We start from the raw sequence: 56894 nt of genomic DNA, 5'->3' as shown, positions 1-56894 counted from the left end.
TTGCTGGGCGACTCGCTGCCCATGCGCAGCCTGCGCAAACAAATCGACAAACTGGCGCGCAGTCAGGCGCCGGTCTACATCAGCGGCGAGTCCGGCAGCGGCAAGGAACTGGTCGCTCGACTGATCCACGAACAAGGACCGCGCGCCAACCAGCCGTTTGTCCCGGTCAATTGCGGGGCGATACCGTCGGAACTGATGGAAAGCGAGTTTTTCGGCCATCGCAAAGGCAGTTTCAGCGGCGCCATCGAAGACAAGCCCGGGCTGTTCCAGGCCGCTCAGGGTGGCACGCTGTTCCTCGACGAAGTGGCCGACTTGCCGCTGTCGATGCAGGTCAAGCTGCTGCGGGCGATTCAGGAAAAAGCCGTTCGCAGCGTTGGCGGCCAGCAGGAAACCGTGGTCGACGTGCGGATCCTCTGCGCCACCCACAAAGACCTCGACGCCGAAGTCGCCGCTGAACGCTTTCGCCAGGATTTGTATTACCGGCTGAATGTGATCGAACTGCGGGTTCCGCCTTTGCGCGAGCGCCGCGACGACATCGAGTCATTGGCCGGTCATGTACTCAAGCGTCTGGCGGCAGCCAGCGGCCAACCCGCCCCGAAGCTCCACCCACAAGCGCTTGAGGCGCTGAAAAGCTATCGCTTTCCGGGCAATGTGCGGGAACTGGAGAATATGCTCGAACGCGCCCACACCCTGTGCGACAACAAGCAGATCGAAGCCAGCGACCTGCGACTGGCCGAAGGCAATTGCAGCGCCGACAGCGGTGTGCCGGACCTGACGCAGATCGACAATCTGGAAGACTATCTGGAAAACGTCGAACGCAAACTCATCCTCCAGGCCCTGGAGGAAACCCGCTGGAACCGCACGGCAGCGGCTCAGCGATTGAATTTGTCGTTTCGGTCGATGCGTTACAGGTTGAAGAAATTCGGGCTGGATTGAGGGCCCCTTCGCGGGCAAGCCTCGCTCCTACAGATGTCAATCGTCGTTGATCTTGTAGGAGCGAGGCTTGCCCGCGAAAGCGTTCTGGAAGGCGACGAATGTTTCGCGTCTAGATCCGCCCGGCCGGCGCATACGGCGCCGGATCAATGATCGGCGTCCTGCCCAGCATCACATCCGCAAACAACTGGCACGACGCCGGCGCCAGCACCAACCCGTTACGGTAATGCCCGCAGTTGAGCCACAACCCCTCGAAGCCCGGCACTCGGCCAATGTAAGGAATGCCCTCCGGCGAACCCGGTCGCAACCCCGCCCAATGCCCGACCACCTCGGCATCCGCCAGCGCTGGAATCAATTCCACTGCAGACGCTTTCAGGCTCTCAAGCGCAGAGCCGGTCGGTGTCTTGTCGAAGCCTTCATGTTCCAGCGTGCTGCCAATCAGAATGTGTCCATCCCGGCGAGGAATCGCATAACGCCCCTTGGCCAGCACCATGCTCGGCAGGAAGTCCGCCGCGCACTTGTAAAGAATCATCTGCCCTTTCACGGGTTCAACCGGCAACGCAAGGCCCAGGCTTTTGAGCAAATCACCGCTCCAGGCACCCGCCGTCAACACCACCTGATCACCGTGGATCGCGCCCGCCGAAGTCTGCACGCCGACGACTTTTTCGCCTTCGCGAACGAACCCGCTGACTTCGCACTGCTCATGAATCGTCACGTTCGGCATCGCCATCAAGGCAGCCTTGAGGGATTTCACCAGCCGCGGATTGCGCACATTGGCCACGTCGGCCATGTAGATCGCGCGGGTGAAACCGCCACCCAGGACCGGCACCGCGTCGTGCGCCGCCGAGATATCCACAGCCCGCAATGGACGGTTTTCCCGCTCGGCCCAGGCCAGCGCCTCGGCTTCATCGTCCAGGTCCAGCCAGTACAGGCCGGTGGTGTGCACTTCGGGATCAACCCCGGTCGCGGCAAACAGACGCTCGCCCAGCTGTGGATAAAAGTCCTGAGACCAATGGGCCAGCGCGGTAACTGCCGGGCTGTAGCGCCACGGGTAGAGTGGCGAAACGATGCCGCCACCGGCCCAGGACGATTCCTGACCGACATTCGAACGGTCCAGCAGCACAACGCTCTGTACTTGCGACGCGAGATTGAACGCTGTCAGCAGGCCAATCACACCGCCGCCGACTATCACCACTTGCTGTTGCATGGTCATGTTCCGATCCAACCGTTAAAGAGACAGGAGGCGCAAAAGGCGCCCGAAAAAAAAACTCAGCGACCCCAGCAATCTTTGGTGGTCAGTCCGGCCGTCGCATTGACCATGCTTCTGACACCGGTGTTGGTGATGGTGAAATCGCCACACTTGTCAGTCGCCATGCTGCCGGCCTTGCGTGTAGCGGTCAGCAGGAAGGTCTGGTCGGTCAGGGTCGGGGTGATGGTGTAATAGTCATTGCCGGCGCTCAGGCCGGTGGCACCGGTGTAGACATTACCCTTCGAGTAAAACCGTTCAAGAACCTGCGCCTGCTCGGAGAGCAGCCCGGCCACTTCAGCCCGGCGGCCCTTTTTCACGTATTCGGTGAGGCTCGGGTAGCCAATGGTGATGACGATCCCGATGATCGCAATCACGATCATGATTTCGATCAGGGTAAAACCTCGGTTGGATCTGCGCATGCATCAACTCTCACTTACTGTATTTGTCGCCACATGATGCGACGGCTGCCACCGCCGCCCTTTTCGGTCAGCTTGGTCACCGTTGAACCTGTATCGGTTACGATCTTGCCGGTGCCGCCGTTGGTAACGGCGCTCAAGAATGGCATCCCGCTAGTGAAAATCACCCCGCTGGATATCGCATCGTTGCTGTCGACTAGCCCATCGCCAGTGGTGTCGAGCACCGCGTAGTTGAGCATCTTACCGCTGAACGCATCCAGTTCGACCAGTTTGCCGGTGCCAAAACTGGCACAAGGGTCCGTGGTGTCCACAATGGCCGTGGTAAATACGATTCGCCCCAACACCAGCGCCGCTTGGCTGATCACCCGCTCACCGGTCAATACGCTGTTGTAGACCAGCGGCAAATACCAGCCTTTCTCTGCCGGATAGGTCACTTCGTTCTGGCTGGTGGTGATGAACTGCCCCGTACTTCCCGAGAACACACCGGTCACCGATTGGGCCTGCAAACTGGACGTGGTGATCTGTCCAGAGCCGCCATCAGCATCCCATACCGCATAAAACGCCTGAAGGTCCTTGTTGGTCTTGTCGACCGTTTCATTGAATTTGCCGGTACCGAAAAACACCACTTTGCCGCCCAGTGAATTGTCCGCCAACAGCGGCTGCGCGGTGATTGGCTGGGTGGCGCCGCCCGCCGTCGTGAACAACGGTTTGCCGGAAAACGCCACGCCCCAGGTGTCCGTGGTGGCGCCGCTCAAATCAAACTTCCATAAACGCCCTTTCAGATCCCCGCCATAGGCGGCCTGCACCACATTCTGCGAGTTGACCTTGAGTTTCACCGACGACAAACCGTTGGTGGTTTCCGTACTGTCGATGACGATTTTCTTGATCAGCGACCCATCGCGGATATCCACCACGTACAACGCCGCCACACCCGAATTGCTGCCGTAGCCGTTGGAGATGAATGCCGCCCATCGACCATCCGCCAAGCGTGCCACTTCCGGACGGGCGTAGGCATAACCCAGATCATTGAAAACGTTCGCCGTGTTTGCTGTGGCAGGTGCACTGATTTCCCACAACGCCTTGGTCACGTTACCGGCCGAGGCGTCAAACAGCTGCAAGGCGTAGAACGTCTTGCCGCCCGCGCCTGTTCCCCCGAGCGCCAGGGTTTTCCAGGCACTGTTGAGTTGTGCATCAAAAACGCCGACCTGACCGTCGACCAGAAACTTGTGGCTGATGCCATTGATGTAGGCGGTATCGGCGATATAGCGCAACGATGGCAAAACACTGGAGGGCATGTAGGCATAACGTCTGGCGCCGTTACCCGAGTTGATGACGCTGACAAAACCATCGTTGGCATTGACCACAAGGCTGGTGTTCATGTTGCTGGATTTGGTGGCCAGATAGGTGCTGTAGCTGGTGTCACTGACCAGATCGGATGCGGTTTTTTCCGTTGGCGAGGCCAGCACCAAAGGCGAGTTGATGATGTCGCCGAGCAACACGCTGCGAACTTTCAACCCGGTCTTGTTGGTGCCCTTGCTCCACTCCACAAGGTCGCTGCCGGTGATGCCGGTGGGCAGGCCCTGATTCAGCGCCGTCTGCTGTGCCGGGGCGAAATTGGCGAAAGCCAGCGTGACGGGAGCGTTGCTCACGTTGTTCCACGACTGGTAAGTCGGCGCTGTGGCGCCGGGCACAATGGCCGTGTCAGTCGTCCAGAGCACCGTGGAGGTATTGACCGAGCCGGTGGCGGTGAACCCGTAAGACTTGATGGTGCCGCGCCAATCCTTGGGGTCGTAGCTGGTCTGGTAGTAAGCGGAACCGACCCCGACGATTGCACTGCTGGTGGTGCCGCTCCCGCCGGAACCGGCTTTCGACGTGATGTCGCCCAGCGCTGATGACAACGCGGTATTGAGGCCGGCACTGTCCGTCGCCTGGTAGTACTTGCCCTGCCCGTAACCGGCAGCGTCCGACAACATCTGGTTCGCGGCGGTGAAACCCACGGTGTAGGTGTTCATGTTCTGTTTGGGGAAATCTGCGGCGTTCCAGTTTTTGCCACCGGCGTCGGTACCGGTGGTGCGCATATCGATGTCAAAGGCGAACTTGGCGATGTCGTCCAGGTACAACGTGTCCCCCTCGCCATCACCGGAGAGGTTGTCGCCATCGTTCGCGCTGTTGCCGTCCCAGTTCGGCAAGCGGGTGCCACCGAGCGGATCGTTGGTCGGGAAGGTCCTGTCGAACGTAGGCAGTCCATCGGTGATCACCACGCCATAGTTTTTCTGGCAACGATACTGGATCGGGCTGGTGTAAGTGGTTGGCGCCGAGTTGTAGTACGGCGCCATGCCGCGCATGTACCGCGTAATCTCGTAATAGGTTTCCGCCAACGGGGTACTGGCGATTGCACTCAAACCATTGATCGAAGAGATCAAGGCGTTGTAGTTGGTGTCCGCCTGGGCCTGGGTAACGCTACCACTGACGGGAGACAGGTCACTGACCGCGCGGGCGATAAAACCGCCGGGGCCGGAGTTGCCACTGACAGAAGGGTTGAATGTCGCCAGGCCTATTCTCAATGAACGGTTGCTGGTGACCAGATTGGTGGACACATCCTGCGCAACGCTGATGCGGTAATCATTGGGGATCGCACCGGTACCGGTGGTGAAATCCCTGTTCGAACCGTTGGCCAGTGTGACCAGATAAGACAGATAGTTAGCCGTATAACGCGTGTTTTCGTTGCCCACCGGGTCGGGCAGCTTCAGGCATATCGATGACAGTCCCAGGAAGCCCCGATAAAAACCGTACCAGTTGCCATTGTTGGAGCAACCGCCGCGATTGAGGCTCGACAAGGCGATGTTGGTATCGTCCATGTCCAGATTCTGACCAGTCAGACACGAGCTGTTCGAACTGCAATTGGCAATTTGCGGGCGACTGACCGTCGGATCGAAACCCGGCGCCCAGATGATGTTGTTCATGCTCCCCGAATCATCGATCAGCAGCATCACGTTTGGCGCAACCGCCGCAGCGCTCAACAGGGGCGAGTCCGAAGGCGTGAACGCGTACGCAGGCGCTGACAGGTACAGCCCCAATGCAATACCACTCAGTAACCGCCAGATCCCTGAGCACCTATTAGTATTTGGCATAGATGCTCTCCACCACACTGCGCACGTTGTTGCCCACAATGGCCACTGCCGTGACCCGATAAAGCGTCGCAGAGGTGTTGCTCGGCACATTCACGGCATTCAACGTGGTGCCGATGTTCTGTACCCCATAGAAACCGTTCGCGGCCGCGATCCAGGTGACCCCCGAGGAGGAATTGAGACCGGCAGCCGTGAGGGTCGATGACTCGGCGGGCGGCAAACATTGATTGCCGCTGCAAACCGGCAATGTATAGGTATCGAGCTGAACCGCACTTTCGCCGATGCGCAACGCGGCTTCGGCGATCTGGAACGACTGATTGCGCAGGGTGACGCTGCTGGCCATCTTTTCCTGCAGGGTTGCGTTCTGCATCGATGAAATGCCAATCAGCGTCAGCAACAGAAGGAACACCAGGCTGACCAGCAGCGCCATGCCGCGCTGGGTGTGAGGGGTAGCGGGAGAAAAACTCATCTGCCCTCCCCTCATGGCAAGCGGTTGCGCAAAGCGGCAACCACGTTGAAGGTTTGATCGCGGACCCGGCTGTTCGGATCTTTCAGTATCAGCGTCAGGCGCACACTACGGATTCGCGCAGGGTCGGACGGGTTGGTGCTGTAACTGGAAGCGGCCGTATCTGTGGCTGACGCTGCGAGACCGAAGCTCACGTCAAAGGCTTTGACGTTGTCGACAAGCACCGCCTGAGCCGGCGTGCCGATGCCACTGCCCATCGTCAGTTGGCCGTTCTTGAGGCTGTAGATCAGTCGTCGAATCGGAAACGCCAATTGTCCTGTGGCGGGAGCCTGCACGTTGGAGTAAGCCGTCGCGGTGTTTCGGCAATCCGAAACCACCGTCCAGGTCGGCGTACCGCCACCCGCGCCGACATCGGCGGTCACCAGGGTCAGCTTGAGGTTGGCATTGTCCCAGCTGATCGGCGCTATCTGGCTGGCAGTAAAACTCGCCCCGGCGCTTGCATCAGTAATCGCCCCCAGACAACCAAACATCCCCACCATGCGGATTTCCTGAATCATTTTGCTCAGCACGAAACGCGCGTCTTCCTGCATGTTCGCCGCGGCGTTCTGGCTGACATAAGTGTTCTTGGCCGCTATGAAAATCTGCGCCACACCGAGCACCACGACCAGGCTCAACGCCAACGCGATCAACATTTCGATCAGGCCGAAACCTCTGTTGAGCCGGTTCATGGTGTCGCCACCGGATCGACGGCGGCGCGACTGGTCAGCACAAAGCTGCGACGGGAATTGGCGGCATTGGCAGCCCGCGAGTCGTCCCAGGTAATGGTGATGGTGTACACCCGCTGATTGAGGGTGACGCTGCCCGTAGCGGTGGCGCCGAGCATACTGACGATATTGGTGGTGAAGTCGTAGAGGTCCTGATCCCGGGCAACGTTGAGGTTGCCCGACGTCGGCGGCGTGACGGTGTAATCGGCACCGGCGTTTGCGCGGATGCGGTCCATCATGTCGTAGGCGATAAAACTCGCCTGGCTGGTCATCCGCGAACTGTCGGTGTACTTCAGCGCATTGAGCTGGAACGCCGCCGCCCCCAACAGCCCCACGCTCAAAATCAACAACGCCACGAGAACCTCGATCAGCGTCATGCCCTCCTGTGCACGCTTGCTCCATCCCCTCATCCGCAACTTCCACCCAATAGAATTCGTCCGTTCAAACACACATTCAGCGTCCTGCTTTGCGCCCCCAGTACATAGCTGATCACCACCGCCGTGGACGGTGCCGACAGACCGCCCAGATTGTTGAAATCGATGGCGGTCACGCCTGAGGTTAGCGTCAGAGTCGCGCCGCTGCTCATCGCGGGAACAACCCGCAATACATTGGCCACAGTGCCAGTACTGTCATACACCGCCAATTCCCCCGTCCAGACGCTGCCACCCGCCGTCGGCCGCACCCGGGTGGTGATGCCGCGGTCGATGGCTTCAAGCCGGGCGAAATTCAAGGCGCGCTGCAGGTCGCCGATCTCGGTGTCGGCCCTGGTGCCTTGCACCGAACGGGTAAACGCCGGCACTGCCAGGGTGATCAGAATCAAAAAGACCGCAAGCGCGACCAGCAACTCGATCAGCGTGAAACCTTTTGTACGATGATCCATCAATGCCCTCCGTTGCCGTCGGCTATACCTGCTGTTACACGCTAGAACAATCGACCCACAGGTGTCGGTTGTTTTGCCATTACTGCGCAAGGATTGCGCGGGCCACCGCACTCCAGGGAGGGAGATGTCATGCATCAGCAGGGTTTCAGTCTGATTGAACTGCTCATGGGACTGACGATTGTCGGGATTGTTCTGCATCTGGTCAGTCCGGCGTTTGCAGCGCTCACGGAATCGAACCATCAGGAGGAGGCAGCGAAGTCGCTTGTCAGTGGCATGCGCAGTGCCAGAAGCGAGGCGATCACGCGAAACCAGGCTGTCGTCATACACGGGATAAACGACGATTGGGGCCAAGGCTGGCGGATGATTCTGGATTTAAATGGCAAGGGACATGAGGACAGCAACAATCCGCTGCTGGTTGAGCGCCGAAGCGACACTCGGGTGCCGATTGTCGGCAATCACTATGTCAGGACTTCAGTACGATTCAGCCATCTCGGCGAACCGCAGCACGGAGGCTTTCAAGCGGGGACATTGCATGTTTGCGCAAAACACGAGCCAGTGAGTCAGCACCAAGTGGTGCTGGCCCCGAGCGGTCGCGTCAGCCTGCGCAGCATCAAGGCTGAGCAGACGTTGTGCGAGAAAGGAAAAAAATCAAAGCAGCGAACGAACGCGTAACTCTTTCGGCATGGAGAACGTGATGTTCTCCTCGCGACCCGCCAGTTCATCGGCACCGGTAGCGCCCCAGGCCTGCAACTGCTGGATCACACCACGCACCAGTACTTCCGGTGCAGAGGCCCCTGCGGTAATGCCGATGCGCTCGACACCGTCGAACCAGCTCTTTTGCAGGTCTTCAGCGCCGTCGATCAGGTAGGCCGGAGTGGCCATGCGTTCGGCCAGCTCACGCAGGCGATTGGAGTTGGAGCTGTTCGGGCTGCCGACAACCAGCACCACGTCGCATTCGTCGGCCAGCGTCTTGACGGCGTCCTGACGGTTTTGCGTGGCGTAGCAGATGTCGTCCTTGCGCGGGCCACCAATCGCCGGGAAGCGTGTACGCAGTGCGTCGATGACGCGGCTGGTATCGTCCATGGACAGGGTCGTCTGGGTCACGAACGCCAGTTTTTCGGGGTTGTTCACCTGCAACGCGGCGACGTCTTTCTCGTCCTCGACCAGGTAAATCGCGCCGCCATTGCTGCCATCGTACTGGCCCATGGTGCCTTCGACTTCCGGGTGACCGGCGTGGCCGATGAGGATGCATTCACGGCCATCACGGCTGTAGCGCGCGACCTCGATGTGCACTTTGGTCACCAGCGGGCAGGTGGCGTCGAACACCTTCAGGCCACGGCCGGCGGCTTCGGTACGCACCGCCTGGGAAACGCCGTGTGCACTGAAGATCACGATGACGTCGTCCGGTACCTGATCCAGCTCTTCAACGAAGATCGCGCCGCGAGCGCGCAAGTCTTCGACGACGAATTTGTTGTGGACCACTTCGTGGCGCACATAGATCGGCGGCCCGAAGACTTCCAGGGCGCGGTTGACGATTTCGATCGCCCGGTCCACACCGGCGCAGAAGCCACGGGGGTTGGCGAGTTTGATTTGCATGCTGTGCCTCGTGTCTTGCGCGCAGGAAATTAGAACATTGTAGGAGCCGGCTTGCCGGCGATGAGGCCCTTGGCGTTGCAGCGAGCCTGATGGCCCCATCGCTGGCAAGCCAGCTCCTACAGAACAGCGTTTACAGCGATTTGACGTTGATGATTTCCACGTCAAAGGTCAATGTCTTGCCGGCCAACGGATGGTTGAAGTCGATGGTCACTTGCTCGTCATCGAACTCTTTCACCACGCCAGGCAGCTCAGTATTCGCCGCATCGTTGAAAATCACCAGCAAACCCGGTGACAGGTCCATGTCCTTGAACTGCGAACGCGGGATGATCTGCACGTTTTGCGGGTTCGGCTGACCGAAAGCGTTTTCCGGCTGAATCGTCAGCGTACGCTTGTCACCGGCCTTGAAGCCGAACAGGGCCGCTTCGAAACCTGGCAACAGGTTACCGTCGCCGACCTGGAAGGTCGCCGGGGCTTTGTCGAAGGTGCTGTCGACGGTGTCGCCGTTCTCCAGGCGCAGTGCAAAATGCAAGGTGACTTCCGTGTTCTGGCGGATGCGTTGCTCAGCCAATACCTGTTCAGTCATGAACTGCTTCTCCCGTCTTCTTTGATTTGAACATGTCCAGCGCCAGCATCACCGCACCCACAGTAATTGCACTGTCGGCGAAGTTGAACGCCGGGAAGTACCAGCGGTTCTGCCAATGCACCAGGATGAAATCGATCACATGGCCTAGGGCTATGCGGTCGTACAGATTGCCCAGCGCACCACCCAGGACCAGCGCCAACGCGATGGCCAGCCAGGTTTCGTTGCGCCCCAGACGCTTGAGCCACACCACCAGCACCGCACTGACCACGACCGCGATCAGGGCGAACAACCAGCGCTGCCAGCCCGAGCTGTCGGCCAGGAAGCTGAACGCCGCGCCCGTGTTGTAGGCCAGGGTCCAGCTGAAGTAATCAGGGATCACCACGATCTGCTGGTACATCTCAAGCTTGCCTTCGAAGTAGAACTTGCTGGCCTGGTCGATGACCAGGACCAGCAAACTCAACCAGAGCCAGCCCAGCCGTCCGAAACGGCCAATGGCATTAGGCATAGTGACGAACCTCGCCAGTGCCGCTGATGTTATCGACGCAACGACCGCAGATTTCCGGATGTTCCGGGTTCACGCCGACGTCTTCACGGCAGTGCCAGCAACGGGCGCACTTGGCGAAGGCCGACTTGACGATTTTCAGCTTCAGGCCGCTGACTTCGGTGACCACTGCATCGGCCGGAGCCTGTACGAACGGCGCAACGCTGGCGGTCGAGGTGATCAGTACGAAGCGCAATTCGTTGCTCAGCTTGGCCAGGTCGTCGCTCAGGGCGTCTTCGGCGAACAGCGTCACTTCGGCTTGCAGGTTGCCACCGACGGCTTTGGCCGCGCGCTGGATTTCCATTTCTTTGTTCACAGCGACCTTCACCGCCATGATCCGCTCCCAGTAGGCGCGGCCCAGTTCGACGTTTTCCGGCAGCTCGGTCAGGCCTTCGTACCAAGTGTTGAGCATCACCGACTCGTTACGCTCGCCCGGCAGGTATTCCCACAGTTCGTCGGCGGTGAACGCGAGGATCGGCGCGATCCAGCGCACCAGCGCTTCAGAGATGTGGTACAGCGCGGTTTGCGCCGAACGGCGGGCCTTGCTGTTGGCGCCAGTGGTGTACTGACGGTCCTTGATGATGTCGAGGTAGAAACCGCCCAGCTCCTGCACGCAGAAGTTGTGGATCTTGGAGTAGACGTTCCAGAAGCGGTATTCGCCGTAGTGCTCTTGCAGTTCGCGTTGCAGCAGCAAGGTGCGATCCACGGCCCAACGGTCCAGCGCGAGCATTTCTTCGGCCGGCAGGATGTCGGTGGCCGGGTTGAAACCGGTCAGGTTGGAGAGCAGGAAGCGCGCGGTGTTACGGATCCGCCGGTAGGCGTCCGCACTGCGTTGCAGGATCTGCTCGGAAACCGCCATTTCACCCGAGTAGTCGGTGGAAGCTACCCACAGACGCATGATGTCGGCACCCAGGGTGTCGTTGACCTTTTGCGGCGCGATCACGTTGCCCAGCGACTTGGACATCTTGCGGCCGGACTCGTCGACGGTGAAGCCGTGGGTCAGCAGCTCGCGGTATGGCGCGTGGTCGTCGATGGCGCAACCGGTCAGCAGCGACGAGTGGAACCAGCCACGGTGTTGGTCCGAGCCTTCCAGGTACAGGTCGGCGCGTGGACCGGTTTCGTGGCCCATCGGGTGCGAACCGCGCAGGACGTGCCAGTGTGTGGTGCCCGAATCGAACCAGACGTCCAGGGTGTCGCTGATCTTGTCGTACTGCGGCGCTTCGTCACCGAGCAGCTCGGCAGCGTCCATCTTGAACCAGGCTTCGATGCCTTCGACTTCAACGCGCTTGGCGACTTCTTCCATCAGCTCGGCGGTACGTGGGTGCAGCTCGCCGCTTTCCTTGTTCAGGAAGAACGGGATCGGCACGCCCCAGTTGCGCTGACGGGAGATGCACCAGTCCGGACGGTTGGCGATCATCGAGTGCAGGCGCGCCTGGCCCCAGGCCGGAACGAACTGAGTCTCTTCGATGGCTTTAAGAGCGCGCTTGCGCAGGGTGTCGCCGCTGACAGGCTCTTTGTCCATGCCGATGAACCACTGCGCGGTGGCGCGGTAGATCAGCGGGGTCTTGTGACGCCAGCAGTGCATGTAGCTGTGTTCGATGATGGTGGTGTGCAGCAGCGCACCGACTTCGGTCAGCTTGTCGACAATGGCCGGGTTGGCTTTCCAGATGAACTGGCCGCCAAAGAACTCCAGCGAAGTCGCGTATACGCCGTTGCTTTGTACCGGGTTGAGGATGTCGTCGTTGACCATGCCGTATTTCTTGCAGGTCACGAAGTCGTCCACGCCGTAGGCCGGAGCGGAGTGAACCACACCAGTGCCAGCGCCCAGTTCAACGTAGTCGGCCAGGTAAACCGGCGACAGACGGTCGTAGAACGGGTGACGGAAGTTGATCAGTTCCAGTTCTTTACCGGTGGTGGTCGCGATGACCGAGCCTTCCAGGCTGTAACGGACCAGGCAGGATTCAACCAGCTCTTCAGCCAACACCAGCAACTTGTCGCCGACATCGACCAGGGCGTAGTTGAATTCCGGGTGAACGTTCAGCGCCTGGTTGGCCGGGATGGTCCACGGGGTGGTGGTCCAGATCACGATCGAAGCAGGCTTGCCCAGCGACGGCAGACCGAAAGCGGCAGCCAGCTTGGCTTCATCGGCAATCGGGAACGCTACGTCGATGGTCGAGGACTTTTTGTTCTCGTACTCGACTTCCGCTTCAGCCAGGGCCGAACCGCAGTCGAAGCACCAGTTCACAGGCTTCAGGCCCTTGAACACGAAACCGCCCTTGACGATTTCGGCGAGTGCGCGGATTTCACCGGCCTCGTTTTTGAAGTCCATGGTCTTGTACGGGTTGGCGAAGTCGCCCAACACGCCCAGACGGATGAATTCGGATTTTTGGCCTTCGATCTGCTCGGTGGCGTAGGCACGGCACAGTTCGCGGGTCTTGTCCGCGCCCAGGTTCTTGCCGTGGGTCACTTCGACTTTGTGCTCGATCGGCAGACCGTGGCAGTCCCAGCCCGGAACATAAGGCGCGTCGAAACCCGACAGGGTTTTCGAGCGGATGATCATGTCCTTGAGGATCTTGTTCAGCGCATGACCGATGTGAATCGTGCCGTTGGCGTACGGAGGACCGTCGTGCAGAACGAACTTCGGACGATCCTTGCCAATCTCGCGCAACTTACCGTACAGGCCAATACTGTCCCAGCGCTGCAGAATCTGCGGTTCGCGCTGTGGCAGGCCGGCCTTCATTGGGAAGGCGGTGTCCGGAAGGTTTAGCGTGGCTTTATAGTCGGTCATTTATGGCTCTTCATTAGCGATTGGCGCTAGGTGCGACAGGGCACGGGCGGCGGCGACATCCGCATTGATCGCCGTCTTAAGCGCCTCCAGAGAGGCGAAACGCTGCTCTTCACGCAGCTTGTGGTGGAAAACCACCGTCAAACGCCGGTCATACAGATCGCCGGCAAAATCTAAAAGATGTACTTCGAGGTGGGCTTTGCCATCCCCTTGGACCGTAGGACGCACGCCAATATTGGCGACGCCTGGACAGGTCTTGCCGTCGATGTCGACGTTGACCAGGTAAACCCCGGTGAGCGGCACGCGACGGCGCTTGAGTTGAATGTTGGCGGTTGGCGTACCCAACTGGCGCGCCAGTTTCTGGCCATGCAGGACTCGCCCGGTAATCTGGAACGGCCGACCGAGCAGGCGCTCTGCCAAGGCAAAATCGGCAGCGGCCAGGGCATTTCGCACCTGGGTGCTGCTGACGCGAATGCCGTCCAGCTCAACGGTTTGCGCCGCTTCGACGGTGAAGCCCTGCATGACGCCGGCCTGTTGCAGGAAATCGAAATCCCCTACCCGGTCACAACCGAAGCGGAAGTCGTCACCGACCTCAAGATGCTGCACGCCGAGACCGTCCACCAGAATGGTATCAACGAATTCGCTGGCGCTGAGCTTGCTCAGGCGCTGGTTGAAGGCCAGGCACAGGACCCGGTCGACGCCTTCGTCAGCCAGCAGCTGCAGTTTGTCGCGCAGACGCGCCAAGCGGGCCGGCGCAGTCTCCGGGGCGAAAAACTCCCGTGGCTGCGGCTCGAAAATCACCACGCAGCTGGGCACGCCCAACTCGAGCGCTCGCTCACGCAGCCTCGCCAGGATAGCCTGGTGGCCACGGTGAACACCGTCAAAGTTGCCAATAGTGGCGACACAGCCCCGATGCTGGGGGCGCAGGTTGTGGAGGCCTCGAACCAGCTGCATAACGCGCTTCTTGCTCATAAAGTGGTCGATTATAACCACACCCGGCGGCCGACGACAGGCAACACCGTAACCCAAAGTGATCGAACCGACAAAACCGCCGGCCCGCCCGTGTTTATCGAGGCAAAAGCCTCAGTTCAGCGCCTTGCGATTGAAGTCGCGCAAACGGAAGCCCATCAACAGCAACATGCCGAAATACGAGACCACGCCAGCCCCTACCAGAGCGCCCAGACGCAGGAATCGCTCAAGCATGTGGCCCTGATCCCAGGCCGGCATGAAATGCATCCCGGCCAGCAACACCGCGGACATCACCGTGACCGCTACCACCAGTTTGGCACCGAACTTCGCCCAGCCCGGCTGCGGCTGATACATCTGCTGTTTGCGCAGCTGATAGAACAGCAGCCCGGCGTTAAGGCAGGCACCGGCGCTGATCGCCAGAGCCAGACCGGCATGGGCCAGCGGCCCGATCAGCACCAGGTTGAACAACTGGGTAACCACCAGGGTGAAAATTGCGATTTTCACCGGCGTGCGAATGTTTTGTTGCGCATAAAAGCCCGGCGCCAGCACTTTGATCACGATAATCCCAAGCAACCCGACCGAATACGCAATGAGCGCGCGCTGAGTCATGGACGCATCGAAGGCGTTGAACTGGCCGTATTGAAACAGTGAGACCGTCAGCGGCTCAGCCAGAATCCCCAAGGCCAGCGAGCACGGCAGCACCAGCACAAAGCACAGGCGCAGCCCCCAATCGAGAATCCGCGAATACTCTGCGCGATCCTTGCTGGCGTAGGTCTTGGCCAGGGTCGGCAACAGGATCGTGCCCAGCGCCACACCCAGCACGCCGGACGGCAATTCCATCAGTCGGTCGGCGTAATACATCCACGACACCGAACCGGCGACCAGGAACGAGGCAAAAATGGTGTTGATGATCAGCGAAATCTGGCTCACCGAAACGCCGAGAATCGCCGGCAGCATCTGTTTCATGACCCGCCACACGCCACTATCACGCAGGTTCAGGCGTGGCAGCACCAGCATGCCGATCTTTTTCAGGTGCGGCAGTTGATAGAGCAACTGCGCCAGACCACCCGCCAGCACCGCCCAACCCAGCGCCATGACCGGCGGATCGAAATACGGTGTCAGGAACACCGCAAAGATGATCATGCTGACGTTGAGCAAGGTCGGCACGAAGGCCGGCACCGAGAAGCGGTTATAGGTGTTGAGGATCGCCCCGGCCAATGAAGACAGGGAGATCAGCAATATATAAGGGAATGTCACCCGCAACAGGCTGGAGGTCAGCTCGAATTTTTCCGGGGTATCGGTGAAACCGGGCGCGGTCACCCAGATGACCCACGGCGCAGCGAGCATGCCCAACGCAGTGACCACTGCCAGCGCCAGGGTCAGCAGTCCGGAGACGTAGGCAATAAAGGTTCGCGTCGCCTCTTCGCCTTGCTGACTTTTATATTCAGCGAGAATCGGCACAAACGCCTGGGAAAACGCCCCCTCGGCGAAGATCCGGCGCAGCAGATTGGGCAGTTTGAAGGCGATAAAGAAGGCGTCGGTGGCCATTCCCGCACCAAAAATACGCGCAATGAGGGTGTCACGGACGAACCCCAGAATCCGGGAAAGCATCGTGATAGAGCTGACGGCGGCCAACGATTTGAGCAGATTCATTGAAAGAGTTTGTGCCTGTCGATAAACAGCAGGCGAACAAAGCGCCCACTTATGCGATACTCCGCGCCGCAGCAGCACAGAGCCAAAGCTCGCGAGTTTACAGGTCAAGCGCCGGAAATAAATATCCCGCCTCTTTATACCTACCACTTAGCGGAACGTCTCAACCGCCCTTGACAAGACATCAACTCATCGGCATGATTCGCGGCCTATTTTGTTTGCTATTTCCTAAAAAGTCTTTCGAGGAGCTCGACGGTGGCCAACACACCTTCCGCCAAAAAACGTGCAAAACAGGCTGAGAAGCGTCGCAGCCACAACGCCAGCCTGCGTTCCATGGTTCGTACCTACATCAAGAATGTAGTTAAAGCCATCGACGCAAAAGACGCTGAAAAAGCTCAAGCTGCTTACGTTCTGGCCGTGCCAGTTATCGACCGTATGGCCGATAAAGGCATCATCCACAAGAACAAGGCTGCTCGCCATAAGAGCCGCCTGAATGGCCACGTCAAGGCTCTGAACCTTGCTGCTGCCTAAGTAACACGCTTGTTAAAAAACCGACCTCAGGGTCGGTTTTTTATTGCCTGCGAATTGTGTTGCACGCCTGAGATCCCATTGAAACTGATCGCCAGCAAGCCAGCTCCTACAGGTATTGCGCAATCCTTGTAGGAGCCAGCTTGCTGGCGATAGCGGTCTTCAGATCACTGATGAGCCCAAGGCAGGATAGGAATCGCCGTCACCGCATTCTGCGGACTACCCTCAATCAAGCGATCGCTGTACACCAGATACACCAGCGTATTGCGCTTCTTGTCGAGGAAACGCACCACCTGCATGGTCTTGAAGACTAGCGACGTACGCTCCTTGAACACTTCTTCGCCATCCTTCAACTCACCCTTGAAGTTGATCGGACCAACCTGACGGCACGCAATGGACGCTTCCGCTCGATCTTCAGCCAGACCCAAGCCACCCTTCACACCGCCCGTCTTGGCTCGGGACAGGTAGCACGTCACCCCTTCGACCTTCGGATCATCAAATGCCTCAACGACGATGCGGTCGTTCGGGCCGACGAACTTGAACACCGTCGACACCTGACCAATCTCCTCGGCCGAAGCCAGCAGCGGCATTGCCAACAGCAGGCCCAACAATCCTTTTGCCACGCGCATTCAAATATTCCTTCAGACCAGGATCAGGTTATCGCGGTGAACCAGTTCCGGCTCCGCCATGTAACCCAACAGACCGACAATCGCCTCAGACGACTGACCGATGATTTTTTGTGCTTCCAGCGCGCTGTAGTTGGCCAGGCCACGGGCGATTTCACGACCGTCCGGCGCGACGCACACCACCATTTCACCGCGACGGAAACTGCCCTGAACCAGCTTGACACCCACCGGCAGCAGACTTTTATTGCCTTGAGACAAGGCCGTCACCGCACCGGCATCCAGCACCAGCGTGCCGCGAGTTTGCAGATGCCCGGCCAGCCATTGCTTGCGCGCCGCCAGCATGCCGCGCTCCGGCGACAGCAAGGTGCCGATGCGCTCGCCCGCCTTCAGGCGATCCAACACACGCTCAAGGCGCCCACCGACGATGATGGTGTGCGCACCGGAACGGGCCGCCAGGCGCGCCGCACGCAACTTGGTCTGCATGCCGCCACGACCCAACGCACCACCGGTACCGCCCGCCACTGCATCCAGCGCCGGATCATCAGCGCGCGCTTCGTAAATCAGCTTGGCATCGGGATTGTTGCGCGGATCGGCGTCGAACATGCCGTCGCGATCCGTCAGGATCACCAGCAAATCAGCCTCGACCAGGTTGGCCACCAGCGCCGCGAGCGTATCGTTGTCGCCGAAACGGATTTCGTCGGTGACCACGGTGTCGTTTTCATTGATCACCGGGATCACTTTCAACTCGACCAAGGCACGCAAGGTGCTGCGAGCATTCAGGTAGCGCTTGCGGTCGGACAGATCGTCATGAGTCAGAAGAATCTGCGCAGTGTGCCGGCCATGCTCGGCAAAGCTCGACTCCCACGCCTGAACCAGACCCATCTGACCGATGGCGGCAGCTGCCTGCAATTCGTGCATTGCACTGGGTCGCACGGTCCAGCCCAGACGGCTCATGCCCGCCGCTACCGCCCCGGAGGACACCAGCACCAGCTCGACGCCCGCCTCATGCAAGGCCACCATCTGTTCGACCCAGACACCCATTGCCGCGCGATCCAGGCCCTTGCCGTCCGCCGTCAGCAACGCGCTGCCGATTTTCACGACCCAACGCTGCGCACCTGTCACCTTGCTCCGCATCATCTTCAACCTTAGCTTGAGGGCAGCGCGACCCAGCGCTGCCCGTGACGTTAATCGTGGCTATTTGTTACCAACAATCGATTTCCAGATACTAAAACGCCGCTCCAGGGAGCGGCGTTCAAGTTTATCGCAACAGATCAGTCACGCACGTAAATGATTTCCGGACCGTCTTCGTCATCCACATCTTCTTCGTCCCAATCATCGTCACCGATGTCATGGACCGACTTCACGCCGCTGCGACGCAGGGCACGCTGGTCATCCAGGGCCTGCAACTGAGCGCGCGCTTCGTCTTCGATGCGCTGATCGAGCTCGGCCAGCTCTTCCTTGTAGGCCGGGTCGTTCACCAGGCGGTCAGCACGATCTTCCATGTAACGCATGATGTCGTGGCACAGACGCTCGGTACCGAGCTTGGAGATGGCGGAGATCACGTAAACCGGACCGGTCCACTCCAGGCGATCAACGATTTCCTTGACGCGAGCATCGTGCTCTTCTTCAAGGATCTGGTCGCACTTGTTCAGTACCAGCCAGCGATCACGCTCAGCCAGGGACGGGCTGAACTTGGTCAGCTCACTGACGATCACTTCGGCCGCATCCGGGGCACTGGTGTCATCCAGTGGCGCCATGTCCACGAGGTGCAGCAGCAAACGGGTACGCGACAAGTGCTTGAGGAAGCGAATCCCCAGGCCAGCACCGTCGGAAGCGCCTTCGATCAGGCCCGGAATGTCCGCAACCACGAAGCTTTTCCAGCGATCAACACTGACCACACCCAGGTTCGGCACCAGCGTGGTGAACGGGTAGTCGGCGACTTTCGGCTTGGCGGCCGATACCGAACGGATAAAGGTACTTTTGCCAGCATTTGGCAAACCCAGCAGACCAACGTCCGCCAACACCTTCATTTCCAGCTTCAGGTCACGTGCCTCACCCGGCTTACCCGGAGTGGTCTGACGCGGAGCACGGTTGGTACTGGATTTGAAACGGGTGTTACCCAGACCGTGCCAGCCGCCATGGGCCACCAGCAGCTTTTGACCGGCTTTGGTCAGGTCGCCGATCACTTCCTGAGTGGCAGCGTCGATGACCGTGGTGCCGACCGGCACACGCAGCACCAGCTCTTCACCCTTCTTACCGGTGCAGTCGGTGCTGCCGCCGTTGGAACCGCGCTCGGCATCGAAGTGCCGGGTGTAACGGTAGTCCACCAGGGTGTTGAGGTTTTCGTCGGCGACCATGTAGACCGAGCCGCCATCACCACCGTCGCCGCCGTTCGGGCCGCCGTTTTCGATGAATTTCTCGCGACGGAAGCTCATGCAACCGTTGCCGCCGTCACCGGCCTTTACTCGAATCGATACTTCATCAACAAACTTCATAACAAAACGCCTCTCGCCATACGGACGAGCCGAAAAAATCCAGACATAAGACTCTTGCAAAAATGAGCGCAGCGACCTCAATCAACGACCGCAAATCCAGCGCTGGAGCTCATTACAAACAGCTTTGCAAGAGACTCACCCCACAAACGAAAAAGCCCCGTCGCGAGACAGGGCTTTTCCAGCATCTACGTAATTATGCCGCGACGACTTCAGTCTTCGGGACAATGCTCACGTAACGGCGGTTGAAAGCGCCTTTTACTTCAAACTTGATCACGCCGTCGATTTTAGCGAACAGAGTGTGATCTTTACCCATGCCAACACCGTAACCGGCGTGGAATTGGGTGCCGCGCTGACGCACGATGATGTTGCCCGGAATGATAACCTGGCCGCCATACATCTTCACGCCAAGGCGTTTGGCTTCTGAGTCGCGACCGTTACGGGTACTACCACCAGCTTTTTTGTGTGCCATGAGTCAATTCTCCTAGTGAGGAATTAGGCTGAAATTAAGCCTGAATACCGGTGATTTTGATCTCGGTGTACCACTGGCGGTGGCCCATACGCTTCATGTGGTGCTTACGACGACGGAACTTGATGATGCGGACTTTATCGTGACGACCTTGGGAGATCACTTCAGCCACAACGGTAGCGCCAGCAACAACTGGAGCGCCGATGTTCACGTCATCGCCATTGGCGACCAACAGAACGCGATCAAAAGTAACGGATTCGCCGGTAGCGATTTCCAGTTTTTCGATCTTCAGGTATTCACCTGGGGCGACCTTGTATTGCTTGCCACCAGTAACAATTACTGCGTACGACATGGTATTTCTCCGATAATCCTGCTCACCCAGCTCTTTATAAGAAGAGGTATTGGCTGGCATGGCTGCATATGGCTGGAAGGCCAGTTTGCAATTGCGTAAGGCAGGTGCTGCCCAGGAAGTTCAGGGTGCGCGATTGTACGCAAGCTGCCGTGGCGTTGCAAGAGGCCGTCCATCGCGCCTTGACACCCGCCGACGTGGGTCCTAGCATGCCGCGCAACCCTTCTGGAGCGACTGTCGCTGATGCAACCCCAAGCTTTCTACCGCGCGGTGGCGGACGATTTTAGCGCCGTCGACGGCATCATCAAGAAGCAGCTGACTTCCCGAGTGCCGCTGGTATCGAAAATCGGCGATTACATTACCTCGGCTGGCGGTAAACGCCTGCGTCCTTTATTAGTGCTGCTGTGTGGCAAGGCCCTTGGCCGCGAAGGCGACGACCTGCGCCTGCTGGCCGCGACCATCGAGTTCCTGCACACCGCCACCCTGCTGCACGATGACGTGGTCGACATGTCCGGCATGCGCCGCGGCCGCTCGACTGCCAATGCCATGTGGGGCAACGCACCAAGCGTGCTGGTGGGCGACTTCCTGTACTCGCGCTCCTTCGAAATGATGGTCGAACTGGGCTCCATGCCGGTGATGAAGATCCTTTCGCAAGCCACGCGCATCATCGCCGAAGGCGAAGTATTGCAGCTGTCGAAGGTTCGTGACGCGAGCACCACCGAAGAAACCTACATGGAAGTCATCCGCGGCAAGACCGCGATGCTTTTCGAGGCTTCGACCCACAGCGCCGCCGCCCTCTGCGAAGCCACGCCGGAACAGGCTGAAGCCCTGCGCACGTTTGGCGATCACCTGGGCGTAGCCTTCCAGCTGGTCGACGACCTGCTGGACTACAAAGGTGACGCAGAGACCCTGGGCAAGAACGTCGGTGACGATCTGGCCGAAGGCAAGCCGACCCTGCCGCTGATCTACACCATGCGCGAAGGCACGCCGGAGCAGGCTGCCCTGGTGCGCAAGGCGATCCAGAAAGGTGGCATCGAGGACCTGGAAAGCATTCGCGAAGCCGTTGATGCTTCCGGTTCGCTTGAGTACACCGCGCAACTGGCCCGCGACTACGTGGCCCGTGCGATCAAATGCCTCGACGCGCTGCCCGCCAGCGAATACCGCGATGCATTGGTCGAGCTGAGTGAATTCGCGGTCGCCCGCACGCACTGATCCGCTAATTTGTAGGAGCCAGCTTGCTGGCGATCCAGTCGCTGCGGTGTTCCAGAAACACCGCGGTGATGCCATCGCCGGCAAGCCGGCTCCTACAGGTCACCTCCCGCCGGCTAAAACCCTATATAATGTGCGCTTTTTAGCGATCCTGAATCCAAGGAGCTTTAGTGAGCACGTTGCCACCCTGCCCGAAATGCAATTCCGAATACACCTATGAAGACGGCGCGCAGCTGATCTGCCCGGAGTGCGCCCACGAATGGTCCGCCAGCGGCGAAGCTGAAGCGGCATCCGATGACGCCGTGAAAAAGGATTCGGTGGGCAATGTCCTGCAAGACGGCGACACCATCACCGTGATCAAGGACCTCAAGGTCAAAGGCACATCGCTGGTGGTCAAGGTCGGCACCAAGGTCAAGAACATCCGCTTGTGCGATGGCGATCACGACATCGACTGCAAGATCGACGGCATCGGCCCGATGAAGCTCAAATCCGAGTTCGTCAGAAAAGTCTGAACCTGCTGTATTCCATCCCGCGCCCGGCGTGGGATGGTGCTTCGTCCTCCCCCGCTTCGCCCCGTATTTCCTCGCAATAGCCAAACGCCAGCCGCTTTGACCTTACGCAATCTTTACCCGGAAAAAATCACAAACCGCCAATAGGCCCTTGCTATTTGATGAATAAGAATTATTCTCATTGAAACCAATCAATGGAGATGAGACCCATGACTTATTTGATCGATGCCTGGCTGGACCGCCCACACCCCTACCTCAGGATCCTGCATCGGGAAACCGGGGAAGTCTGTGCGGTGCTTGAAGAAGAAGCCTTGAACGAGCTGCAGGATCAGGGTGACCTGGACGTCAACGGCTTGAGTTCCAGCGAGCCGGTGGTGCTCAAGGAACTGGTGCGCAATCTGTTTCTGTTCTGCTATGCCCGGGCGTTGCGCCCGTCGCATGAACTGCATCACAAGCTGGAAATATGAGAAACCCCAAACCGTGTAGGAGCCGGCTTGCTGGCGATTGCATCACCGCGGTGCAACTGAAACACCGAGGCGCATGGATCGCCAGCAAGCCGGCTCCTACAAGGTAGTCAGGCTTACAGAACGTCGAGCAGCTCGACGTCGAAGACCAGTACGCTGTGCGGCGGAATGCTGCCAACGCCTTGAGCGCCGTAAGCCAGTTCGCTCGGCACGTACAGACGCCATTTGCTGCCAGCGTTCATCAGTTGCAGGGCTTCGGTCCAGCCAGCGATCACGCCGCCTACCGGGAATTCTGCAGGCTGACCGCGCTCGTAGGAGCTGTCGAACACAGTGCCGTCGATCAGGGTGCCGTGGTAGTGAGTACGCACTTGGTCTTCACGGGTCGGCTTGGCGCCTTCACCGGCGGTCAGCACTTCGAATTGCAGACCGGAAGCCAGGGTGGTGATGCCATCGCGCTTGGCGTTTTCAGCCAGGAATGCCAGGCCTTCGCCAGCAGCCGCTTCAGCTTTGGCAGCTGCTTCGGCTTGCATGATTTCGCGGATAACCTTGAAGCTGGCGGACATTTCTTCCTGACCTACACGGCTTTCCTTACCGGCGAAAGCGTCAGTCAGACCTGCCAGGATTGCGTCCAGGCTAACGCCCGGCGGCGGGTTGTCGCGCAGTTGGTCGCCCAACTGACGGCCAATGCCGTAGCTGACGCGGGTTTCGTCGGTGGACAGATTTACTTCGGACATGACACTGCTCCGCTGTGCGGACGGCCCTGGAACTTGCCGTGCGTGCACAGCGCGTCCCGGAACGCCCGGAACCAAAAGGGCCAGCAGACTAGCACAGATGTCGTTGCGCTGATGAGGGGGTGTCAGTGCTGCCAGGCAGAACCGAAGGCAATCGGCACCTTCAGGCTTTCCCCCGCACTCGCACCCAACCCGCACATTTCATCGTGAACCGATGTATGCACAAGGTTGAATGGCAAGGTGGGAAAGTTATGCAGCACTTCACGCGCATGCTCGACCGAGCGCAGGTGAACCATCTCGCCGTGAGCATCACTCAACGGGTAGGCGGCCCCGTGCATGCGCGCCTCCAACAGGTAGATCCCGCCTTCCATGGAGATCAGGTTCAGCTCATCGACTTTCCCTGCGATGGCATAAGCACGTAACTCTACGAAGTTCATGAACGCACCTCACGCAGTGGCGAGCCAGCATTCATACAGGCATAGGCCTCACAGCATCAAAGTACAAGCCATAAACGCCACCGCCCGTCTGTTTCACACTGCCCATGTAGGAGCGTGCGGTGCGGCGATCCGACTTGCCCGCGAAGGCGGCGTGACAGACAACACCTATGTCGACTGACCCGGCCTATTCGCGGGCAAGCCTCGCTCCTACAGTGGCCGCGTGGATCAGTGCTTGGTGAGTTTATCCAGATACCCCATGGCAAACGCCGATACCACGAAGGTCATGTGGATGATCACGTACCACTTCAAATGCTCGGGATCGACGTTTTTGGCGTCCATGAAGATCCGCAGCAGGTGAATCGACGAAATCGCCACGATGGACGCCGCGACCTTCATCTTCAATGAAGACGAATCCATGGTGCCCAGCCAGTTGAGCTTTTCCTTGTTGTCATCGATATCCAGCTCGGAAACGAAGTTCTCGTAGCCGGAAATCATCACCATCACCAGCAAACCGCCCACCAGCGCCATGTCGATCAACGACAGCAGCACCAGAATCAGGTCCGATTCGGCCATCGAGAACACGTTAGGGATGACGTGGAAGACTTCCTGGAAGAATTTCAGCGCCAGGGCCAGCAGCCCGAGGGACAGACCGAAGTAGATCGGCGCCAGCAGCCAGCGGGAGGCATACATTGCATTTTCGACAAAGCGTTCCATTGAATCTCACACGTGGGCTGGAAATGGCCGCGAGTATACCAGCCCCCCGTTACAGCCAGAAACACTCGGAAAATCCGCCACCTGCGCGTGTGTGACAAGGTTTTTCTGCTAGTGTCCAAAGCATTGACACCTCTGCGACATCGGACAGGACGACGGGAAATGGATGTGCGATTGCCTTTAATGAGCGCCGGGATTTGTCTGGCCCTGCTGGTGAGCGGCTGTTCACCGGACGATGACAAACGCCAGGTCAGCCTTGAGGAAAAGACCGCGCAATTCGAAACCTCCCTCGACGCAATCCAGGACCCGAAACTCAAGGATGCCGTGGCCGAACTCGGTGGCTCCCTGCTGCTGCTCGAACGTGCGCAACTCAAACTCGACAGCAAACCGGTGGAAACCGAGTACGGCGCAGACGTCCTCGCCGTGCTCAAGCACTACCCCACGCCACAGGCGCTGGTCGACACGTACATTAACGGCCTGTTCGTGCTGCACAAGGATTCCAGCTCCGACTACCTGACCGATCTGCAACCGGTGTTCCCGTTCAACTTCAACATTCCGGCCGAGTTTCTCTTTCCCCACGGCCTGGAATGGCAGTCGGTGACCTTGAGCAACAAACGCGTGATTCCGTTCCAGCCGGAGTGGTCGGAAACCGATCCGGGCATTCAACTGAGCCCGTCGAGCTCCAACCTGACCAGCCCCGACGATCTCACGGTGACTTATCCCTTCATCGACGGCCTGGGCATGGAAATCAAGAACCAGCCGCAGCCCGTCAGCCTGCAAGGCAAGGTCGAAGTCATCGCCCCGCGCAGGCTCTATAGCTTCGACCTGACCAAAAAAGACGTCGGCCAGACTCGCAGCAATGACAACCTGAGCGTCACGCTGCTGAAGCTCACAAACAACTACGCCGAAATCGAGTTCAGCAACAGCGCGCCGCTGGCCCCGGAAGTCAGCGAGATACCCTTCAACCCGTCGGTCGTCCAGGCCAGGGACGCCACCGGGCAATTTCTCTCACGCTCGGGTTCGATCAACCAAACCGCCGCGCAAATTGCCTTCTACCAGAAACAACTGGCGAAAATGCAACAGCAGAAGAGCTGGAGCGAAGCCTTCGAAAGGCAGCTCGATGAAGAACAACGCGCGTTTGAGAAGCAACAAACCAGGCACTACTCCAAGGTGTATTTCAACGGCCCGATCGAGACCCTTGAAGTCAGCCTGCTGGACTTTTCGGCGGCCACAGTCACGCGCAAGGACCTGGACCTGCCGATCCGTCGCTTCGATCAACACACCACGGCAAAGACCATCCAGCCACTGACTTTACCCGTGGTCGTGTACGACGATCAGGCACCGACCTGGCTAAAAGGCGCAACGCTCAGCGAGGAGCAACTGAAGAAGAGCGTCAGCATCCGGCAATCGGTGGACGACCCGAGCGCGGCGCGCATCGAGTTCGATCACACCCGAAGCTTCAACGATGAACTGCTCGGCACGTCCTTCAGCCCTGGCGATAGCCCGGTCAGTTTCTTTACCGAGGACAGCAGCGGTCAACGCGATGAGCCGATCGAACTGCCGCCCGAGGCTTATCAGGTCGATCCCCTGCGCGGCATCATCACTTATGACCTGAACCTGTTCGCGCAAACGCCGGCGTTTGCGGTGGGTTCCATGCCGCTGTTCCTGGCCACCGTCGACAAGCAGACACTTGAAACAGACCGGCTGCCCAAAGGCCTGGAACTGAAAGGCAATGCACTGGTGGTTGATCTGAAGCTGTTCCCCGCCCAGGACTGGCGCTTTTTCGCCAGGGACGACAGCGGCCACTATCTCAAGGAGATTCTTTCGGTCATTCACGATGCAAGTGCGCAGGGCCCGGCGTTATTCAGCGTGCATTACTTCTACGGCCAGCCAGCGCAGCTGGAAACCTACCAGCGAACCGATCTCACCACGGTGCAATATGGATTCGAGGTCAAACTCGACAAGGCTGATACGTCCAGCCTCGCCCAATAGTCGTCTCAGTGATCGGGGCGGAACTCGAAGCCGCCCATGTTGCGGCAGCGCCCACCATTGATTTCCCGTAGCTGGGCTTGCAGGTGCAGGCACCAGATTTGCGGGTCATCGGCCAGTTCATAGCCATGCAACGTCAGGCTTTCAACGATGGTGTCGAGGATCGATTCAGCCGCGAAGGGCCCAGGAAACGGACCTTGGGCTTTGATGGCTGAGGGTTGTTCGCCAGCCATTCCGGCGGCGAAAAGCAAAGTCCACATGCCCGTATCACCAGCCAATGGCTTGATGGCACATTCGATACGGGTCACAAGGCCCAGGCATTGACGGGTGAGGCAGAGGTTGCGCGACATGGCGGCGACCCTCGGTAGATCCGGTATTCAGCTCCCACGGGAGAACTGTCTCGATCCAGTGATTACTGTCGATGTCCTTGAGCTGAGAATAGAAGAAAAGTCAGACCCGCACGCCAACTGAGACCAGAAGGCGCCGAATGGTCATTGTGTGAATATTGACGTCAGAGTGATGGCACTTGTAGGAGCGAGCGGTGCGGCGATCCGACTTGCCCGCGAAAGCCATGACGCGGTTTACCGGAATAACCGCGTTATCGTTCTTCGCGGGCAAGCCTCGCTCCTACAGGGACTCCTCTGTATCAGGCTGGCTTGGCTTCGACCAACGCTTCCTGTGCCGCTTCTTTCTCGGCTTCTTTCAGATCTTCTTCGCTGATCATTTCCGCGATCACCCGCAAGCGCTCCACCACCCGCGCATTCACGCTGCCTTCTGGGAATTCGCCATTTTCATCCGGCGCACCGGCAGGCTCGCCGACCAACAGGCTCAGCGCTTCGTCAGCCTGGCGTACTGCGTAAACGTGGAATTGCCCTGCGCGCACCGCCGCCAGCACCTTCTCGTCCAGCATCAGCGTCGCCACGTTGGCGTGAGGAATGATCGCCCCCTGCTCACCGGTCAGCCCTCGGGCTTCGCAGAGACGGAAGAAGCCTTCGATCTTCTCGTTGACCCCGCCCACCGCCTGCACTTCGCCGAACTGGTTGATCGAGCCGGTGATTGCAAAGCATTGCTTGAGCGGCGTTTTCGACAACGCCGAAATCAACGTGCACGCCTCGCCCAACGACGCACTGTCGCCATCGACATAACCGTAGGACTGCTCCAGGGCGATACTCGCGGAAATTGCCAACGGGAATTCCTGAGCGTAACGACTGCCCAGATACCCGGTGAGGATCATCACGCCTTTGGAGTGAATCGGCTGGCCGAGGTTGACCTCACGCTCGATGTCGACAATGCCGCTGCCACCCGGATACACCGTGGCGGAAATCCGCGCCGGGACACCAAACGCCGAATCCCCGACTTCCAGTACCGTCAGCCCGTTGCACTTGCCCACGGCCGCGCCATCGGTGTCGATCAGGATGATCCCCGCCAGCATGTCATCGAGAATCCGCGCCGAAACGCGCCCGGTGCGGGTGGCCTTGGCCTTGAGCGCACGCTCGATGTGCCCGGCGTCGGTCATTTCATCGCTGGCCAGGTGACGAATGAAATCCGCCTCGCTGACCAGTTGGAACAAGTCACCGATCCGCGCCGACAAACGCCCCTGGTGCTCGGCCAGACGCGCGCTGTAGGTCGCCAGACGCGCCACCGCATCGGCGGTCAGCGGTGCCATGCCTTCTTCGGAGGTACGGGTTTTGAGCAACTGGGCGAACTGCTCCAGGCTTTCGTCGACCATCGGGATGTCTTCGTCGAAGTCCACCAGAACGCGGAACATCTCCTGGAAGTCCGGATCGAGGTCTTGCAGCGTGTAATACAACTGCCGGGCACCAATGATGACGACTTTGACCTGCAACGGAATGTGTTGCGGTGTCAGGGTCACGGTGGCCAGACGCCCCAGCTCACCCAGCGGTGATTCCATTTTCAGTTTGCGCGATTGCAGGGCGCGCTTGAGCGCATCCCATACGAACGGCTCGCTGAGCATCTTATCGGCTTCAAGGATCAGGAAACCGCCGTTCGCGCGGTGCAGCGCGCCCGGTCGCAACTGGCGATACGTGGTGTAGAGCGCGCCCTGATCGGTGCTGTATTCGATGCGGCCAAACAGGTTTTCGTAGGTCGGGTGCGGCTCGAACACCACCGGCGCACCGCCGCTGGCCGAATGACCGACCACCAGGCTCGGCGCGTATTGCTCTTCCAGCATCTTGCGCGCCACCGCATCGACCTTGCTGTCGTCGACCAATTGCTCGACCACGGTTTTCAGCAAGTAAACCTGCATGGCTTGCAGGTAACCGCACACCGCCGCGTTCTCGGCGTATTTTTCCGACAACGGCGACAGCAACGGCTGCAAGGCCAGGGTGATGGTTTCTTCGTTGAGGTGGCGCAGTTGATTGCTCGACTCGCGCTTCCACTGCGGCAGGCTGGCGAGTTCTTCGTTCAGACGCTCTTCCAGACCGGAGATGTCTTCGTGGAAACGTTCGCGATCGGCTTCCGGCAACTGGGCGAATTCCGCTTCATCCAGCGCCTTGCCTTCGCTCATCGGGGTAAACGCGATGTTGCTCGCGTCACGGTACAGCGCGACTTCTTTTTCCAGCGCCAGGCGCTCGATGATGTCCAGCGCCTTGTCGTAGCGCTGGTTGAAGGCGCGGTCGATGGCGCTTTTTTTCTGCTGATAAGACGGATGTTCGAATACCGCCGGGAAGGTCGCCAGCAGGTTGTCGATCAAAGCGTTGATATCACCGATGAACGCGCCGGCCGTGCCCGATGGCAATTCCAGGGCGCGCGGCTCGCGGGGTTCATCGAAATTGTTGACGTAGACCCAGTCGGCCGGGGTCTGCAGGCGCTTGCCTTCGGCCTTCAGGTAGCGTTTGACGAACGAAAACCGGCCAGTGCCAGGCTCGCCCATGACGAATACGTTGTAACCGGGGCGTGGCATGGCCACACCAAACTGCAAGGCTTCGACCGCACGTTCCTGGCCAAGCACACCGCGGAAGGGCTCCAGATCATTGGTGGTAGAGAAGCTGAACTGTTCAGCGGAAAACGGACGGGTCAGCGCTTCGGGCGCTAGACGCAAGCTGGCAGCAACAGGATCAGGCATCGGGCTTCCTTACATCAGGCGGGGCAGATAGCGGCATTCTGGCGCTGCCCATACCCCACTTGCAAGGCGCGCCTTTCGCCAAAGCATAGCCAAACGGGCATCCCCAGGCGGGCCGGGTCTAAATCAATGTTTTCAACGAATGTTTCGTAAAAAGTAACGGAACCCTTGGAACGTGCCTAAACTCCAAGCTGCGCGGCTGGAACAATAACCGGCCCACTGGCGCCAGATCGGGCCAGAACCCTTGTCCATTGGTACGCACATAAAGAGAACAAAGCTATGAAACGGATTCTTCTCGGTACTCTCTTCACCGCTGTATCCATCAACGCTATGGCACAGGCGCCAGGCGGCCCGGATTGCGGGTGGGGCAACATGCTGTTCGAAGGTCAGCGTGGCACCCCGGCTCACTTCCTGGCATCCACCACCAACGGCACTTCCGGCAACGCAACGTTCGGTATGACCTCTGGTACCAACGGTTGCGCGACTAATGCGTCGCTGACTTATGGCGGCAAATCCTGGTTTGCCATGAATGGCATGATGAACGAGCTGTCCGAAGACATGGCTAAAGGTAACGGCGAAGCGCTGACGACCTACGCCGTGGTACTGGGCGTGGCGCCGGAAGACCGTGCGCATTTCGCGGCTGTGACTCACGAGCACTTCCAGCAGATCTTCAGCAAGGCTGACGTGACTGCAGAAGATGTGCATACCAACACCCTGGCCGTTTTGAAGGCCGATCCTCGTCTGGCCAAGTACGCAACTCAAGCTTAAGCTCGACCCGCCCGCTCCTTTCGGGGAGCGGGTTTTATTTTTTTGGACCTGCCCTCTTTCGGCCATATCGTTCAATTGTAGGAGCCGGCTTGCTGGCGATCGCATCAACGCGGTTGTCCAGATACAACGCGGCGCTGCCATCGCCAGCAAGCCGGCTCCTACAAGGACGGATCTTCCGTACCGGGTCTTTATTTTTTTCGACTTAAGTTGCCCACTATGCTCAAACGCCTTGCCTGGCTGGCGCTCTGTGTCTGCGCCCCGCTGTCCGCCGCGCCTCACATCGACAATCAACGTTTGCAGCAACTGGCCAACGACCCCTTCTGGATTTCCCTGGGGCATTACGAAACCGCCAAGCTCGGTGGCTGGCGCAGCTATGTCAGCGACAGGAAGTTCTTTCTGGCGCCCGATGGCAACGAACACCCCGACCGCGAACTGGCGGCCACCGTGCAGGCGCTGTACGCCCCGGCCAGTGCCGGCGAAAAACATGCGCAATGCGTCTACCCGGCGCGTACCCGCTGGCTCAAGGCGCAACTCAACCTGACTGACTTGCCGGCCTTGGACTGTGCCGAATTCAAGCAATGGTTCAAGGATGTCTCGCCCCACAGCGCGGTGATGATTTTCCCGGCAGCCTACTTAAACAGTCCGTCATCGATGTTCGGCCACACGCTGCTGCGCATCGATCAGGCGGATGTGCAGAGCGACAAGACGTCATTGCTCAGCTATGCCATCAACTTCGGCGCCTACATCGAAGGTTCCGACAACAGCATTCTCTACGCCTGGAAAGGTTTGATGGGCGGCTACCCGGGCCTGTTTGCGCTGGTGCCGTATCAGGAAAAACTCTCGGAATACCGCAGCCTCGAAAACCGTGACCTGTGGGAATACCGGCTGAACCTGACGCAGCAAGAAACCGAGCGCATGGTCGAGCACGTCTGGGAACTCAAGCAGATCCAGTTCGACTATTTCTTCTTCGACGAAAACTGCTCCTATCGCCTGCTGGAACTGCTACAAGTGGCGCGTCCAAGCCTGCGCCTGACCGAACAATTCCCGCTGACCGCCATTCCCACCGACACGGTCAAAGCGGTGAAAGAAGCCGGCCTGGTGGAATCCATCCAGTATCGGCCGTCCCGCGAACGCGAACTGCTGAGCCGCGCCGAACCGTTGAATCCTGAAGAGCAGCAGTGGGTACTGAAAGTCAGCGCCGACCAGAAACAGTTGCAGGAGCCGGCGTTCAAGGCGCAATCGCGCGAGCGTCAGGCACTGATCATCGACGCGGCTTACCGGCTCGAACGCTACCGCGCCAACGGCCAGGAACGCGACCCGCAGCGGGCTCAGCGCAGTTTTGAATTGCTGCGGGCGATCAACCAGAACCCGGCGCCGGAGCTGGACATCCCGCAACCGGGCTTGCCCGAAGATGGCCATGAATCGCGCACATGGCAGGCCGGCCTCGGCACCCGGGGCGACAAGGCCTTTGGCGAATATGGCCTGCGCATGGCGTATCACGATCTCAACGACAACTCGGAAAGCTTTCCCCTCGGCGCGCAGATCGAAATCCTGCAAATGAAACTGCGCCAGTACGAAGGCAATCAGTGGCAGTTGCAGCAACTGGATCTGGCGACCATTCGCTCCCTGACCCCGCGCAACGAGTTGCTGCAACCGCTGTCGTGGCAGGTCACCGGCGGCCTGGAGCGGGTGCCGGGCAAACATGACGATGAAACCCTCGTCAGTCATGTCAATGGCGGTGGTGGCGGCACGTGGCAACTGGGCGACGACATGCTCGGTTTTGCCTTGGGCACCGTGCGCGTCGAACACAATAACGACTTCGCCGGTTTCATCGCCCCGGCGGCGGGTTTCAACAGCGGTGTGCTATGGAAGAATCCGCTGGGCAATTTCAGCCTGGAGGCCAAGGGGGATTTCTTCACCAATGGCGAAGTGCGCCGTAGTTTGAGTCTGAACCAGCAGTGGGAATTGTCGCGCAACCTGGGTCTGCGTCTGAGCGCCCAGCGCGAATTCAGCCATCTGGCCACACCTGAGAATGAAGTGATGCTTGAGCTGAAGTGGTATCACTACTGACCTGTAGGAGCCGGCTTGCTGCGGGCGGCGTTCCGACGATGGCATCACCGCGGCGTAACTGAACGACCGTGTTGATGCGATCGTCGGAACGCCGCCCGCAGCAAGCCGGCTCCTACAGGTGATGGCGTCATTGCGGTGTAACTGAACGACCGTGTTGATGCCATCGCCGGCAAGCCGGCTCCTACAAGGGATCTGTGTTGTTCAACGGATTCATCACAGGTCTTTCACGAAGGTCTCACGAATGCACTTCTAGACTTGAACCATAGGCCGTTGAACGGCCGGGAGTCCGAGATGTGGCGTTGTGTGGGTGTGATGGGTGTGTTGCTGTTGTGCGCGGGTTGCCAGACGACTCACGAAGACCTGATTGCCAAGGGTTATCCTCCGGCCTTCGCCGATGGTTTCGATGACGGCTGCAGCAGTGGTCGACAGGCTGCCGGGGCGATCACCGGTGAATTTCGCAAGAACGTGCCGCGGTATCTCAAGGACAAGCCATACGCCGAAGGCTGGAGCGATGGCTTCCGCCAATGCCAGGCCATGCGCGAAAGCGAAGACCGCGAGGACTATCGTAGCCACCATTGGGACGAACGTGAAAAAGCCTGGCAACAGCAGAAAGATCAGGACGCCGCCCGTGCGTTTCGCTCGCAATGAGTCGCTGACAGACATCCGCCGAAACTAAAAGCCTGTGACCATGGCCTAAACCCTATAACGGGAGGAAACCATGAGTCGCGCCTTCGTCAATGAAGATAACGCCGCCGCGCAAGTTGATCAGCCCGTCGAACGGCAGGTCAGCACGCAGCCCAATTACGTCACGCCCGCAGGCCTTGCCCAGTTGCAGGCAAAAGTTGCCGGGTTGCAACAATTGCACAATGAACAATCGGCCAAAGGCGAGCAGGCCGACAAGCAACGCCTGGTGGACCTTGAGCGGGATTTGCGCTACTTCAATCAGCGCCTGCAAAGCGCTCAGGTCGTGACCGCCGCCAGTTCAACGCAAAAGGTGCAGATCGGCAGCCGCGTGACCTTCGCCGATGAGCACAGCACCGAGCAAACCGTGCAATTGGTCGGGGAAGACCAGGCCGACGCGTCTGCGGGCCTGATCAACTGGGGTTCACCGCTGGGCCGGGCATTGCTTGGGGCGCAACTCGGCGACGAGGTGCTGTGGCAACGCCCGGCCGGCGATCAGACGATCGAAATCATCCGCATCGAACCGGCTTAAACCACGCCCTGGGCGAGCATGGCGTCGGCGACCTTGACGAAACCGGCAATGTTCGCGCCTTTGACGTAGTTGATGCGGCCGTTCTCTTCGCCGTAATGCACGCACGCATGGTGGATCGACTGCATGATCCCGTGGAGCTTGCTGTCCACTTCCCCGCCGGTCCACAGCAGACGCATGGCGTTCTGCGACATCTCCAGCCCGCTCACTGCGACACCGCCGGCGTTGGACGCCTTGCCCGGCGCGAACAGAATCCCAGCCTCGATAAACAGGTCCACGGCTTCCAGGGTGGTCGGCATGTTCGCGCCTTCCGCCACGCAGATGCAGCCGTTGCGCAGCAACGTGCGCGCGGCCTCGGCATCCAGTTCGTTTTGAGTGGCGCAGGGCAGCGCGATGTCGCACGCCAAGTCCCACGGGCACTGACCCGCACGGAACTCCAGACCGAAACGCGTGGCCAGCTCGCTGATCCGTCCACGCTTGACGTTTTTCAGCTCCAACAGCGCCAGCCACTGTTCTTCGGTCAAACCCGCCTCGCAGTACAGCGTGCCTTCGGAGTCCGAGAGCGAAATCACCTTGCCGCCCAGATCCATGACCTTGCGCGCCGCGTACTGCGCAACGTTACCGGAACCCGAGATCGCTACGCGCTTGCCTTCGACGGCTTCACCGCTGCGCTTGAGCATTTCCTCGGCGAAGTACACGCAGCCGAAACCGGTGGCTTCCGGACGAATCAGGCTGCCGCCATAGCTCGGGCCCTTGCCGGTCAGCACGCTGGTGAACTGGTTGCTCAGGCGCTTGTACTGGCCGAACAGGAAACCGATCTCGCGGGCACCGACGCCGATGTCGCCAGCCGGCACGTCAACGTCTGCACCGATGTGGCGGTACAACTCGCTCATGAAGGCCTGGCAGAAGCGCATGACTTCCGCGTCGCTTTTGCCTTTCGGGTCGAAGTCCGAGCCACCCTTGCCACCGCCCATGGGCAACGAGGTCAGGGAGTTTTTGAAGGTTTGTTCGAAGGCGAGGAATTTCAGTACGCCGAGGTTCACCGATGGATGGAAACGCAAGCCGCCCTTGTACGGACCGATCGCGCTGTTCATCTGGATGCGGAACCCGCGATTGACCTGCACCTTGCCGTGATCGTCGACCCAGGAAACACGGAACACAATCGCCCGCTCCGGCTCGCAGATCCGCTCCAGAATGCCGGAGGTCAGGTAATGCGGATTGGCTTCGAGAAATGGCCACAGACTGCGCAGGACCTCTTCGACGGCCTGGTGGAATTCAGGTTGGTCCGGGTCGCGTTTTTTCAGTCGGGCAAGGAAGGTTTCGACGGATTCGATCATGGAAAAGTCTCGGCAAATTTATTGTCGTTGGAAGAGATTGGGCCGGACTTTAGCAAACGGAGTGCGCACAGTAATAGAGCAAAATGTCGCGTTTATGAAATTAAATGGTGCGCAGGATATAAATAACTTCCATTTTCAGGCTGATTTCGCACCTAAAAAGGGATTCACAAATTGGATCATGCACCAGTAGTGATTCCGCTTTCGCGAGCAAGCTTTGCTCCTACAGTTGATCGCGTCCCCTGTAGGAGCAAAGCTTGCTCGCGATGAATGCACCTCGGTGTACCTGAAAAAACCCATAAAAAAACGGAGCCCGAAGGCTCCGTTTTTTCATGCAACCAACCCGAAATCAGGCCAGTTTCTTGTGCCGAACACGATGCGGCTGGGAAGCCGCTTCGCCGAGGCGTTTCTTGCGATCGGCTTCGTACTCGGTGTAGTTACCTTCGAAGAACACTGCTTGCGAGTCGTCTTCGTACGCCAGGATGTGCGTCGCGACGCGGTCAAGGAACCACCGATCGTGAGAGATCACAATGGCGGCGCCCGGGAAGTCCAGCAGGGCTTCTTCCAGGGAACGCAGGGTTTCAACGTCGAGGTCGTTGGACGGTTCGTCGAGCAGCAGGACGTTGCCGCCCTCTTTCAGGGTCAGGGCCAGGTGCAAGCGACCGCGCTCACCACCGGACAGGTCCTTGACGAACTTCTGCTGATCGCCGCCCTTGAAGTTGAAGCGACCGACGTAGGTACGCGACGGGATCTCGTAGTTGCCGATGCGGATCTGATCCGAACCGTCGGAGATTTGCTGGAACACAGTCTTGCTGCCGTCCAGGTCTTCGCGGCTCTGATCGACGCAGGCCAGTTGCACGGTTTCGCCGACTTCGATGCTGCCCGAATCCGGTTGTTCCTTGCCCATCAGCATGCGGAAAAGCGTCGACTTACCGGCACCGTTACCGCCGATCACGCCGACGATGGCGCCTTTAGGCATGGAGAACGACAGGTTGTCGATCAGCACGCGATCGCCATAGCCCTTGGAAACGTTCTTGAACTCGATGACCTTGTCACCCAGGCGCGGACCGGCCGGGATGTAGATCTCGTTGGTTTCCGAACGCTTCTGGAATTCCTGCGATTGCATTTCTTCGAAGCGTTGCAGACGTGCCTTGGATTTGGACTGGCGGGCCTTGGCGCCTTTGCGCACCCATTCCAGTTCTTCCTTCATGGCTTTTTCGTGGGCCGACTGCTGCTTGGATTCGGCAGCGAGACGATCGGACTTGGCTTCAAGCCAACCCGAATAGTTGCCCTCGTACGGGATACCGGCGCCGCGGTCGAGCTCGAGGATCCAGCCAGCAACGTTGTCCAGGAAGTAACGGTCGTGCGTGATCGCAACGACAGTGCCCGGGAAGTCGTGGAGGAAGTGTTCCAGCCAGGCGACGGAATCGGCGTCCAGGTGGTTGGTCGGTTCGTCGAGCAGCAGCATGTCCGGTGCGGACAGCAGCAGGCGGCACAGGGCCACACGACGCTTTTCACCACCGGAAAGGAATTCGACCTTGGCGTCCCAGGCCGGCAGGCGCAGCGCATCGGCGGCGACTTCCAGCTGGCGATCCAGGTTGTGACCGTCGCTGGCTTGCAGGATGGCTTCGAGCTTGGCCTGTTCGGCGGCCAGTTTGTCGAAGTCGGCATCTTCATCAGCGTAAGCCGCGTAGACCTCGTCCAGGCGTGCCTGGGCGTTCTTGATCACGCTGACCGCTTCCTCGACCACTTCACGCACGGTCTTGGTCGGGTCCAGGATCGGTTCCTGTGGCAGGTAGCCGATGTTCAGCTCCGGCATCGGACGGGCTTCGCCCTCGAACTCGGTGTCGACGCCGGCCATGATTTTCAGCAGCGTGGATTTACCCGAACCGTTGAGGCCGAGCACGCCGATCTTGGCGCCGGGGAAGAAGGACAGCGAAATGTTTTTCAGGATTTCCCGCTTCGGCGGAACAACTTTGCCCAGCCGATGCATGGTGAAGACGTATTGAGCCATGGAGAACCTTGGGTCAGTGACAGATGAATGATTGGAGCGCAGGCGATGCCCGGCCAGGCCGTGCGCGTCGACGACTGATAGGTATCAATGCTGCGCGCTGAAAAAACCTGATTCTAGGAGCTGGAACGCTCCCGCGTAACCGGCAAAGCTACCTTATTGACAGAAGGCAGTCCAGCCGGGAGGGTCTGGCACTTTGCCACAACTCAAGGCATGCTAGCCGCCCTCCGGGCGTCCGGCTTATAGTGCACGTCGCGCCAGTCCAGCTAAATCGCAGGATTACAGTTTGTCTAATGTCACTCCGCCCTTGACCACCCGTGCACCGACTGCTGTGTCCGGTTCCCCCCTGCGCGGAACATTAAAGGGCGCGCTGGCGACACTCGTGCTTTTGCTGCTCGCGTTGCTGTTCTGGCAACTGCTGGATCAGCTGCGCGAAACCCAGAAAAACCAGCGCCAATACACCATCGACTACACCGCCGATCTGGCTGCACAAGTCAGCCTGAACATGTCGCTCAATGCGCAGATCGCCCTCAACCTGCTACCGATCGTCGAACAGCCGCAAAGCGCCGACGAACAGCAGGAGCTGCTGCGCAAGCTGCAAAAGTCCTTGCCCGACCTGCGCAGCCTCGCGTTGTTGAGCCCCTCAGGGAAAGTCATCAGCGACACCACCGCCGACAGCGACGACGCCGACTACCTCGTCGAGCTGGTACGCCGCAGCCGTACCCAGGCACATTATTTCAGCAACGCCGATAACGGTTCGGTGGTGCACTTGTTGCTGCATCAAGCCAGCGGCAGCTCTCGGGGCTATTGGGTCCTGCGCCTGACGCCGAGCTTTTTCTCGTCACTGACCAAACCAGGCGAGGCCGGTATCCGCCCAATGTGGCTGGTGGAAAACCGCGTCAATCACCAGGTCATCAGCCGCGATGATTCACAGCCCCTGGCCAAGCCGAGCGAGCTGACCGCAAATGATGTGGCCAACAGCGTGCTGACGGTCCCCTTGACCGGCAGCGACTGGCAACTGCGCGGGTTGTTCGACCGGCAACGTGTGATCGAGGAACTGCTGCCGGCGTTTATCGGTAAATGCCTGTTGGGGCTGGCGCTCTCTCTGCTGCCGCTGATCGCCCTGTTGAACATACGCCGTCGTCAGCGCCAGGTGAGTGAAGGTCGCCGGCGCTATCAGGATATTTTCGAAGGCACCGGCGTCGCCCTGTGTGTGCTCGATGTGTCTGGTCTCAAGAACGTCTTCGACAAAAACCAGTTGCTCAGCACCGAACACCTGCAAGCCTGGCTGGAAACCCCGGAACAGCGCCAGCAACTGTTGCAGGAACTGCGTATCACCGAGGTCAACCAGGTCGCCCTGCAACTGCTCAACGTCAATTCCTGTGAACAAGCCTGGAAGTTGCTGATCGACGGCAATCCGCTGGATGGCACCGCCATCGGCAATCAAGTGCTCGAAGCGGTACTCAATCAGCAGAAACAGTTCGAGCTGGAAATAAAACTGCAAGACGCCAATGGCCGCGATCAGCACCTGTGGCTGGTGATGCGCCTGCCGGAAAACCAGGACGACTATAAAGCGGTGATCCTGAGCATCAGCGACATCACCAGTCGCAAGCTCATCGAACTGTCGCTGCTTGAGCGTGAAGGGTTCTGGTCCGACGTGGTGCGCACCGTGCCGGATCATTTGTACGTCCAGGACGTGATCAGCCAGCGCATGATCTTCAGCAACCACCACCTGGGCCAGACACTCGGTTACAACCGCACCGAGCTGCACCAGATGGGCGAGTACTTCTGGGAAATCCTGCTGCACCCCGAAGATGCCGACCACTACCACCGCGCGCGACAGACCCAGCGGCACGCGGGCTATACGCAATTGCTGCAATGCCAACTGCGCTTCCGTCACCGCAACGGCAAATGGCGGCGTTTCGATATTCGTGAACAGGCGCTGGCGCGGGACAAACACGACCAGGTCACACGGATCATCGGCGTGGCCAAGGACATCACCGAGCAGATCGAGGCCAGTGAGTCCCTGCGCGACAGCGAGCAGCGCTACCGGATGCTCGCCGAAAGCATCAGCGACGTGATTTTCTCCACCGACAGCAAGCTCTCGCTCAACTACGTCAGCCCGTCGGTGCAAGCCGTGCTGGGCTACGACACCGACTGGATTTTCCAGAACGGCTGGCAGTCGACCATCGCCAACCCGCAACAGTTGACCGGCATCTACAACCTGATGGACCGCGTCAGCAAAGCGCTGGGCAAACCCGACCAACTGGCGCTGTTGCGCAGCCAGGTGCAGACCCAACTGTTCCTGTTCGACTGCCTGCGTGCCGATGGGCGCAAGATTCCGATCGAGTTGCGGCTGGTGCTGGTCTGGGACGAACACGGTGCCTTCGAAGGCGTGCTCGGTGTCGGTCGCGACATCAGCCAGCAACGCCGCGCCGAGAAAGACCTGCGCATGGCGGCCACGGTATTCGAACACTCGACGTCGGCGATCCTGATCACCGACCCGGCAGGCTACATCGTGCAGGCCAACGAAGCGTTCAGTCGCGTGAGCGGCTATGCGGTGGAGCAAGTGCTCGACCAGTTGCCGAACATGCTGACCGTCGACGAGCAGCAGGAAGCGCACCTGCGCTATGTGCTCAAGCAATTGAATCAGCACAGCACCTGGGAAGGCGAAGTCTGGCTCAGGCGTCGTAACGGCGAGCATTACCCGGCGTGGGTCGGCATCACGGCGGTGCTCGACGATGAAGGCGATCTGGCCAGTTACGTGTGTTTCTTCAGCGACATCAGCGAGCGCAAGGCCAGTGAACAACGGATTCACCGCCTCGCCTATTACGACGCCCTGACGCACCTGCCCAACCGCACGCTATTCCAGGACCGCCTGCACACCGCGCTGCAATCGGCGGAACGGCAGAAGTCCTGGGTGGTGCTGATGTTCCTCGACCTCGACCGTTTCAAGCCGATCAACGACTCCCTGGGCCACGCCGCCGGCGATCGCATGCTCAAGGAAATGGCCACGCGCCTGCTCGGTTGCGTCGATGACGACGACACCGTGGCGCGCATGGGCGGCGACGAATTCACCTTGCTCCTGCAACCGCGGGCCAACCGTGAAATCGCCCTCAATCGGGCGATTCACGTGGCCGAACAGATTCTCGCCAGCCTGGTGAAACCGTTCGTGCTTGAAGGCCGCGAATTCTTCGTCACCGCCAGTATCGGCATCGCCCTGAGCCCGCAGGACGGCAACGAACTCAGTCAGCTGATGAAGAACGCCGACACCGCGATGTACCACGCCAAGGAACGCGGCAAGAACAACTTCCAGTTCTATCAGGCGGACATGAACGCCAGCGCCCTCGAGCGCCTGGAGCTGGAAAGCGACTTGCGTCACGCCCTGGAGCAGAACGAATTCGTTCTGTACTACCAGCCGCAATTCAGCGGCGACGGCAAACGCCTGACCGGTGCCGAAGCCTTGCTGCGCTGGCGTCATCCGCGCCGTGGCCTGGTGCCGCCGGGGGATTTCATTCCGGTGCTCGAAGAACTGGGCCTGGTGGTGGACGTCGGCGACTGGGTGATCAGCGAGGCGTGCCGTCAGCTCAAGACCTGGCATCAGGCCAAGGTGCGGGTGCCGAAGGTATCGGTCAACATCTCTGCCCGGCAGTTCTCCGACGGCCAGCTCGGCACGCGGATCGCCACCATCCTCAAGGAAACAGGCCTGCCGCCGGCGTGCCTGGAGCTGGAGCTGACCGAAAGTATCCTGATGCGCGAAGTCAGCGAGGCGATGCAGATTCTGGCCGGGCTGAAAAACCTCGGGCTGAGCATCGCGGTCGACGACTTCGGCACCGGTTATTCGTCGCTCAACTACCTCAAGCAGTTCCCGATCGACGTGCTGAAGATCGACCGTACCTTTGTCGATGGCTTGCCGTCGGGTGAACAGGACGCGCAGATCGCCCGGGCAATCATTGCCATGGCCCACAGCCTCAACCTGGCGGTGATCGCCGAGGGCGTGGAAACCCATGAGCAGCTGGACTTCCTGCGTGAGCATGGCTGTGATGAGGTTCAGGGTTACCTGTTCGGGCGGCCGATGCCGGCGGGACGGTTTGAAGCGCAGTTCAGTAATGATGCGCTCTTCATGTTCGACTGAAATTTTGTGGTGAGGCAAATGACGCCATCGCCGGCAAGCCGGCTCCTACATTTGGAATGCGTTCCCCTGTAGGAGCCGGCTTGCCGGCGATGTGGGCGGCATGATCACCGCTGATCCCGACATGAAGCCCACTTGTCTGCGACATGATGCCCTTTCATATGCCATCTAAATCCCATTGGGTTAGAATGCCCCCCTTTTCTGCCCCGATCCTTGAGGACCGCCATGTTCAGCCGTGATTTGACTATTGCCAAGTACGACGCCGATCTTTTTGCCGCCATGGAGCAAGAAGCTCAGCGCCAGGAAGAACACATCGAGCTGATCGCTTCGGAAAACTACACCAGCCCTGCGGTGATGGAAGCTCAAGGCTCGGTACTGACCAACAAGTACGCCGAAGGCTACCCGGGCAAGCGCTACTACGGTGGCTGCGAGTTCGTCGACGTCGTTGAGCAACTGGCCATCGACCGTGCCAAAGAACTGTTCGGCGCCGATTACGCCAACGTTCAGCCGCACGCCGGTTCGCAAGCCAACAGCGCCGTTTACCTGGCCCTGCTGCAAGCTGGCGACACCATCCTGGGCATGAGCCTGGCTCACGGTGGTCACCTGACCCACGGTGCCAGCGTTTCGTCCTCCGGCAAGCTGTACAACGCCGTTCAGTACGGCATCGACGCCAATGGCCTGATCGACTACGACGAAGTCGAGCGCCTGGCCGTTGAGCACAAGCCGAAAATGATCGTGGCCGGTTTCTCTGCCTACTCGCAGATCCTCGACTTCCCGCGCTTCCGCGCAATCGCTGACAAGGTTGGCGCCTACCTGTTCGTCGACATGGCCCACGTGGCCGGTCTGGTCGCCGCTGGCGTCTACCCGAACCCGGTGCCATTCGCTGACGTCGTGACCACCACCACGCACAAGACCCTGCGCGGTCCACGTGGCGGCCTGATCCTGGCTCGCGCCAACGCCGACATCGAGAAGAAGCTGAACTCCGCAGTATTCCCGGGCGCCCAGGGTGGCCCGCTGGAGCACGTGATCGCCGCTAAAGCGATCTGCTTCAAGGAAGCGCTGCAGCCTGAGTTCAAGGCTTACCAGCAACAAGTGGTGAAAAACGCCCAGGCCATGGCCAGCGTCTTCATCGAGCGCGGTTTCGACGTGGTTTCCGGCGGTACTGAAAACCACCTGTTCCTGCTGTCGCTGATCAAGCAGGAAATCTCCGGTAAAGACGCTGACGCCGCTCTGGGCAAAGCGTTCATCACCGTGAACAAGAACTCCGTGCCAAACGATCCACGTTCCCCGTTCGTCACCTCCGGCCTGCGCTTCGGCACTCCGGCTGTGACCACTCGCGGCTTCAAGGAAGCAGAGTGCAAAGAGCTGGCCGGCTGGATCTGCGACATCCTGGCTGACCTGAACAACGAAGCGGTGATCGACGCCGTTCGTGAGAAGGTCAAGGCTATCTGCAAGAAGCTGCCGGTGTACGGCGCTTAATTGCACCGCTAGACCGTAGTTAGAAAAAACCGGCCAGTGATGGCCGGTTTTTTTTCGCCTGCGATTTGTGGGTGCCGGCTGGCTGGAGCGCTTGTTCTTGAGCCTTGCATTGATCTTTTGGGCGCCATCGCCAGCAAGCCGGCTCCTACACACCCAGCTTCGCTGGTCAGACCGGTCATGCCAATTTTCAGGTTTTCACTTGTAATCGTAAAAAAATCCGGCGTAGACTGCGCCTGCACTGGACATACCGGTAAGACCACAATAATTAAGTCCTGAATCTGATGCGTGCAGCGCACGGCAGCCAGGACACCGACCAGGATTCCTCCCATGCTCAGATGGTGCTCGCGTTCAATCTTCCTTCAAGTGGTTCTCGGACTGGTGCTCGGCATCGTCTGCGGGCTGACCCTTCCCGAATACTCCGCCCAGCTCAAACCCCTCGGCGACGGTTTCATCAAACTGATCAAGATGCTCATCGGCCTGATCGTGTTCTGCGTGGTGGTCAGCGGCATCAGCGGTGCCGGCGACCTGAAGAAGGTCGGGCGCATCGGCCTCAAATCGGTGATCTACTTCGAAGTGCTGACTACCATCGCCCTGGTGATTGGCCTGGTGTTCGCCTTCAGCACCGGCATCGGCAGCGGCGCGAACATTCATCTGGAGCAGCTGTCTGCCGCCGACATGGGCGACATCGCCCAGCGCGGCCAGCACATGCACACCACTACGCAGTTCCTGATGGACCTGATTCCGACCTCGGTGATCGGTGCATTTGCCGACAACAACATCCTGCAGGTCCTGCTGTTTTCAGTGCTGTTCGGCAGCGCACTGAACCTGGTGGGTGAAGCCGCGTCGGGCATTTCCCGGCTGATCAATGAGCTGAGCCACGTGATTTTCCGCATCATGGGCATGATCGTGCGCCTGGCGCCGATCGGCGTGTTCGGCGCAATTGCCTTCACCACCAGCAAATATGGCCTGGACTCCCTGCAACACCTGGGCAGCCTGGTCGGTCTTTTCTACCTGACGTGTGTCGCGTTCGTGGCGCTGATTCTCGGCCTGGTGATGCGCCTGTCCGGCCTGCGCATGTGGCCACTGCTCAAATACCTGCGCGAAGAACTGATGATCGTCATGGGCACCGCGTCGTCCGACGCCGTGCTGCCGCAAATCATGCGCAAGCTCGAACATCTGGGCATCGGCAGTTCGACGGTCGGGCTGGTGATTCCCACCGGTTACTCATTCAACCTCGACGGATTTTCGATCTACCTGACATTGGCCATTGTGTTCATCGCCAATGCCACCGGCACGCCGTTGGCCATGACTGATTTGCTGACCATTTTGCTGGTGTCGCTGATCACCTCCAAAGGGGCTCACGGGATTCCCGGCTCGGCGCTGGTGATTCTGGCAGCGACACTGACGGCCATCCCGGCGATTCCGGTGGTCGGTCTGGTGCTGGTATTGGCGGTGGACTGGTTCATGGGCATCGGCCGCGCGCTGACCAACCTGATCGGCAACTGTGTCGCCACCGTGGCCATCGCCCGATGGGAAAAAGACATCGATATCCAACGCGCAAACAAGGTGCTTTCCGGTCAGGTGGGTTATACCTTCCAGCCTCGAAAACCGGTCGCGCCCGCGCACCAGCAGGAATTTTAAACAACGTGTGCCTGCCTATGGGCAGGCACATTATCGCGACTTGGAGCGAACAGTGATTACCTCGTCAACCGTCGTAAATTCAGTAGTGGAAAAACTTCGTGCCGCGCTGGCACGTGGGCAATGGCGCTCCGGCGAGATGCTGCCGGGGCAACGTGAACTGGCCGAGCAACTGGGCATCAGCCGCCCGAGCCTGCGCGAGGCGGTCATCGTCCTGGAAACCCTCGGCCTGGTGCGCTCGATGCCGGGCAAAGGCGTGGTGGTGCTCGATGCCCAACTGACAGACAGCCAAAGCCACGACAGTGCAGTGGCCGGTGCGAGCCTGGAAGACGTGCTGCAACTGCGCTACACCCTTGAGCCGTTTATCGTCGGCCTGGTGGCGCAGTCGATCAGCAGCAAGGAAGTCGGGCAATTGCGCCTGACCCTGATGGACATGCGCGAAGCCCTGGAGGCGAACGACAGCGAAGCCGGGGTCAACGCCTACATCGCGTTCCACGAAGAGCTGTTCACGCTGACCTCGAATCCGATTTTCCAGAGCGTGGTACAGCAGACCAGCAACGCCCTCAAGCAAAGCGCCGAGGTGCTGCGCAACTCACCTGAGCATCTGGCCGAACGCCTCGAAGAAAACGAAGCCGTAGTACGCGCGATCCGCAGCAAAAACAGCGCCCTGGCGAGTGCCGAAATGCGTCGGCACATTCTTCGCGAAGGCCAGCGGATGGGCATCGAATTGAATATCCCGGACGACAACCTCGGCAGCTGAACCCTCTTGGAACCGGAGACAGGCCATGAACAGCTTCGCTTCAGCGCAAACTCTTGTTGCCCTGCCCTTTCCCGCGCCGACGGATGATCTCTACTCGCGAGTCTTCGACGCCATTCTTGAACAGCGCATCGATGCGGCCAGTCGCTTTACCGAAGAAAGCCTGGCGCAGATGTTCGGCGTTCGCCGCAGTGACATGCGCGGGGTGCTGACGCAGCTGTCCCATCAGCAGATCATCGTGTTGCGCACTCACCATCGTCCCCGAGTCGCTGCGCTCGATCATGAGCAAGTCCGGCAGACGCTGCATGCGCGGCGGCTGACCGAAACCACGGTGGTGCGGCTGGCGTGCCAGCAGCCCCGTGCGCAAGACTTGAAGTGTCTGCGTGGGTTGATTGATCGCGAGCGCCAATGTGCCGCGCATGGCTCGGCGATCAGGTTGGCGGGGGCGTTTCATCTGCAGCTGGCCGAAATGGCGGGGAATGCACCGCTGGCGCATTTTCTGGGCAGCCTGGTGCCACTGACTTCACTGGCGATTGCGCAGTTTGATGTATCGGTGGAGGGTTATTGCGATTGGCGGGTGCATTCCGCGATTCTGGATGCGGTGGCGCGTGGGGATGCGGTGAAGGCGGTCTCGCTGCTAAGCGGGCACCTGGATGATCTTGAGGAAATATTGCTGAACTCAGGACTTGGGCTTAGTCAGGATCGTGTTGCTGGTTAGATCGCTTTCGCGGGCAAGCCTCGCTCCTACGGATATCACCGACTGTAGGAGCGAGGCTTGCCCGCGAAGGCGTTATCACTGACCAACGAAATGATTCAATCCGCCGCCACCCGCGCAAACCCCTCGCGGATCTTCTCTTCCGGCAATTCATCGGCAATAAACACAATCACACTTTCCCGCGCCTCGCCCTCTGCCCACTCCGTGTCCCAGTCGAAGCCATACAACTTCAGCACCCCCTGAAACACCATGCGCCGCGGCTCGCCAAGGATGTTCAGCACGCCTTTGTAGCGCAGCAACTGCTTGCCATGTTCTTCCAGCAGTTCGTTCATGAATTCGCTGAGCTTGTCGATATCCAGCGGCTTGTCGGTGCGCAGCACCAGGCTGGAAATGCGGTCGATGGAAGGCGCTTTGCTGACCGGGCGCAAACTCACGCCGCCACCCAGGTCGGCATTGAGGTTGAAGCCGCGCACATCGAGCAGTTCGGCCAGATCGATCTGGCCGTGGTCGACCACGCGAATCGGCGCGCGACGGTTGATACGGGTCAGGCGCTCGCTCAACGCGGTGAAGGTCGGCTCGTCCACCAGATCGCGTTTGCTCACCAGCAAGCGGTCGGCGAAACCAATCTGCGCCTGGGCGATGGTTTGGGTCAGGTGTACGTCGGCGTGCGCTGCATCGACCAACGTGATGATGCCGTCGAGGATGTAACGCTCACGCAGTTCTTCGTCGATGAAGAAGGTTTGTGCCACCGGTGCCGGATCCGCCAGGCCGGTGCACTCGATCACCAGACGGTCGAAGGCGATTTCGCCACTGTCCAGGCGTTCGAGCAACAGGTAGAGCGCCTTGGTCAGGTCGGTGTGGATGGTGCAGCAGACGCAGCCGTTGGACAGCGTCATCACCTGCACTGGCTCGTCGCCCAACAGTTGGGTGTCGATGCCGGCGTCACTGAATTCGTTTTCGATCACGGCGATTTTCAGGCCGTGCTCGGCTTTGAGCAGGTGGCGCAACAGCGTGGTCTTGCCGGCGCCGAGGAAGCCGCTGAGGATCGTGACGGGGATGGGAGAGGACAACTGGAGTCTCCTGCTTTACAAAATTAGAAAACAACATAAAACAAATGTGGGAGCTAGCCTGCTAGCGATGGCGGACTGTCAATCAACAGTGATGTTGAATGTTCAGCCGCCATCGCCAGCAGGCTAGCTCCCACAGGGATTGCTGTTAACCCGACAACCGGGTCAACAGCACTTCGGCCCACCCTTGCCACCGTAACGGGCTTCCTGACGTTCCCGAAAGAACATTTCGTAGCTCATCACCGGTTTGTCCGGGTGTTTGGTCTGCATATGCTCGACGTAGTTGTCGTAGTCGGGCATGCCGACCATCAGGCGCGCGGCCTGACCGAGGTATTTACCGAGGCGACTCAGGTCATTGAACATGCTGCAATCCTCGATTACGCGTCCGGCAAGGCCTGGAATGGCGATTCTTTATCCGTGCGCTCTTTTTTACCCCAGGCGGCAATGCCGACCTTGAGTGCATAGAACAGGATACTGAACACCACGAACAGGAACAGCGCGGTCAGCGTTGCGTTGGTGTAGGCGTTGAAAATCACGTGTTGCATCTGGGTGATGTCCTTGGCCGGGGCGAGGATCTGACCGTTGGCCAGCGCATCGCTGTATTTTTTGGCCAGCGACAGGAAGCCGATCGCCGGGTTGGCGTCGAACAGCTTGATGAAGCCGGCGGTGGTGGTGCAGATCAGCAGCCAGACCGCTGGCACCATGGTCACCCAGACGTAGCGTTGGCGTTTCATTTTGATCAGCACGACGGTGCCGAGCATCAGCGCGATACCGGCCAGCATCTGGTTGGAGATACCGAACAGCGGCCACAAGGTGTTGATGCCACCCAGCGGATCGATCACGCCCTGATACAGCAACCAGCCCCACATCGCCACACAACCGGCGGTGGCGATCAGGTTGGCGGTCCAGGATTCGGTGCGTTTCAGCGCCGGCACGAAGGAGCCGAGCAAGTCCTGCAACATGAAGCGACCGGCACGGGTGCCGGCGTCTACCGCTGTCAGGATGAACAGCGCTTCGAACAGGATCGCAAAGTGGTACCAGAACGCCATGGTGTTTTCACCCGGCAGGACACTGTGCAGGATCTGCGCAATACCGACCGCCAGGGTCGGCGCACCGCCGGCGCGGGCCAGGATGGTGGTTTCACCGATGTCCTTGGCCACCGTTTGCAGCGCTTCCGGGGTAATTGCAAAGCCCCAGCTGCTGACAGTTTGTGCAACTGCGACCACGTCACCACCGACGACGGCCGCCGGGCTGTTCATGGCGAAATACACGCCTGGCTCGATCACCGAAGCGGCAACCATCGCCATGATGGCCACGAACGATTCCATCAACATGCCGCCGTAACCGATGTAACGGGCGTTGACCTCGTTATCCAGCAGTTTTGGCGTGGTGCCGGAGGAGATCAGCGCGTGGAAACCCGAGACCGCGCCACAAGCAATGGTAATGAACAGGAACGGGAACAGGCCGCCCTTCCATACCGGACCGGTGCCATCGATGAACTGGGTCAGCGCCGGCATTTTCAGCTCGGGCATGGTCACCAGGATGCCGATCGCCAGTGCGATGATGGTGCCGATTTTGAGGAACGTCGACAGGTAGTCACGCGGGGCCAGAATCAGCCACACCGGCAAAGAGGCAGCGACGAAACCGTAACCGACCAGCATCCAGGTGATCTGCACGCCAGTGAAGGTGAAGGCTTTGGCCCAGACCGGGTCCGCGGCAATCTGCCCGCCCAGCCAGATCGAACCCAGCAGCAACAGCACGCCGACGATGGAGATCTCACCGATGCGGCCCGGGCGGATGTAGCGCATGTAGATGCCCATGAACATCGCGATCGGGATAGTCGCCATCACCGTGAAAATGCCCCACGGGCTCTCGGCCAGGGCTTTTACGACGATCAGCGCCAGCACCGCGAGGATGATGATCATGATCAGGAAGCAGCCGAACAGCGCGATGGTGCCGGGGATGCGGCCCATTTCTTCGCGGACCATGTCGCCCAGGGAGCGGCCGTTGCGGCGGGTGGACATGAACAGGACCATGAAGTCCTGAACCGCACCGGCCAGCACCACACCGGCAATCAGCCACAGCGTGCCGGGCAAGTAGCCCATCTGCGCCGCCAACACTGGACCGACCAATGGCCCTGCGCCAGCGATGGCCGCGAAGTGGTGACCGAAGAGGATGTGTTTGTTGGTAGGGACGTAGTCCAGACCATCATTGTTGAGCACAGCGGGGGTGGCCCGTCGTGAATCGAGTTGCATCACGTTGTTAGCGATGAACAGACTGTAATAACGGTACGCAACCAGATAAATGGCCACGGCAGCGACCACAATCCACAAGGCGTTGATTGCCTCGCCTCGACGCAATGCCACTACGCCAAGGGCGCACGCTCCTACGATTGCCAGCAGCAGCCAGGGTAGGTGGCGTAGCGGGCTATTATTATTTTTCATTTTTTTATTCCAGCCAGGGTGGACAAGAAAGACAGCCACCCCGAGTTTAGCTCTCCTGACGGCAAAGGCCATACCCGACATTGGTCTAGACGCCCGTGTCAGCTGGCAGGCTTTGACAATGCGGGTCTATAGTCAGCGGACATGTAAGAGGAATAAGCCATGAGCGAACACCCTGCCAATCGCCGCCGCTTCAAACGTATTGCGTTCGATGCCCGAACCGAGCTTTGCCAAGGGGAATTCATCTGGCCAGTGAAGCTGATTGACTTGTCGCTCAAGGGAATACTGATCGAGCGACCCGAGCCGTGGCTGGGCGACCCGAAAAAGATGTTTTCTGTCGACATTCATCTCAGCAAGGACTTTGACATCAAGATGGATGTGCAACTGACGCACGACGATCCTCGCCATTTGGGATTCGTTTGCCGATATATCAGCCTGGAATCCATCGAGCGGCTGCGGCGATTGATCGAGCTCAATCTGGGGGATCCGCAGGAGCTGGAGCGCGAGTTGGGTGCCCTGATCGAAGTCTGAAAACCCGACACCAATCCAATGTGGGAGTGAGCCTGCTCGCGATAGCTGTTTAACATTCAACGATGATGTTGACTGACAGTCCGCTATCGCGAGCAGGCTCGCTCCCACAGGATCGGTGTTCTATCTGGCAGGTTATTCGAACAGTGCGTCGAGGGCCTGTTCGAGGCGGGTCACGGCAATAATCTGCAATCCCGGCGGAGACTCCTTCGGCGCATTGCCCTTGGGCACGATGGCCCGTTTGAAGCCGTGCTTGGCCGCTTCTTTCAAGCGTTCCTGCCCACTCGGCACCGGACGCACTTCGCCAGACAAACCGACTTCGCCGAACACCAGCAGGTCATGGGGCAATGGCCGGTTACGCAAACTGGACATGACCGCCGCCATCAGCGCCAGGTCGGAAGCGGTTTCCAACACCTTCACGCCGCCCACCACGTTGAGGAACACGTCCTGGTCGTGGGTCGGAATGCCGCCGTGTCGATGCAGAACCGCCAGCAACATCGCCAGTCGGTTCTGATCCAGCCCCAACGTGACCCGACGCGGGTTGGCCAGATGGCTGTCATCCACCAACGCCTGAACCTCCACCAGCATCGGTCGGGTGCCTTCCCACGTTGCCATGACCACACTGCCCGGGACTTCTTCCTGTGCACGAGTAAGAAAAATCGCCGAAGGGTTGGAGACTTCTTTCAAACCCTTGTCGGTCATGCCGAACACGCCCAGTTCGTTGACCGCGCCAAAACGGTTCTTCACCGCCCGCAGCAAGCGCAAGCGACCGTCGGATTCGCCCTCGAAATACAGCACGGTATCGACCATGTGCTCCAGCACACGCGGACCGGCCAGCGCACCTTCTTTCGTCACGTGGCCAACCAGGAAAATGGCTGTGCCACTCTGTTTGGCATAACGCACCAGCAAGGCTGCGCTCTCCCGCACCTGGGACACGCCGCCCGGTGCCGATTGCAGCTGCTCGGTGAAAATCGTCTGAATCGAGTCGATCACCATGACCTTGGGCTTTTCGACCCGGGCGGTGGCGATAATGGTTTCGATGCAGGTTTCGGTCATGACCCGCAGTTGATCCTGCGGTAATCCCAGGCGTCGGGCGCGCATGGCCACTTGCTGCTGGGACTCTTCGCCCGTGACGTACAACGCCGGCATGCTCTTGGCGAGGTTGCACAAGGTTTGCAAGAGGATGGTTGATTTGCCGATGCCCGGATCACCGCCGATCAATACCACCGAACCGTCCACCAGCCCGCCACCCAGGACGCGATCGAGCTCACTGGATGCAGTGGAAAAGCGCGGTATTTCTTCGACGCTGACTTCGGCCAGGGTCTTGATCTGTGCCTGTTGGCCGGTCCAGCCGGTGCGGCCGCTGGGGGCTGCGGCACCGCCGCTCTCGACCATGGTTTCGGTCAAGGTGTTCCAGGCCCCGCACTCGCCGCACTGGCCGGCCCACTTGGGGAAGGTTGAGCCGCACTCGGTGCAGCCGTACATGCGCTTGGCCTTGGCCATCTGAACTCCCGGCAAAAACCGCGATGATAGCTCAGCTGGGCTGGATCAGTGCGACGGAGTTGCCCAATGGAATTGTGCGGAAACTTGCTCGGCTCTCGAGACAACGACAGCGCTGCAACGTTCATAACTTGTACAACGCGCTGCCAAAATAACTCGACCAACGTTAAATCCAAAACCCACAAAGCTGTACAACTCTTATCACTCTGCAAACTTAACGTACAACATCACCCAACAAACCAAGAGTTTAATACTGACAATCAAGAAGATGGCTTTACGGCATCACGCACCCTGTGTTTTTCCAGCCATTATTTTCCGAACCAAGAACTTATACTTGAAGTTAACCACTGTAAAACTTATATCGCACTTCCCATTACGCTCAACAAGTCGCTCCTGCGACGCACGCACTTTTGATGACAACCACCACCTCCATCGCTGATCGACGCAAGCGACTGAATGACGCTCAACACCCTTTAGATGGACAGTGGGCACACGCCTGGAAGGCTCAGATCTACACTTCAATGATGGCATTTTGAAAACTTTTTACCGTCAAACCGGTCGATAGCACGCTTGCGATGCCAGCAGTTGTTTCGGGCAAGAACCATTTGGCTGATTTACACTGCGTTACCAACCTCATCTGTAACAAGGAAATAACCTATGGGCGTGCTAAATGAGTTCAAGGCCTTCGCGGTAAAAGGCAACGTGGTCGACATGGCCGTCGGTATCATCATCGGTGCCGCCTTCGGTAAGATCGTTTCGTCGTTTGTCGGCGACGTGGTCATGCCGCCAATCGGCCTGCTGATCGGTGGGGTGGATTTCAGTGATCTTGCCATTACGCTCAAGGCCGCCAGCGGCGACGCCCCCGCAGTGGTGCTGGCGTACGGTAAATTCATCCAGAGCATGATCGACTTCATCATCGTCGCGTTCGCGATTTTCATGGGCGTCAAAGCCATCAATCGCTTGAAGCGCGAAGAAGCCGTTGCGCCCACCCTGCCGCCGGTTCCGACGAAGGAAGAAGAGCTGTTGGGTGAGATTCGCGATCTGCTGAAGGCCCAGAATAATCGGCCTGAATGATCTGATGCAGATAAAAAACGGCGCCTTCGTGGCGCCGTTTTTTTTACCAGTAGTTTTCCACCGCCACGTGCCCGGGGCGTCGGCTGAGACTCAAGTGCATGTCACGTTGTTTCAGCAGTTTTCGCGTGTCATCGATCATCTGCGGGTTGCCACACAGCATGCCCCTTGAATGCTCGGCCGTCAGTGCCACGCCTGCCGCCCGCTCCAGTTCGCCACTCTCTATCAAGGTGGTGATCCGGCCATTCAAGGCACCTGGATGCTGTTCGCGGGTGACGGTGGCAATGTACTGAAACTTGTGCGCGTACTCGGCCAGATAGTCACGCTGCATCAATTCCGCGATCAGTTCCTGATACGCCAGCTCCCGGGCTTCGCGCACGCTGTAGACCAGGATGATTCGCTCGAACTTCTCCCAGACCTCTAAGTCCTGCAGGATCGACAGAAACGGCGCCACGCCCGTGCCTGTGGATAACAACCAGAGATCACGCCCATCGATGAAGCGGTCAAGCGTCAGGTATCCAAAGGCCTGGCGGTCGACCAGCAACGTATCGCCGACGCCCAGCCGACTCAGCTCACTGGTGAACTCGCCCCCCGGCACCACGATGGAAAAGAATTCGAGGAACTCGTCATAAGGCGAAGAAACCATGGAATAGGCACGCCACACAACGCTGCCGTCTGCCTTGGTCACGCCCAGACGGGCGAATTGCCCCGCACGAAAACGAAAGCCCGGGTCCCGTGTCGTGCGCAGGGTGAACAGGCTCGGGGTCAACGGCTTGACGTCGAGCAGGGTCTGGCGCGTGAATTTTTCTGCACTGGCAGTCATGGGGCGCTCCATTCAACAGATAGCATCCAGTGTCCCGCAAAGCGGGGAAAACAAACACCGACGATTTGTAGTGCCTTTTATTATCAACCTGAACATTACAAAGAGTATTTGATCTTTTTTGACGTACCATTCAGTTAATAAAACGGTTAATGAAATTAAACTCAACATTCAAAACCCGCCGTATTTTTAAAAACTCCATTAGAACTTGATATTTATTTTTTAAAGCGCAGTAAAGCCAAAAAATCTCACTTTTATGTAGGATTCGTCCTACACTCGGCTCGTGCAGGATTTCGGATCCAATCAGCACCCCGGCAGATTGTAAAATGGAGATACATGATGGAGCGGTGGAAGGAATCACAACTCAACCAACTATCGAGCACGAAGCATATTGATGCCGCGTACCCGATCGCACTTGAATTCGCGAAAAACATCGGGTTTAAATTTTTCGCTTTTTCAACCACTTATCAAACAAAAAACAACCAGCTCAACACTATCCGACACAACAATTACCCAACCATCTGGAACAAGTATTATGAACAGAAAAACTTAAGCTCGGTGGACCCGGTAGTAGCTCATTGCAATCACTCAATGCTGCCCATTATGTGGAGCGAAACTCTTTTCTCCAAGGTTCCTTCCCTGTGGGAGGCCTTGGAAACGCATGGTTTGCAGCACGGCTGGTCACAATCGCTGCATGACGAAGACAGCGGCCTGTGCAGCATTCTGAGCCTGGCAAGGAGCCATTGCCCGATCACGGCCCTGGAGCTGTATGAAAACCTCGGTTTCTCGGTATTCATGTGCCGTCATCTTCATGCGCTGATCGCGCAATCGCTGCCCAAGAAAATGCTGAAACCACCCGCTGCGCATTTATCTCCACGGGAAATCGACGTATTGGAACTGGCGGCAGCCGGCAAGACGGCTGAAGAAAGCGCGCGAATTCTCAACCTGAGCGCACGGACCATCCATTTCCACATTCAAAGCGTGATTTTGAAACTCGGAGTCAGCAACAAGATTGCCGCGATCATCGCCGCGATCAAGGCCGATCACCTCAAAAGCACCTCGACACGTTGATCGATTAAAACCTGCGAGTAACGTACCATTTGCGATTCCTCCTGAGTGTTGACGTGTGAACCTTCACGACGCAGTGCACTCGGACGGCCTCGCCCGCTACAACGCCCCTGGGCCGCGGGATACCCGTTGATTTACCCAGAGCCCCGCCCCATGCCTTTGCTCGAAACACCCTTCGCCCGCCTCGACCTGATCCGCCAGCCAGAACAGCAGAACGAACCGCTGCAAGCGTTCGATGCCGCCGACGAATACCTGCTCAATCACCTGGCCGAACAACAACCGACTCCGGATACGCGTGTTTTGGTGCTCAACGACAGCTTTGGCGCATTGGCTGCCAGCCTCGCTGGCAAGGTTCAGGTGACCAGCAGCGGCGACTCGTTCCTGGCCTTTCAGGGCCTGGAAAAAAATCTGATCCGTAACGTCCAGGCATTTGATGCCGTGCCTCGCGTACCTGCCAGCGAAGCGTTTAGCGGCCCGTTTGATCGGGTCCTGATCCGCGTACCGAAAACCCTGGCCTTGCTGGAGGAACAATTGATTCGTCTGCAAAGCCAACTGGCGCCCGGCGCCCAAGTGATTGCCGGCGCCATGATCAAGCATCTGCCACGCGCCGCCGGGGATTTGCTGGAGCGCTACATCGGCCCGGTTCAAGCCTCGCTGGCGGTGAAAAAGGCTCGGCTGTTGATGACCACCGCTGAAGCCAAAGCACCCGCGACGTCGCCCTACCCGACTCGCTATCAGCTCGATGTGCCGGCGATTGAACTGCTCAACCACGCCAATGTGTTCTGCCGCGAAGGGCTGGATATCGGTACCCGAGCCTTTTTGCCGCACTTGCCGACAAACCTCGGCGCGGCACGGGTCGCGGATCTGGGCTGCGGTAACGGCGTTTTGGCCATTGCCAGCGCTCTGCAAAACCCGCAGGCGCACTACACGCTGGTGGACGAATCCTTCATGGCCGTGCAATCGGCCGCCGAAAACTGGCGCGCGGCGCTGGGTGACCGGGACGTGATCGTGCGTGCCGGGGATGGTCTGGCCGGGCAGGAGCCGCAGTCACTGGACGTGGTGCTGTGCAACCCCCCGTTTCACCAACAACAAGTCGTGGGCGATTTCCTCGCCTGGCGGATGTTCCAGCAAGCGCGCGAAGCGCTGGTGGTGGGCGGCGCGCTGTACATCGTCGGAAACCGTCATCTGGGTTATCACAGCAAACTGGCGCGGTTGTTCCGTGGCGTCGAACAAGTGGCGGCCACACCGAAGTTCGTGATCCTCAAAGCCCGAAAATAATCCCGGACAAAAAAAACCCTCCAGCGCAGGAGGGTTGTAAATCCGTGCCGCGAGGCATCGGGATGGGATTTTGCGAATTCAGTGGGTCGACAGGCCTGCGGCATTCATGAACATGCGCATCAGGCTCGCAACGATGAACAGCGCCAGCACGCTGCCGGCCCAGATCATTGCCAGCCAGCCAAGTCGCTGCCAGAGCGGCTTTTTCTCTGCCGCCTGGATTTCTTCCAAAGTGTGTTTACCAGTCATGGCGTTCCAACCCTCCTCTTCAAGGTTGATGGCGTCAGTGATGACGCCATCGCGAGCAAGCTTGCTCCTACAGGATTAGTGGTAACCATCTTCATGGGTGACCTTGCCGCGGAACACGTAGTAGCTCCAGAAGGTGTAACCCAGGATGAACGGGATGATGAACAAGGTGCCGACCAGCATGAAGCCCTGGCTTTGCGGCGGTGCGGCGGCGTCCCAGATCGAGATCGACGGCGGCACGATGTTCGGCCACAGGCTGATGCCCAGACCGCTGTAGCCGAGGAAGATCAGCACCAGCGTCAGCAGGAACGGCGTGTAGTGCGCATTGCGAGCCACAGCGCGGATCAGGCCGTACATGGTCACCAACACCAGAATCGGCACCGGCAGGAACCAGAACAGATTCGGCAACGTGAACCAGCGTGCGGCGATTTCCGCGTGAGCCAGCGGCGTCCAGATGCTGACGATACCAATCACCGCCAGCACCACGAACGCCAGCGGCCGCGCCAGGTTGTGCATCTGCTCCTGCAACTTGCCTTCGGTTTTCATGATCAGCCAAGTGCAACCGAGCAGCGCATAAGCCACCACCAACGCCACGCCGCAGAACATCGTGAACGGTGTCAGCCAATCCAGTGACCCGCCGGCGAACTGACGGTTGACCACCGGCAGCCCATCGATGAACGCACCCAACGCGACACCCTGGAAAAAGGTCGCGGCGATGGAGCCGCCAATGAATGCCTTGTCCCAGAGGTGGCGCTTGTCGTCCTTGGCCTTGAAGCGGAACTCGAACGCCACGCCGCGAAAGATCAGCCCGATCAGCATGAAAATCAGCGGCAGGTACAGCGCCGAGAGCACCACCGAATACGCCAGCGGGAAGGCGCCGAACAACGCCGCACCGCCCAGCACCAGCCAGGTCTCATTGCCGTCCCAGACCGGTGCGACGGTGTTCATCATCACGTCACGGTCGGTCTTGCCCGGGATGAACGGGAAGAGAATCCCGATCCCCAGGTCGAAGCCGTCCATGACCACGTACATCATGATGCCGAAGATGATGATCACGGCCCAGATCAGCGGAAGATCAATACCCATGACTCAAATCTCCTTGGTCAGGCTGGGGCTGTGGTCGTTTTCGGCGCCATCATCGTCAGCCGCAGACAGGGGACGCGCCGGTGTGCGTTTCTGGCCGGGACCACCGTCGTTGGTTTCCTTGC

At 59.1% G+C, this 56894-nt stretch carries 53 protein-coding genes (2 of these 53 only partly in view); 20 read left to right on the top strand and 33 right to left on the bottom strand.

Annotated elements, in window-relative coordinates; translation table 11 throughout:
- On the top strand, nucleotides 1-936 hold the 3' portion of the coding sequence (locus KGB25_RS08155; RefSeq protein WP_192227997.1) for a sigma-54-dependent transcriptional regulator. Its footprint begins 396 nt before the window's first position; only the last 936 of its 1332 coding nucleotides appear in the window; its start codon lies beyond the left edge, outside the window; its stop codon occupies nucleotides 934-936.
- Between the two features lie 109 nt (nucleotides 937-1045).
- Here KGB25_RS08155 and thiO read toward each other — a convergent pair whose 3' ends face one another.
- From thiO to KGB25_RS08120, 7 genes are read right to left on the bottom strand one after another with little or no spacing between them, the layout of a single operon-like run.
- On the bottom strand, nucleotides 1046-2146 hold the full coding sequence (gene thiO / locus KGB25_RS08150; RefSeq protein WP_223434751.1) for a glycine oxidase ThiO: 1101 nt from the start codon (nucleotides 2144-2146) through the stop codon (nucleotides 1046-1048).
- 56 nt (nucleotides 2147-2202) lie between these two features.
- Entirely contained in the window at nucleotides 2203-2601 is a 399-nt protein-coding gene (locus KGB25_RS08145; protein ID WP_008028801.1) for a type IV pilin protein, read from the bottom strand.
- Nucleotides 2602-2615: 14 nt separating this feature from the next.
- Nucleotides 2616-5729 (bottom strand): pilus assembly protein, encoded by a 3114-nt coding sequence (locus tag KGB25_RS08140; RefSeq protein WP_223434750.1) that lies wholly within the window; start codon nucleotides 5727-5729, stop codon nucleotides 2616-2618.
- Entirely contained in the window at nucleotides 5716-6195 is a 480-nt protein-coding gene (locus KGB25_RS08135) for a PilX N-terminal domain-containing pilus assembly protein (protein ID WP_207285525.1), read from the bottom strand. Before KGB25_RS08135 ends, KGB25_RS08140 begins: the two co-directional genes overlap by 14 nt.
- A gap of 11 nt (nucleotides 6196-6206) precedes the next feature.
- Entirely contained in the window at nucleotides 6207-6920 is a 714-nt protein-coding gene (locus KGB25_RS08130; RefSeq protein ID WP_207285524.1) for a PilW family protein, read from the bottom strand.
- Nucleotides 6917-7366, bottom strand: a complete 450-nt coding sequence (gene pilV, locus KGB25_RS08125; RefSeq protein ID WP_008037891.1) for a type IV pilus modification protein PilV — start codon at nucleotides 7364-7366, stop codon at nucleotides 6917-6919. Before pilV ends, KGB25_RS08130 begins: the two co-directional genes overlap by 4 nt.
- Entirely contained in the window at nucleotides 7363-7836 is a 474-nt protein-coding gene (locus KGB25_RS08120; RefSeq protein ID WP_008028811.1) for a GspH/FimT family pseudopilin, read from the bottom strand. The genes pilV and KGB25_RS08120 overlap by 4 nt, the downstream gene beginning before the upstream one ends.
- A 129-nt stretch (nucleotides 7837-7965) precedes the next feature.
- On the opposite strand from KGB25_RS08120, the gene KGB25_RS08115 reads away from it, so the two are divergent.
- A complete protein-coding gene (locus KGB25_RS08115; protein WP_223434749.1) occupies nucleotides 7966-8508 on the top strand; it encodes a GspH/FimT family pseudopilin in 543 nt (180 codons plus the stop codon).
- Here KGB25_RS08115 and ispH read toward each other — a convergent pair.
- From ispH to murJ, 6 genes are all read right to left on the bottom strand, one after another.
- Complete coding sequence (ispH, locus tag KGB25_RS08110; protein ID WP_008028815.1) at nucleotides 8485-9432, bottom strand: 4-hydroxy-3-methylbut-2-enyl diphosphate reductase; 948 nt, start codon at nucleotides 9430-9432, stop codon at nucleotides 8485-8487. The genes KGB25_RS08115 and ispH overlap by 24 nt on opposite strands.
- A 130-nt stretch (nucleotides 9433-9562) precedes the next feature.
- Nucleotides 9563-10000 (bottom strand): FKBP-type peptidyl-prolyl cis-trans isomerase, encoded by a 438-nt coding sequence (fkpB, locus tag KGB25_RS08105; protein WP_177318165.1) that lies wholly within the window; start codon nucleotides 9998-10000, stop codon nucleotides 9563-9565.
- A gap of 7 nt (nucleotides 10001-10007) precedes the next feature.
- Nucleotides 10008-10520 carry a signal peptidase II gene (gene lspA, locus KGB25_RS08100; RefSeq protein WP_008028819.1) on the bottom strand — a complete coding sequence of 171 codons (513 nt, stop codon included), beginning with the start codon at nucleotides 10518-10520 and terminating at the stop codon, nucleotides 10008-10010.
- Nucleotides 10513-13344, bottom strand: a complete 2832-nt coding sequence (gene ileS, locus KGB25_RS08095; protein ID WP_223434748.1) for an isoleucine--tRNA ligase — start codon at nucleotides 13342-13344, stop codon at nucleotides 10513-10515. The genes lspA and ileS overlap by 8 nt, the downstream gene beginning before the upstream one ends.
- Nucleotides 13345-14295: a bifunctional riboflavin kinase/FAD synthetase gene (gene ribF, locus KGB25_RS08090; protein ID WP_008028822.1), complete on the bottom strand. Its 951-nt coding sequence runs from the start codon at nucleotides 14293-14295 to the stop codon at nucleotides 13345-13347.
- 129 nt (nucleotides 14296-14424) lie between these two features.
- On the bottom strand, nucleotides 14425-15963 hold the full coding sequence (gene murJ / locus KGB25_RS08085) for a murein biosynthesis integral membrane protein MurJ (protein ID WP_008037902.1): 1539 nt from the start codon (nucleotides 15961-15963) through the stop codon (nucleotides 14425-14427).
- A 252-nt stretch (nucleotides 15964-16215) separates the two neighbouring features.
- Here murJ and rpsT point away from each other — a divergent pair, with 252 nt between their 5' ends.
- Nucleotides 16216-16491: a 30S ribosomal protein S20 gene (rpsT, locus tag KGB25_RS08080; protein WP_008028826.1), complete on the top strand. Its 276-nt coding sequence runs from the start codon at nucleotides 16216-16218 to the stop codon at nucleotides 16489-16491.
- A 164-nt stretch (nucleotides 16492-16655) separates the two neighbouring features.
- Here the strand turns inward: rpsT and KGB25_RS08075 are convergent, their stop codons facing one another.
- The 5 genes from KGB25_RS08075 to rplU all read right to left on the bottom strand — a co-directional run bounded on the left by KGB25_RS08075 (nucleotide 16656) and on the right by rplU (nucleotide 20427).
- Nucleotides 16656-17117, bottom strand: coding sequence for a CreA family protein (locus tag KGB25_RS08075; RefSeq protein WP_008028828.1), 462 nt, complete (start codon nucleotides 17115-17117; stop codon nucleotides 16656-16658).
- Nucleotides 17118-17129: 12 nt separating this feature from the next.
- Nucleotides 17130-18248 (bottom strand): glutamate 5-kinase, encoded by a 1119-nt coding sequence (gene proB / locus KGB25_RS08070; RefSeq protein WP_017340857.1) that lies wholly within the window; start codon nucleotides 18246-18248, stop codon nucleotides 17130-17132.
- Nucleotides 18249-18385: 137 nt separating this feature from the next.
- A complete protein-coding gene (gene cgtA, locus KGB25_RS08065) occupies nucleotides 18386-19609 on the bottom strand; it encodes an Obg family GTPase CgtA (RefSeq protein WP_223434747.1) in 1224 nt (407 codons plus the stop codon).
- A 193-nt stretch (nucleotides 19610-19802) separates the two neighbouring features.
- Nucleotides 19803-20078 carry a 50S ribosomal protein L27 gene (rpmA, locus tag KGB25_RS08060; RefSeq protein ID WP_003215862.1) on the bottom strand — a complete coding sequence of 92 codons (276 nt, stop codon included), beginning with the start codon at nucleotides 20076-20078 and terminating at the stop codon, nucleotides 19803-19805.
- A 34-nt stretch (nucleotides 20079-20112) separates the two neighbouring features.
- Nucleotides 20113-20427: a 50S ribosomal protein L21 gene (gene rplU / locus KGB25_RS08055; RefSeq protein WP_003176051.1), complete on the bottom strand. Its 315-nt coding sequence runs from the start codon at nucleotides 20425-20427 to the stop codon at nucleotides 20113-20115.
- A 240-nt stretch (nucleotides 20428-20667) separates the two neighbouring features.
- On the opposite strand from rplU, the gene KGB25_RS08050 reads away from it, so the two are divergent.
- The 3 genes from KGB25_RS08050 to KGB25_RS08040 all read left to right on the top strand — a co-directional run bounded on the left by KGB25_RS08050 (nucleotide 20668) and on the right by KGB25_RS08040 (nucleotide 22609).
- Nucleotides 20668-21636, top strand: coding sequence for a polyprenyl synthetase family protein (locus KGB25_RS08050; RefSeq protein ID WP_008028837.1), 969 nt, complete (start codon nucleotides 20668-20670; stop codon nucleotides 21634-21636).
- A gap of 167 nt (nucleotides 21637-21803) precedes the next feature.
- The gene (locus tag KGB25_RS08045; protein WP_008028840.1) at nucleotides 21804-22145 is read left to right on the top strand and encodes a zinc ribbon domain-containing protein YjdM; all 342 of its coding nucleotides are present in this window, start codon (nucleotides 21804-21806) and stop codon (nucleotides 22143-22145) included.
- Between the two features lie 206 nt (nucleotides 22146-22351).
- Complete coding sequence (locus tag KGB25_RS08040) at nucleotides 22352-22609, top strand: hypothetical protein (RefSeq protein ID WP_008028843.1); 258 nt, start codon at nucleotides 22352-22354, stop codon at nucleotides 22607-22609.
- A 113-nt stretch (nucleotides 22610-22722) separates the two neighbouring features.
- On the opposite strand, the gene KGB25_RS08035 is transcribed toward KGB25_RS08040, so the two are convergent.
- The 3 genes from KGB25_RS08035 to KGB25_RS08025 form a co-directional block, all read right to left on the bottom strand.
- Nucleotides 22723-23340 carry an FKBP-type peptidyl-prolyl cis-trans isomerase gene (locus tag KGB25_RS08035; RefSeq protein ID WP_008028844.1) on the bottom strand — a complete coding sequence of 206 codons (618 nt, stop codon included), beginning with the start codon at nucleotides 23338-23340 and terminating at the stop codon, nucleotides 22723-22725.
- 122 nt (nucleotides 23341-23462) lie between these two features.
- Nucleotides 23463-23774, bottom strand: a complete 312-nt coding sequence (locus tag KGB25_RS08030) for a DUF6482 family protein (protein WP_008028846.1) — start codon at nucleotides 23772-23774, stop codon at nucleotides 23463-23465.
- 225 nt (nucleotides 23775-23999) lie between these two features.
- Entirely contained in the window at nucleotides 24000-24488 is a 489-nt protein-coding gene (locus KGB25_RS08025) for a TIGR00645 family protein (protein WP_223434746.1), read from the bottom strand.
- Nucleotides 24489-24647: 159 nt separating this feature from the next.
- Between KGB25_RS08025 and KGB25_RS08020 the strand changes: the two genes are divergently transcribed.
- Nucleotides 24648-26477 (top strand): hypothetical protein, encoded by a 1830-nt coding sequence (locus KGB25_RS08020; RefSeq protein WP_192228006.1) that lies wholly within the window; start codon nucleotides 24648-24650, stop codon nucleotides 26475-26477.
- A 5-nt stretch (nucleotides 26478-26482) separates the two neighbouring features.
- Here the strand turns inward: KGB25_RS08020 and KGB25_RS08015 are convergent, their stop codons facing one another.
- Together KGB25_RS08015 and KGB25_RS08010 are read right to left on the bottom strand one after the other, a co-directional pair.
- Nucleotides 26483-26824 (bottom strand): hypothetical protein, encoded by a 342-nt coding sequence (locus KGB25_RS08015; RefSeq protein ID WP_008028851.1) that lies wholly within the window; start codon nucleotides 26822-26824, stop codon nucleotides 26483-26485.
- A 296-nt stretch (nucleotides 26825-27120) separates the two neighbouring features.
- Nucleotides 27121-29559, bottom strand: a complete 2439-nt coding sequence (locus tag KGB25_RS08010; protein WP_008028854.1) for a Lon protease family protein — start codon at nucleotides 29557-29559, stop codon at nucleotides 27121-27123.
- 276 nt (nucleotides 29560-29835) lie between these two features.
- On the opposite strand from KGB25_RS08010, the gene KGB25_RS08005 reads away from it, so the two are divergent.
- The 4 genes from KGB25_RS08005 to KGB25_RS07990 all read left to right on the top strand — a co-directional run bounded on the left by KGB25_RS08005 (nucleotide 29836) and on the right by KGB25_RS07990 (nucleotide 33607).
- Nucleotides 29836-30324 carry a DUF3015 domain-containing protein gene (locus KGB25_RS08005; protein WP_008028855.1) on the top strand — a complete coding sequence of 163 codons (489 nt, stop codon included), beginning with the start codon at nucleotides 29836-29838 and terminating at the stop codon, nucleotides 30322-30324.
- 216 nt (nucleotides 30325-30540) lie between these two features.
- Nucleotides 30541-32394, top strand: a complete 1854-nt coding sequence (locus tag KGB25_RS08000; protein ID WP_223434745.1) for a DUF4105 domain-containing protein — start codon at nucleotides 30541-30543, stop codon at nucleotides 32392-32394.
- A gap of 291 nt (nucleotides 32395-32685) precedes the next feature.
- Nucleotides 32686-33042 (top strand): hypothetical protein, encoded by a 357-nt coding sequence (locus KGB25_RS07995; protein ID WP_008037920.1) that lies wholly within the window; start codon nucleotides 32686-32688, stop codon nucleotides 33040-33042.
- A gap of 70 nt (nucleotides 33043-33112) precedes the next feature.
- Nucleotides 33113-33607: a GreA/GreB family elongation factor gene (locus KGB25_RS07990; protein WP_008037922.1), complete on the top strand. Its 495-nt coding sequence runs from the start codon at nucleotides 33113-33115 to the stop codon at nucleotides 33605-33607.
- On the opposite strand, the gene gdhA is transcribed toward KGB25_RS07990, so the two are convergent.
- Together gdhA and ettA are read right to left on the bottom strand one after the other, a co-directional pair.
- Nucleotides 33604-34941 carry an NADP-specific glutamate dehydrogenase gene (gdhA, locus tag KGB25_RS07985; protein WP_008028863.1) on the bottom strand — a complete coding sequence of 446 codons (1338 nt, stop codon included), beginning with the start codon at nucleotides 34939-34941 and terminating at the stop codon, nucleotides 33604-33606. The two genes, KGB25_RS07990 and gdhA, sit on opposite strands and share 4 nt — an antisense overlap.
- A gap of 346 nt (nucleotides 34942-35287) precedes the next feature.
- Nucleotides 35288-36952, bottom strand: coding sequence for an energy-dependent translational throttle protein EttA (ettA, locus tag KGB25_RS07980; protein WP_008028865.1), 1665 nt, complete (start codon nucleotides 36950-36952; stop codon nucleotides 35288-35290).
- A gap of 283 nt (nucleotides 36953-37235) precedes the next feature.
- On the opposite strand from ettA, the gene KGB25_RS07975 reads away from it, so the two are divergent.
- The 5 genes from KGB25_RS07975 (at nucleotide 37236) to KGB25_RS07955 (ending at nucleotide 45673) form a co-directional block, all read left to right on the top strand.
- Nucleotides 37236-41084 (top strand): bifunctional diguanylate cyclase/phosphodiesterase, encoded by a 3849-nt coding sequence (locus KGB25_RS07975; protein WP_192228010.1) that lies wholly within the window; start codon nucleotides 37236-37238, stop codon nucleotides 41082-41084.
- A gap of 222 nt (nucleotides 41085-41306) precedes the next feature.
- Nucleotides 41307-42560 (top strand): serine hydroxymethyltransferase, encoded by a 1254-nt coding sequence (gene glyA / locus KGB25_RS07970; protein ID WP_008028869.1) that lies wholly within the window; start codon nucleotides 41307-41309, stop codon nucleotides 42558-42560.
- Between the two features lie 327 nt (nucleotides 42561-42887).
- Nucleotides 42888-44201 (top strand): C4-dicarboxylate transporter DctA, encoded by a 1314-nt coding sequence (locus KGB25_RS07965; protein WP_008040326.1) that lies wholly within the window; start codon nucleotides 42888-42890, stop codon nucleotides 44199-44201.
- A gap of 52 nt (nucleotides 44202-44253) precedes the next feature.
- Nucleotides 44254-44958, top strand: a complete 705-nt coding sequence (locus KGB25_RS07960) for a FadR/GntR family transcriptional regulator (protein ID WP_008040325.1) — start codon at nucleotides 44254-44256, stop codon at nucleotides 44956-44958.
- A gap of 25 nt (nucleotides 44959-44983) precedes the next feature.
- On the top strand, nucleotides 44984-45673 hold the full coding sequence (locus tag KGB25_RS07955) for a GntR family transcriptional regulator (protein WP_223434744.1): 690 nt from the start codon (nucleotides 44984-44986) through the stop codon (nucleotides 45671-45673).
- A 95-nt stretch (nucleotides 45674-45768) separates the two neighbouring features.
- Here KGB25_RS07955 and yjiA read toward each other — a convergent pair whose 3' ends face one another.
- The 3 genes from yjiA to KGB25_RS07940 form a co-directional block, all read right to left on the bottom strand.
- The gene (gene yjiA / locus KGB25_RS07950; RefSeq protein WP_008028882.1) at nucleotides 45769-46740 is read right to left on the bottom strand and encodes a GTPase; all 972 of its coding nucleotides are present in this window, start codon (nucleotides 46738-46740) and stop codon (nucleotides 45769-45771) included.
- Nucleotides 46741-46902: 162 nt separating this feature from the next.
- Nucleotides 46903-47100 carry a YbdD/YjiX family protein gene (locus tag KGB25_RS07945; protein WP_007895266.1) on the bottom strand — a complete coding sequence of 66 codons (198 nt, stop codon included), beginning with the start codon at nucleotides 47098-47100 and terminating at the stop codon, nucleotides 46903-46905.
- Between the two features lie 14 nt (nucleotides 47101-47114).
- Nucleotides 47115-49181, bottom strand: coding sequence for a carbon starvation CstA family protein (locus KGB25_RS07940; RefSeq protein WP_008040323.1), 2067 nt, complete (start codon nucleotides 49179-49181; stop codon nucleotides 47115-47117).
- A gap of 159 nt (nucleotides 49182-49340) precedes the next feature.
- On the opposite strand from KGB25_RS07940, the gene KGB25_RS07935 reads away from it, so the two are divergent.
- Entirely contained in the window at nucleotides 49341-49709 is a 369-nt protein-coding gene (locus tag KGB25_RS07935) for a PilZ domain-containing protein (RefSeq protein WP_008040322.1), read from the top strand.
- Nucleotides 49710-49841: 132 nt separating this feature from the next.
- Here KGB25_RS07935 and radA read toward each other — a convergent pair whose 3' ends face one another.
- A complete protein-coding gene (gene radA / locus KGB25_RS07930; RefSeq protein WP_008028888.1) occupies nucleotides 49842-51209 on the bottom strand; it encodes a DNA repair protein RadA in 1368 nt (455 codons plus the stop codon).
- Nucleotides 51210-51863: 654 nt separating this feature from the next.
- On the opposite strand from radA, the gene mscL reads away from it, so the two are divergent.
- A complete protein-coding gene (mscL, locus tag KGB25_RS07925; protein ID WP_008040320.1) occupies nucleotides 51864-52280 on the top strand; it encodes a large-conductance mechanosensitive channel protein MscL in 417 nt (138 codons plus the stop codon).
- A gap of 43 nt (nucleotides 52281-52323) precedes the next feature.
- Here the strand turns inward: mscL and KGB25_RS07920 are convergent, their stop codons facing one another.
- Complete coding sequence (locus tag KGB25_RS07920; protein WP_223434743.1) at nucleotides 52324-53100, bottom strand: ferredoxin--NADP reductase; 777 nt, start codon at nucleotides 53098-53100, stop codon at nucleotides 52324-52326.
- A 336-nt stretch (nucleotides 53101-53436) separates the two neighbouring features.
- On the opposite strand from KGB25_RS07920, the gene KGB25_RS07915 reads away from it, so the two are divergent.
- Both KGB25_RS07915 and KGB25_RS07910 read left to right on the top strand, forming a co-directional pair.
- Entirely contained in the window at nucleotides 53437-54168 is a 732-nt protein-coding gene (locus KGB25_RS07915; RefSeq protein ID WP_223434742.1) for a helix-turn-helix transcriptional regulator, read from the top strand.
- Between the two features lie 150 nt (nucleotides 54169-54318).
- On the top strand, nucleotides 54319-55443 hold the full coding sequence (locus KGB25_RS07910) for a methyltransferase (protein ID WP_223434741.1): 1125 nt from the start codon (nucleotides 54319-54321) through the stop codon (nucleotides 55441-55443).
- A gap of 78 nt (nucleotides 55444-55521) precedes the next feature.
- Here KGB25_RS07910 and KGB25_RS07905 read toward each other — a convergent pair whose 3' ends face one another.
- From KGB25_RS07905 to KGB25_RS07895, 3 genes are all read right to left on the bottom strand, one after another.
- Nucleotides 55522-55689: a DUF2474 domain-containing protein gene (locus tag KGB25_RS07905; protein WP_008040316.1), complete on the bottom strand. Its 168-nt coding sequence runs from the start codon at nucleotides 55687-55689 to the stop codon at nucleotides 55522-55524.
- 75 nt (nucleotides 55690-55764) lie between these two features.
- Nucleotides 55765-56772, bottom strand: coding sequence for a cytochrome d ubiquinol oxidase subunit II (cydB, locus tag KGB25_RS07900; RefSeq protein WP_008028900.1), 1008 nt, complete (start codon nucleotides 56770-56772; stop codon nucleotides 55765-55767).
- A 3-nt stretch (nucleotides 56773-56775) separates the two neighbouring features.
- Nucleotides 56776-56894, bottom strand: partial view of a cytochrome ubiquinol oxidase subunit I gene (locus KGB25_RS07895; RefSeq protein WP_008040295.1) — the 3' portion only. The gene runs 1324 nt beyond the window's last position; the window shows 119 of its 1443 coding nt (coding positions 1325-1443); its start codon lies beyond the right edge, outside the window — the gene reads right to left on this strand; its stop codon occupies nucleotides 56776-56778.

It is taken from the genome of Pseudomonas sp. BF-RE-21 (assembly GCF_019947305.1).
GTDB lineage: Bacteria > Pseudomonadota > Gammaproteobacteria > Pseudomonadales > Pseudomonadaceae > Aquipseudomonas > Aquipseudomonas migulae.
This window is presented reverse-complemented; position numbering and strand designations above follow the sequence as displayed.

Excerpts from the sequence above, each read along its gene's own strand:
- thiO (WP_223434751.1), bottom strand. The coding sequence starts at position 2,146 with ATGACCATGCAACAGCAAGTGGTGATAGTCGGCGGCGGTGTGATTGGC.
- KGB25_RS08145 (WP_008028801.1), bottom strand. The coding sequence starts at position 2,601 with ATGCGCAGATCCAACCGAGGTTTTACCCTGATCGAAATCATGATCGTG.
- KGB25_RS08140 (WP_223434750.1), bottom strand. The coding sequence starts at position 5,729 with ATGCCAAATACTAATAGGTGCTCAGGGATCTGGCGGTTACTGAGTGGT.
- KGB25_RS08135 (WP_207285525.1), bottom strand. The coding sequence starts at position 6,195 with ATGAGTTTTTCTCCCGCTACCCCTCACACCCAGCGCGGCATGGCGCTG.
- KGB25_RS08130 (WP_207285524.1), bottom strand. The coding sequence starts at position 6,920 with ATGAACCGGCTCAACAGAGGTTTCGGCCTGATCGAAATGTTGATCGCG.
- pilV (WP_008037891.1), bottom strand. The coding sequence starts at position 7,366 with ATGAGGGGATGGAGCAAGCGTGCACAGGAGGGCATGACGCTGATCGAG.
- KGB25_RS08120 (WP_008028811.1), bottom strand. The coding sequence starts at position 7,836 with ATGGATCATCGTACAAAAGGTTTCACGCTGATCGAGTTGCTGGTCGCG.
- KGB25_RS08115 (WP_223434749.1), top strand. The coding sequence starts at position 7,966 with ATGCATCAGCAGGGTTTCAGTCTGATTGAACTGCTCATGGGACTGACG.
- ispH (WP_008028815.1), bottom strand. The coding sequence starts at position 9,432 with ATGCAAATCAAACTCGCCAACCCCCGTGGCTTCTGCGCCGGTGTGGAC.
- lspA (WP_008028819.1), bottom strand. The coding sequence starts at position 10,520 with ATGCCTAATGCCATTGGCCGTTTCGGACGGCTGGGCTGGCTCTGGTTG.
- ileS (WP_223434748.1), bottom strand. The coding sequence starts at position 13,344 with ATGACCGACTATAAAGCCACGCTAAACCTTCCGGACACCGCCTTCCCA.
- ribF (WP_008028822.1), bottom strand. The coding sequence starts at position 14,295 with ATGCAGCTGGTTCGAGGCCTCCACAACCTGCGCCCCCAGCATCGGGGC.
- murJ (WP_008037902.1), bottom strand. The coding sequence starts at position 15,963 with ATGAATCTGCTCAAATCGTTGGCCGCCGTCAGCTCTATCACGATGCTT.
- KGB25_RS08075 (WP_008028828.1), bottom strand. The coding sequence starts at position 17,117 with ATGCGCGTGGCAAAAGGATTGTTGGGCCTGCTGTTGGCAATGCCGCTG.
- proB (WP_017340857.1), bottom strand. The coding sequence starts at position 18,248 with ATGCGGAGCAAGGTGACAGGTGCGCAGCGTTGGGTCGTGAAAATCGGC.
- cgtA (WP_223434747.1), bottom strand. The coding sequence starts at position 19,609 with ATGAAGTTTGTTGATGAAGTATCGATTCGAGTAAAGGCCGGTGACGGC.
- rpmA (WP_003215862.1), bottom strand. The coding sequence starts at position 20,078 with ATGGCACACAAAAAAGCTGGTGGTAGTACCCGTAACGGTCGCGACTCA.
- rplU (WP_003176051.1), bottom strand. The coding sequence starts at position 20,427 with ATGTCGTACGCAGTAATTGTTACTGGTGGCAAGCAATACAAGGTCGCC.
- KGB25_RS08050 (WP_008028837.1), top strand. The coding sequence starts at position 20,668 with ATGCAACCCCAAGCTTTCTACCGCGCGGTGGCGGACGATTTTAGCGCC.
- KGB25_RS08040 (WP_008028843.1), top strand. The coding sequence starts at position 22,352 with ATGACTTATTTGATCGATGCCTGGCTGGACCGCCCACACCCCTACCTC.
- KGB25_RS08035 (WP_008028844.1), bottom strand. The coding sequence starts at position 23,340 with ATGTCCGAAGTAAATCTGTCCACCGACGAAACCCGCGTCAGCTACGGC.
- KGB25_RS08030 (WP_008028846.1), bottom strand. The coding sequence starts at position 23,774 with ATGAACTTCGTAGAGTTACGTGCTTATGCCATCGCAGGGAAAGTCGAT.
- KGB25_RS08025 (WP_223434746.1), bottom strand. The coding sequence starts at position 24,488 with ATGGAACGCTTTGTCGAAAATGCAATGTATGCCTCCCGCTGGCTGCTG.
- KGB25_RS08020 (WP_192228006.1), top strand. The coding sequence starts at position 24,648 with ATGGATGTGCGATTGCCTTTAATGAGCGCCGGGATTTGTCTGGCCCTG.
- KGB25_RS08015 (WP_008028851.1), bottom strand. The coding sequence starts at position 26,824 with ATGTCGCGCAACCTCTGCCTCACCCGTCAATGCCTGGGCCTTGTGACC.
- KGB25_RS08010 (WP_008028854.1), bottom strand. The coding sequence starts at position 29,559 with ATGCCTGATCCTGTTGCTGCCAGCTTGCGTCTAGCGCCCGAAGCGCTG.
- KGB25_RS08005 (WP_008028855.1), top strand. The coding sequence starts at position 29,836 with ATGAAACGGATTCTTCTCGGTACTCTCTTCACCGCTGTATCCATCAAC.
- KGB25_RS08000 (WP_223434745.1), top strand. The coding sequence starts at position 30,541 with ATGCTCAAACGCCTTGCCTGGCTGGCGCTCTGTGTCTGCGCCCCGCTG.
- KGB25_RS07995 (WP_008037920.1), top strand. The coding sequence starts at position 32,686 with ATGTGGCGTTGTGTGGGTGTGATGGGTGTGTTGCTGTTGTGCGCGGGT.
- KGB25_RS07990 (WP_008037922.1), top strand. The coding sequence starts at position 33,113 with ATGAGTCGCGCCTTCGTCAATGAAGATAACGCCGCCGCGCAAGTTGAT.
- gdhA (WP_008028863.1), bottom strand. The coding sequence starts at position 34,941 with ATGATCGAATCCGTCGAAACCTTCCTTGCCCGACTGAAAAAACGCGAC.
- ettA (WP_008028865.1), bottom strand. The coding sequence starts at position 36,952 with ATGGCTCAATACGTCTTCACCATGCATCGGCTGGGCAAAGTTGTTCCG.
- glyA (WP_008028869.1), top strand. The coding sequence starts at position 41,307 with ATGTTCAGCCGTGATTTGACTATTGCCAAGTACGACGCCGATCTTTTT.
- KGB25_RS07965 (WP_008040326.1), top strand. The coding sequence starts at position 42,888 with ATGCTCAGATGGTGCTCGCGTTCAATCTTCCTTCAAGTGGTTCTCGGA.
- KGB25_RS07955 (WP_223434744.1), top strand. The coding sequence starts at position 44,984 with ATGAACAGCTTCGCTTCAGCGCAAACTCTTGTTGCCCTGCCCTTTCCC.
- KGB25_RS07945 (WP_007895266.1), bottom strand. The coding sequence starts at position 47,100 with ATGTTCAATGACCTGAGTCGCCTCGGTAAATACCTCGGTCAGGCCGCG.
- KGB25_RS07940 (WP_008040323.1), bottom strand. The coding sequence starts at position 49,181 with ATGAAAAATAATAATAGCCCGCTACGCCACCTACCCTGGCTGCTGCTG.
- KGB25_RS07935 (WP_008040322.1), top strand. The coding sequence starts at position 49,341 with ATGAGCGAACACCCTGCCAATCGCCGCCGCTTCAAACGTATTGCGTTC.
- radA (WP_008028888.1), bottom strand. The coding sequence starts at position 51,209 with ATGGCCAAGGCCAAGCGCATGTACGGCTGCACCGAGTGCGGCTCAACC.
- mscL (WP_008040320.1), top strand. The coding sequence starts at position 51,864 with ATGGGCGTGCTAAATGAGTTCAAGGCCTTCGCGGTAAAAGGCAACGTG.
- KGB25_RS07920 (WP_223434743.1), bottom strand. The coding sequence starts at position 53,100 with ATGACTGCCAGTGCAGAAAAATTCACGCGCCAGACCCTGCTCGACGTC.
- KGB25_RS07915 (WP_223434742.1), top strand. The coding sequence starts at position 53,437 with ATGGAGCGGTGGAAGGAATCACAACTCAACCAACTATCGAGCACGAAG.
- KGB25_RS07910 (WP_223434741.1), top strand. The coding sequence starts at position 54,319 with ATGCCTTTGCTCGAAACACCCTTCGCCCGCCTCGACCTGATCCGCCAG.
- KGB25_RS07905 (WP_008040316.1), bottom strand. The coding sequence starts at position 55,689 with ATGACTGGTAAACACACTTTGGAAGAAATCCAGGCGGCAGAGAAAAAG.
- cydB (WP_008028900.1), bottom strand. The coding sequence starts at position 56,772 with ATGGGTATTGATCTTCCGCTGATCTGGGCCGTGATCATCATCTTCGGC.